At 41.9% G+C, this 57671-nt stretch carries 51 protein-coding genes, 6 tRNA genes and 1 rRNA gene (1 of these 58 running past the window's edge); 29 read left to right on the forward strand and 29 right to left on the reverse strand.

Features of this window, described 5'->3' with window-relative positions; all coding sequences use genetic code 11:
* From CDH51_RS18855 to rpmH, 6 genes are all read right to left on the reverse strand, one after another.
* A 16S ribosomal RNA gene (locus CDH51_RS18855) occupies positions 1-115 on the reverse strand; the annotation flags it as partial.
* Between the two features lie 354 nt (positions 116-469).
* Positions 470-979, reverse strand: coding sequence for a DUF2480 family protein (locus CDH51_RS18860; protein WP_100630150.1), 510 nt, complete (start codon positions 977-979; stop codon positions 470-472).
* A complete protein-coding gene (tsaB, locus tag CDH51_RS18865) occupies positions 979-1662 on the reverse strand; it encodes a tRNA (adenosine(37)-N6)-threonylcarbamoyltransferase complex dimerization subunit type 1 TsaB (protein ID WP_100630151.1) in 684 nt (227 codons plus the stop codon). Before tsaB ends, CDH51_RS18860 begins: the two co-directional genes overlap by 1 nt.
* Complete coding sequence (locus tag CDH51_RS18870) at positions 1662-3329, reverse strand: S41 family peptidase (protein WP_100630152.1); 1668 nt, start codon at positions 3327-3329, stop codon at positions 1662-1664. The genes tsaB and CDH51_RS18870 overlap by 1 nt, the downstream gene beginning before the upstream one ends.
* A complete protein-coding gene (gene rnpA, locus CDH51_RS18875) occupies positions 3316-3696 on the reverse strand; it encodes a ribonuclease P protein component (protein WP_100630153.1) in 381 nt (126 codons plus the stop codon). Before rnpA ends, CDH51_RS18870 begins: the two co-directional genes overlap by 14 nt.
* A 45-nt stretch (positions 3697-3741) precedes the next feature.
* Complete coding sequence (rpmH, locus tag CDH51_RS18880; protein ID WP_081701441.1) at positions 3742-3900, reverse strand: 50S ribosomal protein L34; 159 nt, start codon at positions 3898-3900, stop codon at positions 3742-3744.
* 136 nt (positions 3901-4036) lie between these two features.
* Here rpmH and CDH51_RS18885 point away from each other — a divergent pair, with 136 nt between their 5' ends.
* Positions 4037-5668: a M61 family metallopeptidase gene (locus CDH51_RS18885; RefSeq protein WP_100630154.1), complete on the forward strand. Its 1632-nt coding sequence runs from the start codon at positions 4037-4039 to the stop codon at positions 5666-5668.
* Positions 5669-5721: 53 nt separating this feature from the next.
* On the opposite strand, the gene CDH51_RS18890 is transcribed toward CDH51_RS18885, so the two are convergent.
* From CDH51_RS18890 to CDH51_RS18905, 4 genes are read right to left on the reverse strand one after another with little or no spacing between them, the layout of a single operon-like run.
* The gene (locus CDH51_RS18890) at positions 5722-6279 is read right to left on the reverse strand and encodes a gluconate 2-dehydrogenase subunit 3 family protein (protein ID WP_100630155.1); all 558 of its coding nucleotides are present in this window, start codon (positions 6277-6279) and stop codon (positions 5722-5724) included.
* 18 nt (positions 6280-6297) lie between these two features.
* The gene (locus CDH51_RS18895) at positions 6298-7977 is read right to left on the reverse strand and encodes a GMC oxidoreductase (protein WP_100630156.1); all 1680 of its coding nucleotides are present in this window, start codon (positions 7975-7977) and stop codon (positions 6298-6300) included.
* A 30-nt stretch (positions 7978-8007) separates the two neighbouring features.
* Complete coding sequence (locus CDH51_RS18900; protein WP_035483901.1) at positions 8008-8889, reverse strand: hydroxypyruvate isomerase family protein; 882 nt, start codon at positions 8887-8889, stop codon at positions 8008-8010.
* Entirely contained in the window at positions 8886-10121 is a 1236-nt protein-coding gene (locus CDH51_RS18905; RefSeq protein WP_100630157.1) for a nucleoside permease, read from the reverse strand. The genes CDH51_RS18900 and CDH51_RS18905 overlap by 4 nt, the downstream gene beginning before the upstream one ends.
* Positions 10122-10341: 220 nt before the next feature.
* On the opposite strand from CDH51_RS18905, the gene CDH51_RS18910 reads away from it, so the two are divergent.
* The 4 genes from CDH51_RS18910 (at position 10342) to CDH51_RS18925 (ending at position 13903) form a co-directional block, all read left to right on the forward strand.
* On the forward strand, positions 10342-11511 hold the full coding sequence (locus tag CDH51_RS18910) for a Gfo/Idh/MocA family protein (protein ID WP_100630158.1): 1170 nt from the start codon (positions 10342-10344) through the stop codon (positions 11509-11511).
* Between the two features lie 31 nt (positions 11512-11542).
* A complete protein-coding gene (locus CDH51_RS18915) occupies positions 11543-12595 on the forward strand; it encodes a sugar phosphate isomerase/epimerase family protein (RefSeq protein WP_100630159.1) in 1053 nt (350 codons plus the stop codon).
* 126 nt (positions 12596-12721) lie between these two features.
* Positions 12722-13153 (forward strand): c-type cytochrome, encoded by a 432-nt coding sequence (locus tag CDH51_RS18920; protein ID WP_026946949.1) that lies wholly within the window; start codon positions 12722-12724, stop codon positions 13151-13153.
* Between the two features lie 96 nt (positions 13154-13249).
* Positions 13250-13903, forward strand: a complete 654-nt coding sequence (locus tag CDH51_RS18925; protein ID WP_394335580.1) for a 3-keto-disaccharide hydrolase — start codon at positions 13250-13252, stop codon at positions 13901-13903.
* Between the two features lie 144 nt (positions 13904-14047).
* On the opposite strand, the gene CDH51_RS18930 is transcribed toward CDH51_RS18925, so the two are convergent.
* On the reverse strand, positions 14048-14725 hold the full coding sequence (locus CDH51_RS18930) for an SH3 domain-containing protein (protein WP_232724864.1): 678 nt from the start codon (positions 14723-14725) through the stop codon (positions 14048-14050).
* Between the two features lie 170 nt (positions 14726-14895).
* On the opposite strand from CDH51_RS18930, the gene CDH51_RS18935 reads away from it, so the two are divergent.
* The 4 genes from CDH51_RS18935 to CDH51_RS18955 all read left to right on the forward strand — a co-directional run bounded on the left by CDH51_RS18935 (position 14896) and on the right by CDH51_RS18955 (position 15436).
* Positions 14896-14968: transfer RNA gene (locus CDH51_RS18935), tRNA-Lys, on the forward strand.
* Between the two features lie 195 nt (positions 14969-15163).
* Positions 15164-15238 (forward strand) — tRNA-Pro (locus CDH51_RS18945).
* Between the two features lie 10 nt (positions 15239-15248).
* Positions 15249-15322 (forward strand) — tRNA-Arg (locus CDH51_RS18950).
* 41 nt (positions 15323-15363) lie between these two features.
* Positions 15364-15436 (forward strand) — tRNA-Lys (locus CDH51_RS18955).
* 156 nt (positions 15437-15592) lie between these two features.
* On the opposite strand, the gene CDH51_RS18960 is transcribed toward CDH51_RS18955, so the two are convergent.
* Positions 15593-16219 carry an LON peptidase substrate-binding domain-containing protein gene (locus CDH51_RS18960; RefSeq protein WP_100630162.1) on the reverse strand — a complete coding sequence of 209 codons (627 nt, stop codon included), beginning with the start codon at positions 16217-16219 and terminating at the stop codon, positions 15593-15595.
* 83 nt (positions 16220-16302) lie between these two features.
* Positions 16303-17307 carry a type I glyceraldehyde-3-phosphate dehydrogenase gene (gap, locus tag CDH51_RS18965; protein WP_024283313.1) on the reverse strand — a complete coding sequence of 335 codons (1005 nt, stop codon included), beginning with the start codon at positions 17305-17307 and terminating at the stop codon, positions 16303-16305.
* Positions 17308-17553: 246 nt separating this feature from the next.
* Between gap and CDH51_RS18970 the strand changes: the two genes are divergently transcribed.
* Complete coding sequence (locus tag CDH51_RS18970; RefSeq protein WP_100630163.1) at positions 17554-18426, forward strand: S1 family peptidase; 873 nt, start codon at positions 17554-17556, stop codon at positions 18424-18426.
* A gap of 34 nt (positions 18427-18460) precedes the next feature.
* Here CDH51_RS18970 and CDH51_RS18975 read toward each other — a convergent pair whose 3' ends face one another.
* The 5 genes from CDH51_RS18975 to CDH51_RS18995 all read right to left on the reverse strand — a co-directional run bounded on the left by CDH51_RS18975 (position 18461) and on the right by CDH51_RS18995 (position 23388).
* The gene (locus tag CDH51_RS18975; RefSeq protein WP_100630164.1) at positions 18461-20704 is read right to left on the reverse strand and encodes an NADP-dependent isocitrate dehydrogenase; all 2244 of its coding nucleotides are present in this window, start codon (positions 20702-20704) and stop codon (positions 18461-18463) included.
* 167 nt (positions 20705-20871) lie between these two features.
* Positions 20872-21669 carry an amidohydrolase gene (locus tag CDH51_RS18980; RefSeq protein WP_100630165.1) on the reverse strand — a complete coding sequence of 266 codons (798 nt, stop codon included), beginning with the start codon at positions 21667-21669 and terminating at the stop codon, positions 20872-20874.
* Positions 21666-22220: a peptide deformylase gene (def, locus tag CDH51_RS18985; RefSeq protein WP_100630166.1), complete on the reverse strand. Its 555-nt coding sequence runs from the start codon at positions 22218-22220 to the stop codon at positions 21666-21668. Before def ends, CDH51_RS18980 begins: the two co-directional genes overlap by 4 nt.
* Positions 22217-22630, reverse strand: coding sequence for a Holliday junction resolvase RuvX (ruvX, locus tag CDH51_RS18990; protein ID WP_100630167.1), 414 nt, complete (start codon positions 22628-22630; stop codon positions 22217-22219). The genes def and ruvX overlap by 4 nt, the downstream gene beginning before the upstream one ends.
* Positions 22630-23388, reverse strand: coding sequence for a hemerythrin domain-containing protein (locus CDH51_RS18995; RefSeq protein ID WP_100630168.1), 759 nt, complete (start codon positions 23386-23388; stop codon positions 22630-22632). The genes ruvX and CDH51_RS18995 overlap by 1 nt, the downstream gene beginning before the upstream one ends.
* Positions 23389-23547: 159 nt before the next feature.
* Here CDH51_RS18995 and CDH51_RS19000 point away from each other — a divergent pair, with 159 nt between their 5' ends.
* Entirely contained in the window at positions 23548-25203 is a 1656-nt protein-coding gene (locus CDH51_RS19000; RefSeq protein ID WP_035483897.1) for a S41 family peptidase, read from the forward strand.
* Between the two features lie 108 nt (positions 25204-25311).
* Positions 25312-25749, forward strand: a complete 438-nt coding sequence (locus CDH51_RS19005) for a VOC family protein (RefSeq protein ID WP_198514357.1) — start codon at positions 25312-25314, stop codon at positions 25747-25749.
* A gap of 214 nt (positions 25750-25963) precedes the next feature.
* Here the strand turns inward: CDH51_RS19005 and CDH51_RS19010 are convergent, their stop codons facing one another.
* Positions 25964-27916 (reverse strand): M1 family metallopeptidase, encoded by a 1953-nt coding sequence (locus tag CDH51_RS19010; protein ID WP_100630169.1) that lies wholly within the window; start codon positions 27914-27916, stop codon positions 25964-25966.
* A 162-nt stretch (positions 27917-28078) separates the two neighbouring features.
* Between CDH51_RS19010 and CDH51_RS19015 the strand changes: the two genes are divergently transcribed.
* The 5 genes from CDH51_RS19015 to CDH51_RS19035 all read left to right on the forward strand — a co-directional run bounded on the left by CDH51_RS19015 (position 28079) and on the right by CDH51_RS19035 (position 32431).
* Positions 28079-29905 (forward strand): TonB-dependent receptor plug domain-containing protein, encoded by a 1827-nt coding sequence (locus tag CDH51_RS19015; RefSeq protein ID WP_100630170.1) that lies wholly within the window; start codon positions 28079-28081, stop codon positions 29903-29905.
* A gap of 84 nt (positions 29906-29989) precedes the next feature.
* Positions 29990-31135 (forward strand): glycosyltransferase family 4 protein, encoded by a 1146-nt coding sequence (locus CDH51_RS19020; protein WP_100630171.1) that lies wholly within the window; start codon positions 29990-29992, stop codon positions 31133-31135.
* A 163-nt stretch (positions 31136-31298) separates the two neighbouring features.
* Positions 31299-31373 (forward strand) — tRNA-Val (locus tag CDH51_RS19025).
* 27 nt (positions 31374-31400) lie between these two features.
* Positions 31401-31475 (forward strand) — tRNA-Val (locus tag CDH51_RS19030).
* A 545-nt stretch (positions 31476-32020) separates the two neighbouring features.
* Entirely contained in the window at positions 32021-32431 is a 411-nt protein-coding gene (locus CDH51_RS19035) for a hypothetical protein (protein ID WP_100630172.1), read from the forward strand.
* A gap of 113 nt (positions 32432-32544) precedes the next feature.
* On the opposite strand, the gene amaB is transcribed toward CDH51_RS19035, so the two are convergent.
* Both amaB and CDH51_RS19045 read right to left on the reverse strand, forming a co-directional pair.
* On the reverse strand, positions 32545-34089 hold the full coding sequence (gene amaB / locus CDH51_RS19040; RefSeq protein WP_100630173.1) for an L-piperidine-6-carboxylate dehydrogenase: 1545 nt from the start codon (positions 34087-34089) through the stop codon (positions 32545-32547).
* A 131-nt stretch (positions 34090-34220) separates the two neighbouring features.
* On the reverse strand, positions 34221-35258 hold the full coding sequence (locus CDH51_RS19045; RefSeq protein WP_100630174.1) for a DUF4421 domain-containing protein: 1038 nt from the start codon (positions 35256-35258) through the stop codon (positions 34221-34223).
* A 246-nt stretch (positions 35259-35504) separates the two neighbouring features.
* Here CDH51_RS19045 and CDH51_RS19050 point away from each other — a divergent pair, with 246 nt between their 5' ends.
* Both CDH51_RS19050 and CDH51_RS19055 read left to right on the forward strand, forming a co-directional pair.
* Complete coding sequence (locus CDH51_RS19050) at positions 35505-36293, forward strand: glycosyltransferase family 2 protein (protein ID WP_100630175.1); 789 nt, start codon at positions 35505-35507, stop codon at positions 36291-36293.
* Between the two features lie 128 nt (positions 36294-36421).
* Positions 36422-37159, forward strand: coding sequence for an FkbM family methyltransferase (locus CDH51_RS19055; protein ID WP_232724865.1), 738 nt, complete (start codon positions 36422-36424; stop codon positions 37157-37159).
* Between the two features lie 3 nt (positions 37160-37162).
* On the opposite strand, the gene CDH51_RS19060 is transcribed toward CDH51_RS19055, so the two are convergent.
* Together CDH51_RS19060 and CDH51_RS19065 are read right to left on the reverse strand one after the other, a co-directional pair.
* Positions 37163-37873, reverse strand: a complete 711-nt coding sequence (locus tag CDH51_RS19060) for a glycosyltransferase family A protein (RefSeq protein WP_100630177.1) — start codon at positions 37871-37873, stop codon at positions 37163-37165.
* A gap of 77 nt (positions 37874-37950) precedes the next feature.
* Positions 37951-39153, reverse strand: a complete 1203-nt coding sequence (locus tag CDH51_RS19065) for a pyridoxal phosphate-dependent aminotransferase (RefSeq protein ID WP_100630178.1) — start codon at positions 39151-39153, stop codon at positions 37951-37953.
* Between the two features lie 131 nt (positions 39154-39284).
* Here CDH51_RS19065 and CDH51_RS19070 point away from each other — a divergent pair, with 131 nt between their 5' ends.
* Positions 39285-40139, forward strand: a complete 855-nt coding sequence (locus CDH51_RS19070; RefSeq protein WP_165967541.1) for a toxin-antitoxin system YwqK family antitoxin — start codon at positions 39285-39287, stop codon at positions 40137-40139.
* Here the strand turns inward: CDH51_RS19070 and CDH51_RS19075 are convergent.
* Both CDH51_RS19075 and CDH51_RS19080 read right to left on the reverse strand, forming a co-directional pair.
* A complete protein-coding gene (locus CDH51_RS19075) occupies positions 40136-40687 on the reverse strand; it encodes a lipid-binding SYLF domain-containing protein (protein ID WP_100630180.1) in 552 nt (183 codons plus the stop codon). The two genes, CDH51_RS19070 and CDH51_RS19075, sit on opposite strands and share 4 nt — an antisense overlap.
* Positions 40674-41030 carry a YraN family protein gene (locus CDH51_RS19080; protein WP_100630181.1) on the reverse strand — a complete coding sequence of 119 codons (357 nt, stop codon included), beginning with the start codon at positions 41028-41030 and terminating at the stop codon, positions 40674-40676. The genes CDH51_RS19075 and CDH51_RS19080 overlap by 14 nt, the downstream gene beginning before the upstream one ends.
* A 79-nt stretch (positions 41031-41109) precedes the next feature.
* Here CDH51_RS19080 and lipB point away from each other — a divergent pair, with 79 nt between their 5' ends.
* The 6 genes from lipB to CDH51_RS19110 are packed head-to-tail and all read left to right on the forward strand — an operon-like array spanning position 41110 to position 46817.
* Complete coding sequence (lipB, locus tag CDH51_RS19085) at positions 41110-41826, forward strand: lipoyl(octanoyl) transferase LipB (protein WP_100630247.1); 717 nt, start codon at positions 41110-41112, stop codon at positions 41824-41826.
* A gap of 14 nt (positions 41827-41840) precedes the next feature.
* Positions 41841-42242 (forward strand): hypothetical protein, encoded by a 402-nt coding sequence (locus CDH51_RS19090; RefSeq protein ID WP_100630182.1) that lies wholly within the window; start codon positions 41841-41843, stop codon positions 42240-42242.
* Positions 42243-42248: 6 nt separating this feature from the next.
* A complete protein-coding gene (locus CDH51_RS19095) occupies positions 42249-42998 on the forward strand; it encodes a 3'-5' exonuclease (RefSeq protein ID WP_100630183.1) in 750 nt (249 codons plus the stop codon).
* A gap of 41 nt (positions 42999-43039) precedes the next feature.
* A complete protein-coding gene (gene rnr, locus CDH51_RS19100; RefSeq protein ID WP_100630184.1) occupies positions 43040-45235 on the forward strand; it encodes a ribonuclease R in 2196 nt (731 codons plus the stop codon).
* Positions 45198-46184 (forward strand): polyprenyl synthetase family protein, encoded by a 987-nt coding sequence (locus CDH51_RS19105; protein ID WP_100630185.1) that lies wholly within the window; start codon positions 45198-45200, stop codon positions 46182-46184. Before rnr ends, CDH51_RS19105 begins: the two co-directional genes overlap by 38 nt.
* Before the next feature lie 3 nt (positions 46185-46187).
* The gene (locus CDH51_RS19110) at positions 46188-46817 is read left to right on the forward strand and encodes a rhomboid family intramembrane serine protease (protein WP_100630186.1); all 630 of its coding nucleotides are present in this window, start codon (positions 46188-46190) and stop codon (positions 46815-46817) included.
* Between the two features lie 34 nt (positions 46818-46851).
* Here the strand turns inward: CDH51_RS19110 and CDH51_RS19115 are convergent, their stop codons facing one another.
* From CDH51_RS19115 to rplU, 4 genes are all read right to left on the reverse strand, one after another.
* Entirely contained in the window at positions 46852-49914 is a 3063-nt protein-coding gene (locus tag CDH51_RS19115; protein WP_100630187.1) for a WD40/YVTN/BNR-like repeat-containing protein, read from the reverse strand.
* 92 nt (positions 49915-50006) lie between these two features.
* Positions 50007-52715 (reverse strand): S9 family peptidase, encoded by a 2709-nt coding sequence (locus CDH51_RS19120; protein ID WP_100630188.1) that lies wholly within the window; start codon positions 52713-52715, stop codon positions 50007-50009.
* 151 nt (positions 52716-52866) lie between these two features.
* Positions 52867-53127 (reverse strand): 50S ribosomal protein L27, encoded by a 261-nt coding sequence (gene rpmA / locus CDH51_RS19125; protein WP_024283344.1) that lies wholly within the window; start codon positions 53125-53127, stop codon positions 52867-52869.
* A 35-nt stretch (positions 53128-53162) separates the two neighbouring features.
* The gene (gene rplU, locus CDH51_RS19130; RefSeq protein WP_024283345.1) at positions 53163-53474 is read right to left on the reverse strand and encodes a 50S ribosomal protein L21; all 312 of its coding nucleotides are present in this window, start codon (positions 53472-53474) and stop codon (positions 53163-53165) included.
* Positions 53475-54072: 598 nt separating this feature from the next.
* On the opposite strand from rplU, the gene CDH51_RS19135 reads away from it, so the two are divergent.
* From CDH51_RS19135 to CDH51_RS19145, 3 genes are all read left to right on the forward strand, one after another.
* The gene (locus CDH51_RS19135; protein WP_026946917.1) at positions 54073-55050 is read left to right on the forward strand and encodes a ribonucleoside-diphosphate reductase small subunit; all 978 of its coding nucleotides are present in this window, start codon (positions 54073-54075) and stop codon (positions 55048-55050) included.
* A 42-nt stretch (positions 55051-55092) separates the two neighbouring features.
* Positions 55093-57489: a ribonucleoside-diphosphate reductase subunit alpha gene (locus CDH51_RS19140; protein WP_026946916.1), complete on the forward strand. Its 2397-nt coding sequence runs from the start codon at positions 55093-55095 to the stop codon at positions 57487-57489.
* A gap of 77 nt (positions 57490-57566) precedes the next feature.
* Positions 57567-57671: the beginning of a DinB family protein gene (locus CDH51_RS19145; RefSeq protein ID WP_100630189.1), read on the forward strand. 336 nt of this gene lie beyond the right edge of the window; only the first 105 of its 441 coding nucleotides appear in the window; the start codon lies at positions 57567-57569; its stop codon lies beyond the right edge, outside the window.

Genomic DNA, 57671 nt, shown 5'->3' on the forward strand with positions numbered 1-57671 from the left:
GTTACGCACCCGTGCGCCGCTCTCAAAATACCCGAAAGTATCTCTACCGCTCGACTTGCATGTATTAGGCCTGCCGCTAGCGTTCATCCTGAGCCAGGATCAAACTCTCCATTGTAAATTGTCTATAACTGACAGCTTTTCAACTCGCGTTGTTTATAGCTGTCAACCTGTCTAGTTCTCAGGTATTATTTGCCTTACATCACTTCAAAGAACTTTTTTCTTGACATTTCAAGAAATTGTGAGGACTATCTCCCCCAAAAGCGAGTGCAAATATCGAGGAATATTTTTGACTGGCAAAAACATTTTTTAAATATTTTTTTCTGCACCACTTTTATCTTTTCAAATTCAAAATTCTTCAGGGCTTTTCCTGAATTGGGAGTGCAAACATAGCGCAGTTGTTCAGAAAAGACAAACAAAAGAACCCTAAAAATCTTATTTTTTTTGACCTCTTACCGAGACTGCCTCGCTATCAGCTTTTTGGCTTCTTATAAATCGGCACGGTACTGCAAGGTTCACCAAACATCAGTGTTTTGGAGATAGGCTGAAGTTTGGAAACAAGCTTTCCATAGGCATACAAAGGAATCTCAATTGAACTACATCCTTTTATGACTACTGGACGATCCTGGAATTCTTTCAGGTCAAGGCTTTCCACCAAAACGTTGACAATATTTAATTCTAAGTCTTCAAAATCACCAATTACAAACCCCTTGGCCACTGGTTGAAGATAAGAGGCTACCAACATATAAGCCCAGGTAGGAACTATCGCATCAGCACTGCAAAAAATCGCCACCCACTTGTTTTTATACTGTTCCCAATCCAACTCCTTCAATGATTTGCGAAAATCCTGCTCTTTCAAAATCAACTCCTGAAAGAGAAAATCTTTTAAATCAAACCCAACACGCTCCTCTCTTGGATAAATTTCTTCCAAATTCAAAGACTTGATTGGGCTTTTCGCCACTCTATTTACAATTTCACTCATCAGGCAAATGGATTTTTCTTACTCTTCAGAACTCTAAATTCCTTCAAATAATTCGGAGTAAAGTAGGGTATACTCTCAAATCGCTCGTTTTGATAGTTCTTCCAGGCTAATTCACCGATGGAAGATGCATTGGGCAAGCTGTCTAAGAAGTAGGCATTTGGGCTGCTGATTACCTGACTCGCCTTAACGTTGGCATTTCCGACAAAACACACTTGGCCTTCCTTCAAATATTCTAGGAAAGAATCAGTCTCCAGAATTTCACTATCGATACCTGCAATCTGCTTTCCCTCCGAATCGAAAACCTCTCGATACACCTCCATTCTTCTTGCATCTAGCATGGCAATTATAGTAAACCCTGGTTTTTGGCTGCGGGCTAGGTGGGCCAGCCCCTTTAGGGTATCTATTGCCAACAATTTAATATCTAAAGAAAAAGCCAAACCTTTCGCTGTCGAAGTACCTATACGTAATCCCGTATATGATCCCGGCCCTTCAGATACTGCAACAGCCTTTAATTCATGAAAGCTAGATCCAGCTTGATTCATCACCTGGTTGATTAACAATGGTAACATGCGAGAATGCGCACCTGATTCCAAATGACTTGCTGAGGCTATAAGCTGTCCTTTGTCATGTAAAGCCACCGAACAATTGTCTGTGGCAGTCTCCAATGATAGAATCAAAGCCATTATTCCGACTTGGTAGTAAGAATTTGCCCCATTTTATCTGGAGTACTAAATAACTCCATCGCTTTCTCAATGACAGAATCATTTTGAAGGCTCGCCTGAATCATACCCTCCTGAAAATAGTAACGAGATATAATTTCTTCCCGAAGTGCTTTCCTAATCTCTTTTTGATAAGAAATCAAATCTTGCTCCTTATTGTGTATAATTCGCTTTTCCAAAGCCTCCACCTGCTCTTTGATTTCAGAATAATATGGAGCCTGCTCCGCTAATTCCTTCATATCCTCTAGAGACTTCTCCAAATAGGTGGTGTAATCATACTCTCTATCAGAAAGAAAACTTACAAAATCCTCATAGAGCTCATCACTCACTTCAAACTCTTCAATATTTGCCACCGCTGGTTTGGAATAAAAATATTGCGTAGCGAAATCAAAAACATGATTACCTGCTACTAAACTGTAGGTAATCGGGGCATATCTATAAGCTTCCACTGTCTCATCCGGTTCGATACCTGCCCCATCCAAAACCGTTCTTCCATTTTGCGTTTTGAAGGCTTGACGAAGTGAATCCGGAATGGATCGAATTTCACCTTCTTCCCTACTCAATGCGTAATCAATAGCCTGAATACATCTACCACTTGGGATATAGTATTTTGCGGTAGTCACTTTAACCTGTGCATTATAGGTAAGCGGAATCGTCGTCTGTACTAAACCTTTTCCAAAAGACTTCCTTCCTACCAAAACTGCTCTATCATAATCCTGCAATGCCCCAGCCACAATCTCAGAGGCAGATGCGCTACGCTCATTCAACAAAACCACCAAAGGAATATTCTTATCCACCGGAGTCTTTGAGGTCTTATAGGTACGGTTTACATTTTCAATCTTACCAATAGTCTTGACCACTTCCTTACCTTTCGGAATAAACAAATTCACAATCTCAACCGCTTCAGATAATAGTCCTCCTGGATTATCTCTGAGGTCCAATACCAATTTTTCGGCACCCTGTGCTTTTAAGTCCACCAATGCATTCCGAACTTCTGCTGAAGCATTGGTCGTAAAATCACTTAATTTGATATACCCAGTGGATGCATCCAATTTGCCATAGTACGGCACATTTTTAAGAGAAATTTTCTTTCGTACCAATTCAAATTCCAAAGTATCCGCATCTCGCAATACACTGACCTTGACTGGAGTATTTTCTGGGCCTTTTAGCAATTCAGATACTTCTGAGGTATTCTTCTGAGAGACATCGACAGTATCCACTTTTAGGAGTTTGTCTGCAATTCTCAAACCTGCATTTTGAGCTGGAAAACCGGTATATGGCATAATGATCATGCTACCCTCTCCTCTAGCACCGATTAAAGCCCCTACTCCACCATATTCTCCAGTGGTCATCATGCGAAAATCCTCAGACTCTTCCTCTGGAATATACTCTGTATATGGATCAAGCTCATCTAGCATTGCCTGAATACCAACGGTAACCAATTCATCAGGATCGATCTCATCTACGTAATAAGAGTCCAACTCTCTGACAAGTGTGGCGAAAATGTCTATGTTCTTCGCGATTGCAAAAAGCTTGTCATTTTTCACCGTAAACGCCACAGAACCTGCTAACAGAAAAAATCCGATTAGGGCGCCAAGAAGAATTTTTGTCTTGGTTTTATTCATTTTCATTTTTTTGTTCCTTATTAATTCGGTGCAAAATAAGCTTGATCTTTTCTTCCACCTGCTTAAACTCCATGATGTCTGATGAGACATAAATTAAGCCAATAAATAATTGACTCGAAGATTCTGAAAGCAAATGTTTGTTAATACGATAAGCCTCCCGCATTCTACGTTTCATCAGATTGCGAGATACAGCCTTATTGATTTTTCGCTTTGAAACCGAAAAAAGGACTTGCGGGCAGTCCCCATTGGTCTCTTCTCCCTCGAGGTACAGTACCTTGAAGGGATACAAAAAAAAAGAGGAACTTTTATCAAAAAGTTCCTTGATTAGTTTTTGGCTATGAAGCCGTTCAGATTTAGGAAGTCTGAAATTCATTGCAAGGATGCTTATTGCATGCAACTTACAAAATCTCCCTCAATATTATTTCTTGAGTGTTTTCTCAGAAGAAACGCTAAGCTTCTTTCTTCCTTTTGCTCTACGAGCCTTAAGCACTCTTCTACCATTAGCAGAAGACATTCTTTCACGGAATCCGTGCTTATTCTTTCTTTTTCTATTGGAAGGCTGAAATGTTCTTTTCATGATCGAATATCTTTATTTTATTGCTTTCGTTTCTTGACTTTTGGACTTTGACCCCAAAAAGGACTGCAAAGATACGTAGTCAATTTTGAAATACAAATACACCATAAATATTTGTCTCATTGAATCTGATAAATTTATGATCCATTACCAGCTTTCGGTACAATACCCTACCTCTCAGTTCTTGGAAGTATCCATAAGTTTCCAAGTATCAGCACCGGGGAAAATATCCCTAAAACTCCCCATATGGCGTGCCGGAAGGTACCAAGAGGCTAATTATGCAAAATTTATAAGAGATTTTGCAGTAAAGGATTTCTCTGGAGAAGAAGTTCCATTCATGAAAGTCTCGAAAGCTATTTGGCAATTTGAGGCTAGCAAAGGGGGAGAATATTCTGTCAAATACCAGTTTTTTGCCGGACAAATGGATGCCGGATCTTCGTGGATAGACGATGAGCAGGTGTATTTGAATCTTGTAAACTGCTGTATGGAGGTCAGTGGAGTAGCTCCCACAGAATGTCAGGTTCAGACCCGTTTCCCCTATCCTGTCAAGGTAACTACTCTTGACTCGATTAATTCAAACCAATTCAGTGCAAGTAGTTTCCAGCAATTGGCAGATTCAACCATTCTAGCTACTAAGCAAATCATGCACATTAAATTCGAGGTGAATTCTGTCAAATTTCACTGTTGGTTTAAAGGAGATGTCTATTTCAACAAATATGAATTCCTAGAATCCCTTCAAAAAGTTGCTGAGAAGCTAATCAATGACTTTGGGGTGTTTCCAGAAGAGGAATATCATTTCATTTTTCAACTTCTCCCTTATACTCATTATCATGGGGTAGAGCATAGACGAGGAACTGTGATTACTTATGGCCCAGCAGAAAGCCTCAAAAATCCCAAAAACTATCATGAACTTATGGGTATCAGCAGCCATGAGCTCTATCATGCTTGGAATGTCTGCAGAATCCGGCCAAAAGCACTTCTTCCGTATGATTTTAGTGTGGAGAACTATACTGAGTCAGGATGGATTTTGGAGGGAATCACTTCTTATATGGGGGACCTCTATTTACTGAAATCCGGTTTTTGGTCACTATCTGAGTTTCTCGATAAACTTCAGCGAACTGTTCAACGAGTTTCGGAAGACTTTGGGTGGAGACATCAAAGCATCTTAGAATCTTCCTTTGACACCTGGGTAGATGGCTATCAAAAGTCGATTCCTGACCGGAGACAAAACATTTATTCCAACGGAGCACTTATTGCACTTGCTTTGGACATTCATCTTTTGAATGATGGCTTATCTCTATCAGAGTTCATGCAGATTGCTTGGAAGAGATTTGGAAGTAAAATGCGGGGCTATCAGGAATATTCTTTTTGGAGAGAGGTAGAAAAAGTCAGCAGAAAATTTGACTTCATGGGTTTCTACAGTCGATACATTTCAGGAAAAGAGTCCATCATAGAGCATTTAAAAGAGATTTTGCCAATTCTAGGAATTAAGCTAGAAGAGGATTTCCAAAATGATTATCTCAGAAACAATTTAGGTGTTCTCCTGGAAGGTGAATCCGTAAAAAAGATCCATCCAGATAGCTTCGCCTACCAAGTGCTCATGCTGGGTGACGAAATCAAAAATATAAGTCCTAAAGGTGAACTAGAGGTCCATCGGATCAATGGAAATTCCTACTCTTATAAAATCAAGGAATCATCGACTCAGTTTTTCCCGGAATACAAATTTCAAATTGAGCAAGAAACTCCTCAGCGAGAAAAGTGGATGCAATAAAAAACCTCGGAATCTGAAATCCCGAGGTTTGTTAAACTCTAAACAATCAATTCTTAGATGGCGTAAGCCCGATCGCCTGGCTTCAAGTCAATACATCCATCATATCGACCGGGTACTTCTACGTAATTCAAAGCCTGGGTAGCCCCAATTTCTGAAGTAAAATATCCCAATACGGTCAAATCTTTCAGCATATAAATAATTTGAGGCTCGCGATTTTCTGAACTTTTGTATTGCTCATACATTCCATTCAAATAGGCCAAACGATCTTCAGCGCTAGCTTTCTCAAATTCTACACCTTTTGAATCTTTAAAATCCTTACGAATCATATTCAACCCATCCACAAAGGTTTTTTGTTGGTTTTCATCGTAAGTGTCTTTGACCATCATGACCATGAAAGTACCGATTCCGGCAGCCTTTGCTCCAGGAGTATCAGTCTCTGGAATGATCGTATCTCCAATTTCATCCAAAAAAGCGATGTCCTCTGGACTGAAATCCAATCCTTCAATTTGTTTATCCGGTGCACATCCTGTCAGAATAGCGGTAGCTCCGACCATGGTTCCTCCCATCATCAGTACTACGCTTTTGAGTGCATCTCTTCTGTTCATATTCATAGTTTCTCTGTTTTCTGATTAAAGATTCTGACGCTTCAATTCTTCTACTGCAAAATTTGCAGCTCTCGCTGTCAACGCCATGTAGGTCAAGGATGGGTTTTGAGCAGCAGCCGAAGTCATACAAGCTCCATCAGTGACGAATACATTTTTGGCATCCCAAACCTGATTGTTTCCATTCAGTACCGATGTTTTTGGATCGCGACCCATACGAGCGGTTCCCATTTCATGAATACCCTGACCAAATGTATAGCCTGCATCGTAGGTTTGTACGTCTTTGAATCCAGCTACTTCGAGCATTTCAGCTGCATCAGCCATCATGTCTTTCCGCATATTTTTCTCATTCTCCTTGATCTCCGCGCTCATTACCAAAGCTTCCATTCCCCATTTATCCTTCACAGTATCGCTGAGACGGATATGGTTGTCATGATATGGGAGAATCTCTCCAAAAGCAGTAAATCCAATACTCCATGGACCTGGCTGAGTCAAGGCATCCTTCATTGGCGCCCCAAAGTTCAATTCGGCAACGTCTCTACTCCATCCGCTTCGGCTTGCACCACCTTGATAACCGAATCCACGTACGTAATCTCGTTTTTCACCATTTAAGTTTCGGAATCTAGGGATGTAAAGACCTGTAGGTCTTCTACCGAAATAGTATTTATCCTCATACCCATCGATGGTTCCCCTTGCTCCTAATCGGAAATGGTGATCCATCACATTATGACCTAATTCACCAGAGCTCGAACCTAATCCTCCTGGCCAAATATCAGTGGCAGAACGCATCAAGATCGCAGTGGAGTTGAAGGCCGAAGCACAGAGGAATATGATTTTGGCATCATATTCTACAGTCTGATTAGTCTCTGCATCCAATACCTCTACTCCGGTAGCTTTTTGAGTATCCTTATCATAGATTAATCTTCTCACGATAGACCAAGGTCTTAGCGTAAGATTTCCTGTCGCATCTGCAGCGGGTAAGGTTGATGCTTGGGTACTAAAATAACCCCCAAACGGACAGCCCAACGAGCATTTATTTCGGTATTGACAGCCTACTCGACCGGGAAGAGGCTGAGTAATGTTGGCTGGTCTACCCATAATCCAATGCCGAGCTCCCTTGTAATGTTCTTTGATCCGCTTTACAGCATCTTCTTCCACGCAGTTCATCGGCATTGGCGGCATAAACTCCCCATCAGGAAGAATTTCTAAGCCATCCTTATTTCCAGAGATCCCTGCGAATTTTTCTACATAAGAATACCAAGGTGCCAAATCTTTGTATCGAATGGGCCAATCCACAGCTATTCCTTCCTTCGCATTTGCTTCAAAATCAATATCTGCCAAGCGGTAGGATTGTCTTCCCCAAAGCAAAGATCTACCACCAACTTGATATCCTCTGAACCAGTTGAACGGCTTTTCCTCCACATATGGAGACTCGTCCTCGTGTGCCCACCAGTCTACATTCAGTTCATTCAGCACATAATCTCTTCGGAGAACAGGATGCTTTTCTAGCATTTCAATGGTTCTCCTACCTCGATGAGGCACTTCCCATGGTGGCAAGGTTGCTGTCTTGTAATCTTTTACGTGCTCGACATTCGGTCCTCTCTCCAAGAGCAATACTTTCAGCCCTTTTTCCGTCAACTCTTTGGCGGCCCAACCGCCACTTATTCCTGACCCGACTACAATCGCATCATATTTTTCATTTGCCATAAATTATATGGTTTATTGGTTAATTAATTTTCAAACATCGCAGACTTCAATTGCTTGCTGCAAAGCAAGTAATTTATCCTCTTGTTTTGGAACAAATTCATGGGACACAAATCCCTTGTATCCAGTATCAACTATGGCCTGCATGACGGCAGGGTAATTGATCTCCTGATTTTGATCCAGTTCGTTTCTTCCAGGATTACCCGCAGTATGATAATGCCCAAAGTACTGGTAATTGTTTTTAATTGTGCGAATAATATCACCTTCATCGATCTGCATATGGTAAATATCATAAAGCAGCTTAAAGTTTTCGCTATCAATTCTTTTGCACAATTCTATACCCCAAGGAGACAAATCACACATATAGTCTTTGTGGTCCACCTTACTATTGAGTAGCTCCATTTGAATCACGACACCATGCTTTTCGGCTGTAGCCATAATCCGCTTTAGGCCTTTGACACAATTTTCCAAACCCGTTTCATCATCCATCCCTCTTCGATTACCGGAAAACGCAATCAAGTTCTTGTACCCATTTTTTGCGACGATGGGAATAACTTCTTCATAGTTTTTGACCAATTGATCGTGGAATTTTGGGTCATTCCAGCCATCGGCTATACTAATTTCGGCACCATTTGACATGGAGCACTGAAGTCCATATTTCTGAAGCGTGGGATAGGCATCCGGGCCTACAATATCCACACCTTGTATTCCGAGTTTCTTTGCTCCTGCACATAATTCCTCCAAAGAAAGGGGACGCATGGACCACAAGCAAACTCCGTGATTGATGTTTCCTTTCAGAGATAAAGGTTTCTTTGATTCTTCAAAATCAAATGAACTTAGGCTCCCAAGAGCTGCTCCTCCAAGCAAAACTTTCTTGAAAGACTCTCTTCTTCCTGGGTTGATAGGTTTGGTCATGATGGGTTATTTTGAGGGTAGATTTTTTCTTTTTTGAAAAAGAGTATGAAAAATAGTAAAACCAAAACGGAAATACCAGAAGGAATTAACCAAATCGATCGCCAGTCATGTAATCCGTCAGCATTGAGATAGTAATCTGAGATTTGCCCGGCAGCCCAAAAGCCGATCAACATACCAGCCCCGTAAGTAGCTAAGGTAATTAATCCCTGAGCGGAGGATTTATATTTATGCCCAGCATGAGCATCCGTGTATATCTGTCCGCTGACAAAGAAAAAATCATAGCAAACTCCATGAAGTGCTATTCCTACGAGTAGCATCCAAACATTTTCGTCCGCATTACCATAGGCAAAAAACACATACCGAATAGCCCAAGCAAGCATTGCCACAATCAATGTTTTTTTAATCCCAAATCTTGAAAAAAAGATCGGTAAGGCTAGCATAAAGAGCACTTCGGAAATCTGTCCGATAGTCATTTTTCCGGTAGAGTTCTCTACTCCAATTTCGGTCAGAAATGGACTGGCATTTTGATAATAAAATGCAAGCGGGATACAGATCAGGACAGAACTTAAAAAGAAAATGGCATAATTCCGGTTTTTCAAAAGAGCCAAGGCATCCAGGCCTAACAACTCGGATAGTTTGATCTTTTCACTGCTACTTGCACGAGGGGGTGTTGCTGGTAAGGTAAAACTGAAAATCCCCAACACCAAAGAAACTATGGAAGCCATCAGCCAAGTATTGCCTAGCAGTCCGCTTTCGAGCCCATCTGCACTATCCCATGCTAAGGCGCTGATGAGAATTCCCGCTGCTATCCATCCGATTGTACCCCAAACACGAATGGTAGAAAATTCCTTTGCCGGATCCTTCATTTGATTGAAAGAAATGGAATTGACCAAGGCCAAAGTCGGCATGAATAAAATCATGTAAGCGAGTAAAACCGGGAAAAAGCCTGAAAAATCCTCACTGCTATACAATAAATACATCAGTACCGCCCCCAAGAGATGAATCACTCCCAAGATCCGCTGCGCATGGAAATACCTATCCGCAATCAATCCCACAATAAACGGGGCTATGATCGCTCCAAAAGACTGAGTGGAGAAGGCCAGCGAAATTTCTTGATCTTTTGCCCCTAGATTCGCTCCCAAGAATGTACCCATCGTCACATACCAAGAGCCCCAGACGAAAAACTCCAAAAACATCATAAAAGACAGGCGCATCCGCACAAATAGACTCATAGAAAAACTGGATTGGGAATTAAGTCAAAGTTTAGAATTCGGTGAATTTAACGTATTTTAAGCAAGTCCTTTGAATTTGCGAAATTAGGCCGATAATTATTTTGAAAAAGCCACTCATAACGGGATGGGGCTATTTGTAAACATAATCTGTGAAGCTCAGCAAAAAATGGCTTTTTTTCGATTATTCAACTATTTTCAAATCCAAATAACCTGATAACCTATGTCCACGAATAAGAAACTAAAAATTGGTCTTGTCGGTGGTGGTCCGGGCTCTTTTATCGGAGCGATTCACCTCAACGGTGCACTGATGGACGGCATGTTTGAGCTTGCGGCTGGAGCATTTTCGTCTAATCCTGAAAAGTCTAGAAAAAGAGGTGAGGAACTCAGACTCAACCCTTCCAGGGTCTACTCCAGCTACGACGAGATGTTCGAAAAGGAGCTACAGCTTCCCGAAGATGAGCGAATTGATGTAGTGGTGATTGTCACCCCAAATAATGTTCATTTTGATCCGACTGCAAAAGCCATCCGGGCTGGATTTCATGTGGTGCTTGACAAGCCCCTCACACTCAACTATCAAGAAGCAAAAGAGCTTTATCATATCGTCAGCAACAGCGATCGGAAGTTTTTACTGACACACACTTATTCCGGCTACCCGATGATTAAGCAAGCCAAGCAAATGATCGAAGAAGGAAAGCTGGGGAAAATTCACAAAGTATATGTAGAGTACCCACAAGGCTGGCTGTATAAACTCCTTGAAAAAGAAGATAACAAGCAGGCCGAATGGCGAACAGACCCAAAGCGAAACGGAATGGCTGGATGTATGGGAGATATCGGTACCCATGCCTTTCACCTGGCTGAATATGTCTCGGGGCAAAAAGTAGAAAAAATCTGTGCTGACCTTTACATCAAAGTCGAAGGACGCCCGATTGACGATGACGGTGTCGTTTTGATGCGGTTTGAAAACGGTGCATCCGGAGTTCTAATGGCATCTCAGACCGATACAGGTTTGGAAAACAATCTAAAAATCAGGGTGTTTGGTGACAAAGGTGGGATCGAATGGCAACAAGAAGACAACAACAGTCTAATCGTTCGCTACCCGGGCCAACCTGCACAAATTTTCAGAGCTGGAACTGGCTATCTCGGGTCCCTAGCACAAGAAAACACCCGGACTCCTGCCGGTCATCCTGAGGGATACGTAGAAGCCTTTGCCAACTTATACAGAAACTTTGCACGATGTATTTACGCAGAGCGAAATGGTGAGACTCCTAAGGAGGAGTGGAAGGATTTCCCAGGTATTGAAGATGGTATCCGTGGGATGGCGTTCATCGAACATGTCTTGAAAAGTACCGAGACCGAATACAAATGGACTTCTTTTGAAGTTGAAAAATAAATAACTCTTAAACCTAAAATAAAAATTCATAATGAAAACGATCAAAGGACCTGCCATATTTTTGGCGCAATTTGCGGATGACCAAGCACCTTTCAATAACCTGAAAAATATCTGTAATTACATGGCAGATTTAGGTTATAAAGGAGTTCAAATCCCCTCTTGGGACGCAAGAATGATTGATCTTCAAAAGGCTGCGGAAAGTAAGGATTATGCAGATGAAATAGCTGGAACGGTCGAGGAGGCAGGATTGGTCATTACTGAGCTCTCCACTCACCTGCAAGGTCAGCTTGTCGCTGTTCACCCAGCCTACAATGAGCTGTTTGATGGGTTTGCACCTGCATCGATGGCAGGCGACCTAAAGGCAAAAAGCGAATGGGCTACCCAGCAATTGAAGTATGCCGCTAAAGCTTCACACAATCTTGGACTTACTGCGCATGCGACATTCTCCGGAGCGCTGATGTGGCATACTGTTTATCCGTGGCCACAGCGTCCTGCAGGTTTGGTCGATACAGGTTTTACTGAATTGGCCAGAAGATGGACTCCCATTTTGGATGAGTTTGACAAATATGGCGTAGATGTTTGCTATGAATTGCACCCTGGCGAGGACCTTCATGATGGAATCACCTTTGAGATGTTCCTTGAAAAAGTGAATAATCACAAACGTGCAAATATCCTCTACGATCCAAGTCACTTCGTGCTACAATGCTTGGATTATCTACAATTCATCGATTTCTATCACGACAGGATCAAAATGTTTCATGTGAAAGATGCTGAATTCAACCCAAGCGGAAAGCAAGGTGTCTATGGCGGATTCCAAGGATGGGTAGAGCGTGCAGGTAGATTCCGATCATTAGGTGACGGCCAAGTTGATTTTGGTGGAATTTTTAGCAAACTTTCGCAATATGATTTTGACGGTTGGGCGGTGCTAGAATGGGAATGCGCGATCAAGCATCCAGAGCAAGGAGCTGCAGAAGGTGCTCCATTCATCGATGCTCATATCATTAGAGTCACCGAGAAAGCCTTTGATGACTTTGCCGGAAGTGGCGCAGATGAAAATTTCAACAAAAAAATCTTAGGAATTTAAGAAATCCAGAAATCAATATTTCGGAAATTAGCAATATCAAAAAGCCAAGTAAAGACTTAGGATAGTTGTACGACATCCTCTTCAAGCCTAAAGAAAAACGACATTTAAATATCAAATTACAATCGAATGAAAATTAAAAATCAAATCAGTTTGGGAGTGCTAGCATTGGCTAGTTTGACATTTGCCTGTGGCGGTGGAGAAAGCTCTTCCGAGTCTACCTCTACCACTTCTCCAGCTGCTAGCAGTTCTGCTCCTGCGAAGGAAATGAGTTTGGAGGAAAAATATCAGGATGACCCGATTTATATCAAAGGCTTAGAAAAAGTGAAAGGATCGGATTGCCAATCCTGTCATATGGTAGAGCGGAAAATCGTTGGACCTTCTTATGCTGAAGTAGCTGCAAAGTATGAAAGCACAGAAGAAAATGTAACCATGCTCGCTCAAAAAGTAATCAATGGCGGAGTCGGTGTATGGGGAGAAGTTCCTATGCCAGCACATCCAGGATTGAGTGAAGAGGATGCAAAAGATATGGTTAGATACGTTTTACTTTTGAAAAAATAATTGACCATGCAGCGAATCAAATACGTACTAGTAGCAGGACTAGCAATGGCTTGGGGATGCAGCTCCCCAAGTAGCGATACAGCCTCCGAGGAAACCATGACCGAAACAAGTACTCCCGCTGAGTCTGAATGGATTTCCCTTTTCGATGGAGAGACTTTCACCGGCTGGCACAAATACGGTGGTGGAGAAGTAGGTAAAGCCTGGAAAATAGAAAATGGAGAGCTTTTCCTTGATGCAGCGAATAAGGATGGATGGCAAACCGGAGATGGCGGCGATATCGTCACTGATCAGGAGTTTGAAAACTTCCACTTTCAGACAGAATGGAAAATAGCTCCTAACGGTAATAGCGGTATCATCTTCCTTGTCAATGAATCTGAAGAGTATGATTACCCGTGGCAGACAGGCCCAGAAATGCAAGTTCTGGACAATGACGGACACCCTGACGCAAAAATCATCAGTCACCGGGCAGGAGACCTCTACGACCTAATTGTGAGCAGTGAAGAAACTGTCAAGCCGGTAGGCGAATGGAATCTTGCTGAAATCATCGCAAACGATGGTGAGTTAACGCTTCGTCTCAACGGAGTTGATGTCGTAAAAACCACGATGTGGACTCCAGAATGGGAAGCTCTGATTGCGGATAGCAAATTCAAGGATATGCCTGGATTTGGAAAGTACAAAAAAGGACGAATTGCTCTTCAGGATCATGGAGACATCGTTCACTTCCGAAACATCAGAATTAAAAATCTTTGAGTTTAAGATCTTATTGAAACAAGAAATCCCGAAGAAATTCGGGATTTTTTTATGCTTTAACACGGATCAACTAATAGGCTCTAAAGTAACCTGGCCCTACCCGATTTATTGGGATTCGGGAAGAGAGCTAATACATATTTCGGATCAAAGTCTGGTGATATGATCCTTACGGATATAGGCGCGTTGATTCTTCCATTCTACCTCAAACCAAATATCTTTTGAGGATTTGATTTTGACACGGTGACCAGGCTCTATCTGATCGACTAGCTCGCCCCCTGCACTTGGATGCGTGGTAATGTAGGTAGGACTATGTGTAATCAAGCCCGTACTTGGCTTATCCAAAAAATTATTGACAAGAAAGATCAAAATCATCAAAGCAGCGGTAGGCCAATAACTGACACGAGATTCATTTTTTCGACTTGTCCAAAAAATCATGATTACTGAAAGCAGCAGGATGGCTGAGAGAGCAATCAATAGATATTGCTTGTAATTCACTAGAAAAAGAACAAATCTATCTCTATCGTCTACCTCATATCCAAACAGCGTAGTCTGCCCTGTCAATGTCTTGATTTTGGAGATAATTTGTTCATTGGGATTGAGATCATAATACTTACCCAAATAATGTGTAGCCTGCTCCTTGTCACCCATCCCTTCAGCAATGAAGGCCATTTTCAAAAGCATGGCTGGAGAATAGAGTCCTTCCTGATAGTTTTCAGAGTAAATTTCGAAGGCTTCCTTGTAACTTCTGCTTTCAAACAAAGAATCTGCCTTAGGAAGTGAATTCGTAACCCCCTGTGAATAAACAGGTTGAAAAACAATCAAGAAAAAGAACAGAAGATTTACCAGAAAGATTGGTCTAGTGCTTTGCATTTAAATTCAAGAGTCATAAATTTGCAGTCCAATTAAGGCAATGATCTACCAAAAAGCAAGGTTGGGAGCCAGATTTGACAAATATTTACATGGAAATTCGAGAGGATTTCTAAGCCAAAAATGATTCCGTAGCTCAGCTGGTAGAGCATAACACTTTTAATGTTAGGGTCCTGGGTTCGAGCCCCAGCGGGATCACATTTATACAAAGATTCTTGGCAGGGCGAGAAGTTTATCCCGATGAGCAAAGCGATATCGGGAAGCCCCAGCGGGATCACAGTTATATTGAGTTTCTTGATTAATCAAGAAACTGATTCTGAAGAGCAAATCGATATCGAAAAGCTCAAAGAAAAAAAGAGAAAGCTTACAAAAGTGTAAGATCAAACTAATTCTCGGGGTGTAGCGTAGCCCGGTTATCGCGCCTGCTTTGGGAGCAGGAGGTCGCAAGTTCGAATCTTGCCACCCCGACAATTTATTGGGTCCTGTAGCTCAACTGGATAGAGCAACTGCCTTCTAAGCAGTAGGTTTCAGGTTCGAGTCCTGACAGGATCACTTTACAAGGCGGATATTGTCCGCTTTTTATTTGAAATTTTGATTCCGTAGCTCAGCTGGTAGAGCATAACACTTTTAATGTTAGGGTCCTGGGTTCGAGCCCCAGCGGGATCACACTTATTTAGAGATTCTTCTTAGAGCAAGAAGTTTATCCCGAAGAGCAAAGCGATATCGGGAAGCCTTTTAGAAGAATCTAAAGCAAAAAGCAGGTTTTAAAACCTGCTTTTTTTGTTTCCAAGAATTTTTCGAGTATGATTTATTCTAGCTCTCTCAGAAGTTCAAGGGGTCTAGGTTTTTGAAATGGCCGTTTTGACGGATGATTTCCTTAGCCCGCTCAATACTCTTTACTACTGGAATGATTCGCTTAAAATGTCTAATGAGGTATTCCATCCGCTTTCCTTCTTCTTCAATCTGAAGTAACTCTAATTCTTCTTCCAACTTAAGCCCTACCTTGTGAGCATAAGTAAAAGAAGTAGTGGTCGAAGGATCGATTTCATTTGGATAGTGGAGTAGGTAGAGCAATTCCTTGAGATAAAAAATAAACTCGTGATTCTGGACTGCATTTGTGACAGGAATATTTTCAATAAACTCTACCTCTCCTCCCGCATACAGCTTTCCTTCCATAGGATTATGAAAAGAGAGTATTTTAAAGGCCCTTTTTCCCTTAGTCTGAACATCGAGTCGGCCATCTTCATAGCGCTTATATACCTTTTCGAGGGTTACTTCCGTTCCAAATCCGGAAAGTTTATCCAAATACGCACAAACCCCAAAGGAACCTCCTGAGGCTTCAACATCCGCTAAAAGCTCCCTGTAACGTGGCTCAAAGATGTGTAGATTAAGCTCTTCTCCGGGAAAAGCGATAAGTTTCAATGGAAAGAAAGGAAGATAAGTACTCATAATAGTTTAATAACTTCTAAAGCTTCATTTAGTTCTTTCCATCCAGCCATAAAAAAAGCTCCTTCTCAGGAGCTTTTTATGAATTACTTATTAGCGATGTAGGCTAGCAAGTCTAAGACTTTGCAAGAATAACCCCACTCATTGTCATACCAAGAGACTACTTTCACGAAGGTATCAGAGAGTTGGATACCTGCTCCAGCGTCAAAAATGGATGTACGGGAATCACCAAGAAAGTCATTGGAAACCACAGCATCTTCTGTGTATCCTAAAACTCCTTTCATTGCTCCCTCAGAATATTCTTTCATTTTTGCGCAGATCTCTTCATACTTCGCAGGCTTCTTCAGTCTGACAGTCAAATCGACTACAGATACATCTGGAGTAGGAACTCTGAAAGCCATGCCTGTCAACTTTCCATTAAGATCAGGAATAACTTTACCTACGGCTTTTGCTGCACCTGTTGAAGAAGGAATGATGTTTTGACCTGCTCCTCTTCCACCTCTCCAATCCTTTGCCGAAGGACCATCCACAGTTTTCTGCGTTGCCGTGGTAGCGTGAACGGTAGTCATTAAACCTTCTTCGATTCCCCAGTTATCATTAAGAACCTTAGCGATTGGAGCTAGACAGTTCGTAGTACAAGATGCGTTAGAAACAAAGGTCATGTCTGGAGTGTAAGAACCTTCATTTACACCCATGACGAACATCGGCGTATCATCCTTGGAAGGTGCAGACATAATTACTTTTTTGGCACCAGCATCGATGTGAGCTTGTGCTTTATCCTTAGTTAGGAAAATTCCGGTAGATTCGATCACGTAGTCAGCTCCTACTTCTCCCCACTTCAAGTCGGCAGGGTTTCTTTCTGAAGTCACGCGAATAGACTTTCCATTTACCACCAAATGGCCGTCTTTGACATCCACAGAGCCCTTGAAAGTCCCGTGGGTGGAATCATACTTCAACATGTATGCGATGTAATCTACATCGATCAGGTCATTGATTGCTACCACTTCCATGTCATCCCGCTCTTGGGCTGCACGAAATGCCAATCGACCAATTCTTCCGAATCCGTTAATTCCAACTTTGATTTTGCTCATGATTTTATTGTTTTTGATATAGGTTTGATCTAAAAGCTAGTTCACCTAGTCAGGTTTAAAATATAAGAATTGGCTTAAAGTTATTACAATTTTTTGGCTAGCCCAAAACAAAACAACTGGCACATTTACACTTCACGCTTGTTTCCTTTTTCAATCGATTTCGAAGATTTTTTCAAATAATTCCCCATTTCAAAGGCTTTTGGAAAATCAATCCCTAATTTGAAATTTGTCCAATAAAACCTTTTTATGTTCGTAAAAGCTATTCAGGAAGTCGCCGGTTTCACCCGGGCCATACATTCAATTTCAAGAAATTTTGGAGGAAAAAATATCCAACGGGGTTCAGCTACTTTATTTTTTGTCAATCAGGAAGGCTGGGCTCTCACTTGCAAGCATGTCGCACAATGGATCATGCAAGCGGATGCAATCAATAAGAATTACAGAAGCTTCTTGGACCAAAGTCCTTCCTTGAGTGGAAAGCAACAAAATATTTTGGCAAAATCACTCAATCTCTCACAGGATATAGCCTGCGAAATGCGGATTACCTTTGTGGACTGTGTAGATAAAATAAAAAACATAAAGTTTGTCCTTCATCCTACCTATGACCTGGCTCTATTAAAATTTGAAGGGTTTGACAAGTCCTTATCACAGGGAAAACCACGCTTTTTGAAAGATGATCAGAGTGTCCAGCCAGGAGCAATGCTGTGCCGCCTAGGCTTTCCCTTCCCGGAATTTTCCAATTTTCAGTTTAATGCTGAGAAAAACCAACTTGAATGGACCTCAAACGGAGTAGCCCGATCCCCAAGATTTCCAATTGAAGGAATGCTCACCCGATTTTTGGGAGACCAAAACAAAAAAATATACGGCATCGAACTCAGTACACCGGGTCTTCGAGGACAGAGTGGGGGACCATTATTTGATGAAATGGGAAGAATAGTCGGCATGCAAAGCCGGACAAAACACCTTCACCTTGGTTTTGATATTGAGGATAAGGAAATAGTTGCCCATGGAAAGACAAAAAAAATCAACGACTATGCCTTCATTCATCTAGGTGAATGTATCCATGTAAGCGTCATCAAAGAATTCCTCAAAGCTCAAAATGTCAGTTTTGAAGAGGGATAAAAAAAGCCGCAGTTTGAGCTGCGGCTTTGATTTTTTACGCTTCCACGAAATTCAATGAGTCTAAAATCTGATTAAAAAGAACACTCGGCTGCATAGCCTTGGCAGTCTTTTCTGTATCTGGACGGAAATAACCACCGATATCGACTGGCTTGCCTTGTGCTGCGTTCAACTCCTCCTCTATCTCTGCAGCCTTGCTATTCAAAGCAGCAGCAACCTGAACAAATTTCCGCTTCAATTCCTCATCTTTCTCCTGAGCAGCCAAAGCTTCAGCCCAATACATTGCCAAGTAGAAATGGCTTCCCCGGTTATCGAGTTTGCCCACTACCCTCGCAGGTGACTTATCATTTTCAAGCCATTTTCCAGTAGCCTGATCGAGTGTTTCTGCCAAAATCATAGCACGGTCATTCTGATAGGTTCTGCCCAAATGCTCCAAAGAAACCGCCAAAGCCAAAAATTCGCCCAAAGAATCCCATCTCAAATGACCTTCTGCAGTGAATTGTTGCACATGCTTTGGTGCAGATCCTCCCGCACCGGTTTCGAATAGACCTCCCCCATTCATCAAAGGAACAATTGAGAGCATTTTTGCAGAGGTGCCCAATTCTAAAATTGGGAACAAGTCTGTCAAGTAGTCTCTAAGGACATTTCCCGTGACGGATATAGTATCCAATCCTTCCTTGATTCTAGCAAGAGAAAAATTAGTAGCCTCAATTGGAGACATAATATGGATTTCTAGTCCCTCGGTATCATGGTCGAGTAAGTAGGCATTGACCTTTTTGATCAATTCAGCATCATGAGATCTTTGTGGATCCAACCAGAATACTGCAGGGGTATCAGAAAGCCTTGCACGTGTTACGGCAAGCTTAACCCAGTCTTGAATTGGAGCATCTTTGGTTTGACACATTCTCCAGATATCTCCTTTTTGCACGGAGTGCGAAATCAAAACATCTCCATCCTGATTAATCACTTCCACTTCCCCATCATGGGAAATTTCGAAAGTCTTGTCATGAGATCCGTATTCTTCTGCCTTTTGAGCCATAAGACCGACATTGGGCACAGAACCCATCGTCGAGGGATCAAATGCCCCATGCTTTTTACAAAAATCAATGGTAGCTTGATAAACACCAGCATAGCTTCGGTCAGGGATCACCGCAAGCGTATCCTGCAGCTTACCTTCTTTATTCCACATTTTTCCGGATGAACGAATCATAGCCGGCATAGATGCATCAATGATCACATCAGATGGAACATGAAGATTGGTAATTCCTTTGTCAGAATTCACCATTGCCAAATCAGGCTGATCGGACAAACATGCTTCAATCTCCTCCAGGATTTCAGCTTTCAGATTCTGATCTAGTTTATCAATCGCTGCAAGTACATCTCCGAAACCATTATTGGCATCAGCACCCGCCTCCTCAAGTTGATTTTTATATTTTGCAAATACAGGCTCAAAAAAGGTCTTAACTCCATGTCCAAAAATAATAGGATCAGAAACCTTCATCATGGTTGCTTTCATGTGAAGAGAGAAAAGCACACCCTCTGCCTTTGATTCGGCTATAGCTTTTTTGAAGAAGTCACGCAGTGCAGATACACTCAAGGTAGAAGCATCGATGATTTCACCTTCCAAAAGCTTAAGACCTTCTTTCAAAACGACCTCTTCTCCATTCGCTACCTTGAGCAAAATCTTGATTTCATCTGCTTTTGTCAAGGTGTGGGACTTTTCACTTCCGTAAAAATCCCCGCTTTCCATGCTTGCTACCCGGGTTTTAGAATCAGCAGACCATGCGCCCATGGAGTGTGGATGCTTTTTGGCATAGGCCTTAACTGCCTGCGGAGCCCTTCTGTCTGAATTTCCTTCTCTTAGAACCGGATTTACCGCAGAGCCTTTGATTTTATCATAAGTGTCTTTGATAATTCTTTCCTCATCATTTTTGGGCTCATCCGGATAGTTTGGAAGTGCATATCCTTTCTCTTGCAATTCTTTGATTGCTGCTTTGAGCTGGGGAATGGAAGCAGAGATATTCGGTAGTTTGATGATATTAGCCTCAGGGGTTTTAGCAATTGCCCCTAATTCAGCCAAAGCATCAGTAAGCTGCTGCTCAGGCTTTAGGTAATTAGTGAAATTTGCAATAATTCTTCCTGAAAGAGAAATGTCGCGAGTTTCAACTTCAATTCCAGCTGATTGGGTAAAAGCTTTTACTATAGGTAAAAAAGAATAAGTTGCTAGCGCTGGGGCCTCATCAGTGAGAGTGTAAAGAATTTTTGGAGTTTGTGTGCTCATTTATAATCGAAATGTTTGAATGTAATCCTGTCCTATCAACAGGATGAAATTAGGTTTGAAATCAGTAAAATAGGTGATAACAGGATGATTTTGAGGTCGCAAAAATACAGATTTTACAATGCTTTCAAATTCCGGTCGTGGAATTCAGGTAAAAATCAAAGAATAACTTAAAGCAACTTAAAATTATCCGCATCTGTCCATGCTGGAAATTTTTTGCGATAGCTATCCAGGTTAGCTTTATCCAACTCAATAGTGGAAATCAGTTCCTTTTCTCCCAAATCCAACAATCTTTCTCCTTTGAAATCGTAAACTACCGAATGTCCAACATAGGGAATTTGGTTTCCATCTGTACCTACTCGATTTAAGCCCACAGAATAGACTAGGTTTTCAATAGCTCTAGCAGGCAACAAAGCATCCCAAGCAGAAGTACGTACAGCAGGCCAGGAAGCAACATAAAAAATCAAATCGTAGTCCATTCTTGATTCTCCCATTCGGTTACGAGACCATACCGGGAATCTTAAATCATAACAGATTTGAGGGCAAATTCTCCAACCATTCAGTTCAAAAATTGGAAGATCGGTTCCGGCAGAAAAATAATGATGCTCTTCAGCCATGCGAAACAAATGGCGTTTATCATAGGTAGATATTTTCCCATCAGGCTGAACCCACAGCAGGCGGTTGAAATAATTTTTCCCATCACGAATAATCACACTTCCAGCAATCACAGCTTTCTTCTGCGCTGCAAGCTGCTGCATCCACCTACACACATGAAAATTCATGGGTTCACTAACTTCCTCCACATCCATGGTAAAGCCCGTAGGAAACATCTCCGGGAGCAAAATCAGATCAACCGACTCTTCCATTTGCCAGAGTTTCTCTTCAAGCATGGCAAGGTTGGCCACCTTATCCTTCCAATAAAGATCAGTCTGTACGAGGGCTAAAGTCAGTTTGGAATTTTGGATCATTTGAGAGGGTAAATCATTCGATAGTCTGTAGGGACCTTCCCTTTACTGATATCGATCAATTTTGACTTGAGAAGTCTTTTTTTCAATCCTTTGAGGTAATCAACAAAAAGAATCCCTTCCAAATGATCGTATTCATGCTGAATCACACGGGCGGTCATTCCAGAGAACTCTTCCTCCTTCAGATTCCAGTTTTCATCATAGTATTCCAATGTCAATTTTTCGGGACGAATAATTTCAGCCCGTACATCGGGAATGCTCAGACAGCCCTCCTCAAATCCAAAATCATCTCCATATTCATCCAAAAGAATCGGATTGATAAAGGCTCTTCGAATCCCCTTTTCGGTATCATCCTCATCCAGCATCAAGCTGCTGTCAATCACAAAAAGTCTTACGCCTTGATTGATTTGGGGTGCAGCTAGGCCTACACCATTGGCATGATCCATGGTAGCGAACATCGAGTCGATGAACTCTTTCAGGTCTTTACCCTCCTCTATGTCTTCAGCTTCTTTGGTGAGGATGGGGTTACCGTATGATACGATTGGATAAATCATTTTTGTGATAGAAAGGATTGTAATATGATAGTTGCACTTATTTTATCGAGGTTACCCGACTTCTCTAGTCTGTCTTTTTTCTTACTACCCATCGAAATCATGGACTGCATTGCCATTTTTGAAGTAAATCGCTCGTCCATGAGATGAATGGGAATAGCTGGAAATTCACTTTCCAATTTAGCTTTGAGATCGTAAACGGGCTTTGTCATTTGGGTGGCCTCACCTTGAAGGTTTCTAGGAAGACCTAGGACAATCGCCTCGATTTCTTCACTCGAAGTATATTTTTTCAAAAAGGGCAACAAGTCTTGCGTAGGGATAGTTTCAAGTGGATTTGCCACTATCTGCAAAGGATCAGTCACGGCAAGACCAGTCCTTTTGGAACCCAAGTCAATCGCCAAAATTCTAGGCATTAGTTAGTTCGTATTTTTTGATAAATTCTCCTAAGAACCTCCCTCTCCAATTCCACGGCCTTGGGAAAAAGTAATTCATCTTCGATCTGAGCATGGATGGTGAGTTCCCTTTCAAAATTTTGAAGCTCGTGAAAAAGTACTTTCATGGTTAAAGGAGCCGACTCTTCCAGTGAATAATCATTGGTGAGCTTTCGAATCCCTTCCATCTCATCATCATGGATTTCGTGTTGCTCGGCCAACAGTCTCACAGGATCTTTTTCTAAAATAGTCACTGCATCGTGCAGCGCAAAATTCCCATCTTCTACATCCTGCAATAGCTCAATTCTCTTGAACAGCCTGCTTTCCTCCTCATGGATGTGATGAATAAAATCCTCCACAAACAGCGGAAACATGATCTTCAAATCAGCCATTAGTGCTTCAAAACCAGGCTCTGGCTTTACTCCACTAATCATATTGGATAAGAAGGGGAGTTCTTGTCGTACAAAGTAGTAGTGCTTTTTCTTCAGGTAAGCGACCAAGACTTCGATGGGATTCAGATAAAGTTGCTCTGGAGTTGGCTCCTGATGCAGTGCCCATGATTCGAGCTCTGCTATTAATTGGTTGGGATTAACTTTATGCTTTTTACAGACATGTTCCAGAGAGTCAGCTGGATATTGATAAAAACTGATCCCGAAGTAATGCAAGACAGAAGCAAAAACATAATTATGGGAGACTAAGTCTTCCAAAGATGTTTTATTAAGCTTTTGGGGGTCTTGCATTGGACAAAAATAATTATTTTTAACAGAATAATGGAGACAATTCCATCCCAATATCAGTTACATTCGTATAATCCTTGTTTAGGATTATCATAAATTTCTGTTTATTGGAAGAAACACCATCGTTTATCAGGTGTTTAGAATAATAAAACCAACTTTAACGTGAGCCATACAAAAAACTCAAAATCTCAAATTCGCCTACCCATTTTCCTAGCCTTGGCCATCTCGGCGGGTATTTGGATTGGTGCCACTTTTGCCGAACCCGAAAACAATCAGAATGATCTCCGAGCAGCATTATACAAAATGCAAGAGATCATGACATACATCAATCGCGACTATGTCGATAGTGTCAACACCAACGATCTTGTAGAATATGGGATCACAAAAATGCTCGAGAATCTTGATCCACACTCTAGCTACATTCCGGCAAGGGATGCTACTCTGGCTCAATCTCAGCTTGATGGTGAATTTGATGGAATTGGAGTTGAGTTTGGGATCATCCGGGACACCATTTATGTGGTTGCTCCGCTCACAGGAGGCCCTTCTGAAGCATTGGGAATTCAATCTGGAGACCAAATCATCAATGTAGATGGAGAAACAGTAGCCGGGACAGGTATTACGAATCGAGATGTGTTTGACCTATTGCGTGGACCAAAAGGTTCAAAAGTCGTGGTAGACATCAAGCGTAAAAATCAGCCTGAACTGATCACCTACGAAATCACCCGCGACAAAATCCCTCAATACAGCATCAATGCCTCATATATGGTCAATGATGAAATCGGCTATGTGAAAATCACCCGATTTGCCGCTACGACCTACAACGAATTTCAAGAGTCTATCACAGACTTGAAAAATCAAGGAATGAAGAAACTCATCATAGACCTTCAGGGAAATCCGGGGGGCTACATGGGGGCTGCTATCAATATCGCAGATGAAATCCTTGGAGACAGGGCTCTGATTGTTTCTCAGGAAGGAAAAGTAGAACAGTACAGCCAAAAAGCCTATGCCTTCAGACCTGGTTTGTTTGAAAACGGTTCTGTGATTGTATTGGTAAATGAGGGTTCTGCCTCAGCATCTGAGATTCTTGCCGGCGCAATTCAGGATAATGATCGCGGTTTGATAGTAGGTCGGAGATCCTTTGGTAAAGGACTTGTACAAATGCCTATCGACTTATCTGATGGTGCAGAACTCAGACTTACCATAGCCAGATACTTCACTCCTTCGGGAAGATCGATTCAAAAGCCTTACGGGCCAGACTATGAAGCCTATGAACGAGATTGGATGGAGCGCTTCGAGCATGGAGAGTTTTTCTCTGCAGATAGCATCAAGTTCAATGATAGCCTGAAATACGAAACCACAAAAGGTAGAATCGTATATGGCGGAGGTGGAATCATGCCGGATTATTTCGTGCCACTCGACACCACCTATTCCTCAGCCTATGTAAGCAGACTTTTCAACTCCGATTCCTCAAGAGAGTTCATTTTGGATTACACCAACAAGAACAAGGACAAGTTTTCAGACATGAGCTTGGAGGAATATTATAGAGATTTCGAAGTCAGTGATGCCATGCTGAAAGACTTGGTAGCAGTGGGAGAAAAGAATAAAGTCAAGTTTGACTCAAAGGACTTTAATGAATCAGTAGATTACCTTAAGGTACTGGTGAAAGCACATTTGGGTCGTCAGATTTATGACGACGATGCATTCTACATGGTCATCAATGACATCAACGAAGTTTATCAGCAAGCTATCAAACTATTCGACGAGGCAGAAAGAATCGCCATGGCTACTGATCTGAGCGAAATGGCAGAAGAAGAATAAGTCGATTGTGAAATTATAATTGAAAGGACCAACCTTGGGATTAAGGTTGGTCCTTTTTGCTTTCGTTCAGATTAGGCCTATCTTGAGAAAACTCAAAATTAACTATTCATGAAAGTTTTCATTCTTTTGTTAGCTGTATCCCTGGCCATGTCAATCCCCCTATCTGCTCAAATCAAAGTCAATCACATTGCCGTGCATGTTTCTGATCTGGAAAAGAGCATGGCCTTCTACCAATCTATTCTGGACTTACAGGAAATTGATGAACCTTTCAAAGATGGTTTACACGCTTGGTACGATATCGGTGGCGGGGCAGCTTTGCATTTGATCGAAGCTGATCGAGTTCCTACTGAAATCTCCAAGACCAATCATCTTTGCTTCAGCATGTCTGACATGGACAGTTTTATTCAGCGACTCAAAGCTGCCGATTATCCATTTGAGGATTGGCCAGGAAAAAAAGGACAGATTACCACTAGACCTGATGGAGTCCGACAGATTTACATTCAAGATCCAGATGGATATTGGCTGGAAATCAACGATGATTATTAGTCTTTTTGACTATTCGTCATGATACCTTCAACTGCCAAATTTTTTCAATAAACCGAGATGGAAGGTATAGGCGTGAAGTATCTGGATGCTGAGCATCTTGGGCCATTCTACCGAATCCATTTTCTCACAGGAAGAAAAGCGAAAACACCTTAAATCAAAAAAGCCCGATCAGCTATGAACTGATCGGGCTTCTAATTTTTATCAAATCGGGGATTTAATCCTCATAAATTGGCTGTGGCCAGCTATCATTTCCTAGATTAATATCTGGAAGCACCTTGTCTGGATCAATCACCACAGACTTCACTTTTTTGGTGGTCTTGATCAAATGATTCCAAGTATCTCCACGCTGCCAGATCTCCACAGGTAACATTTGACGTTCTTTGCTACCATCTTCAAATTCTATTTCCAAAAGTACAGGCATTGGAATGTCTCCTTTATTGTTGATTACCGCTACATAATTCCCTGCGTAAGGAACCACGGCATTTAAGCCCAAATCGATATTTCCATTGCCATAAAACCATCCCTGCCAGAACCAGGAAAGATTTTCGCCAGCTACATTTTCCATGTGATTGAAGAAATCAGTAGGCTGAGGGTGCTTGTAGGCCCAAGTCTCAATGTAAGATCGAAAAGCATTGTCAAATCGCTCTGCACCAAGAACGTATTCCCGAAGCATAATCAAGCCAATCGCTGGCTTCATGTAGGCTACCATACCCAAATTAGAGGTATTGGCTACATCCGGATAAGTATCAATCCCCTCCCGATTTTCATTGAGGAAGTAATTATTGTATCGACGAGTCTGATTCAGTGTAGATGGATATTCTCCATCATTGAAAGCCAAAGTACTGTAGTGATTGATAAAGGTATTGAAGCCCTCATCCATCCAAGCATAGCGACGCTCATTATTTCCCACAATCATCGGAAACCAGTTGTGTCCAAACTCATGGTCAGTCACTCCCCAAAGACCTTCGCCCTTTGAAGTATATCGGCAGAAGTTCAAGCCTGGATATTCCATTCCACCAATATCTGCAGCCACATTGGTAGCAGCGTCGTATGGGAATTCATACCACATCTCCGAGTAATGCTCAATTGAAGCCTTGGAATACTCCGTGGAACGGGACCAAGCTTCTTCTCCGTCAGATTCCTTTGGATAGACAGATTGAGCTAAAATGGTCTTTCCGCTAGGAAGGTTGATTTTAGCAGCATCCCAAATGAATGTTTTGGAGGTAGCAAAAGCTATATCACGAGAATTTTGGATCTGAAAATGCCAAGTAATCATTCCCTCCTGCTTTGGACGGGTTAATTCTGTATTTTGAATCTCTTCAGGAGAGACCAAGTATACTGTCTCGTCGCTATTCTGGGCCTTTTCATATCGATCCATCAATTCCGAAGAAAGGACCTCCTTCGGGTTCATTAATTTCCCACTCCCCACTACGATGTGATCATAAGGGACTGTTACCTTGTAATCAAAGTCTCCATACTCTAGATAAAACTCTCCCGCACCCAGATAAGGCTCCACATTCCATCCTTCGATATCATCAAAGACTGCCACTTTGGGATACCACTGCGCAAAGGCATATATCCAGCCATCCTCAACCTGTAGCCTTCCCATTCGATCCATACCTTTTTGAGGTACTTTGAAGGAAAAATTCATGGAGATGGTAGCAGTTCCTCCCTTTGCTGGAATAGGCTCATCGAACCAAACCTGCATACGGGTATCTGAAATCAAATACTTGGAAGACACATTTCCTTTCTTCCCAACTTTCGCCTGGACAGCGGAGATTTCATAGCCTCCATCAGTATCACCATTGTAGCGATTACCCTGAATTGGTGTAGTTAAAGTACCACGTGAATCCTCAGTAAATCGATTTTGCTCCAGCTGCAACCAGACAAAATCCAATTCCTCCGGGCTATTGTTGATATAGTCGATGGTTACTTTTCCTGCAAGGACGTGCTCCTCTTCGTTTAGCGTAACTTCAATTTGATAGTTAGCGGCATTTTGCCAGTAATTTTCGCTTGGCTTACCAGAAGCCGTCCGGGTGTAGGTACCCTTGCGATTCATAAATTCTCCAAAGTCAGCCTGGTTATTATCCAGACCTTGCTGAGCTATTACATTGCTCATACCAAGGCTACCTGTAAGTACCAGTCCTAAGAATAATTTTTTGATCATAATTTATCGATTTTTTAAAGCTTTAAAATTAAGGACTCTATCGCTATCCTCAAGCTAATTTTACACTAGATGATAGAGATTAACGATTTTTTACATGGGTCTAAAAATAGGATTCTTTAGTTTTTGACCTCAAATTTGCCTCACTATTACGCAAATCAAAAAATGAGATTACAATTTTCATTAATTATTCTTTTGCTGTCCTTCGGGAAAGTTTACAGCCAACAGGATAGCTTATCACAGGAATTGGATGAAATCCTAATTCAGGAAAACCGAATCCAAATCCCATTTTCCAAGCAAAGTCGAAACATCTCAGTCGTAACCAAACCTCAGCTGGAAACCACTCCGGCTCGTAGTCTCCAAGAAGTATTGACATTCGTGCCAGGGGTAGACGTCAGACAGCGTGGAGTTTCCGGAGTGCAGGCAGATGTCGGAATCAGAGGAGGATCTTTCAATCAGACTTTGATGCTTTTGAATGGGATCAAACTGACGGACCCTCAAACGGGCCATCACATGATGAATATTCCAGTACCCATGATCAATATCGATCGTGTGGAAGTTCTTAAAGGACCTGGAGCCAGGATTTTTGGTCAGAACGCCTATGCAGGAGCCGTCAATGTGATTACGGAACTTTCTGATCAAAAAAGTCTACGCTTACAAGGATATGCGGGTGATTTTGGAATGAAGGGACTGACAATGGCTGCCTCCCTTCCAACCGGAAAATACCGACAAAACATCAGTGCATCCTATGATGACTCGAATGGTCACTGGTACAACTCGGATTATCAAGTTACCAATCTGTTTTATGAGGGTGGCTTGGAATTGAATGAGAACCATGAATTCCGAGGAATGCTTGCCTACGCTGACAGGAGTTTCGGAGCTAATGGATTTTACACCTCCGCCTTTCCGGATCAATGGGAAAGTCTACAGACAACACTGGGAGCTTTGAGTCATCGCTATTCAAAAACCGCATTCAATCTCTTGTCTCGAGTATATTGGCGTCAAAACAAAGACGAATACCGATTGAGGAGAAATGAACCTGAATTTTTTCAGAACTTCCACACCTCGAATACTTATGCTGCTGAAATCAATGGAAGCTTCGAGTCAAAATTGGGAAAAACTGGATTTGGACTGGAAATACGGGAAGAAAGACTGGAAAGCAACAATCTAGGCAATCGTGACCGTACACTTGGAGGATTGTTTTTAGAACATCTTATCCAACTTGGAGACAAAGTTGACTTCAGAGCGGGAGTATACAGTAATTATTTCGATGACTGGGGATGGAAGCATTTTCCTGGAGCAGAACTTGGATTTCAGGCCAGCGAGTTTCTTCGATTTTATTCTAGTATTGGCAATAGCTTCCGAATCCCCACCTATACGGATCTTTATTACGTCGGCCCAACTAACATCGGAAACGCTGAGCTTCTGCCAGAGGAAGCCGGTAATTTTGAAATTGGCTCGAAATGGATCAAAGGAGGGTTTTTCGCTGAGCTGGTTTATTTCCAAAGAAACACTGATAATTTGATTGAGTGGACGCGTACTGATTCGGATCTTCCTTGGCAACCCCAAAATTTCAATGCGGTCAAATTCAAAGGGATAGAGTTTGCTCTTTCTTACCGCTTTCAGCCAAAGAATCAACTGCTTTTCCTAAAGGAAGTGCAATTTTCCTATAATTATATTGACGCCAGTCTGAACCCTCAAGAAGGAATAGAAACAAGATACGCCCTTACTGCTTTGAGAAATCAGGTAATAGGCGGTGCCTTGATTGGGATCCGTAAAAAAATTGAATGGAACACCAAAATGCGGTATACCGAACGGATGAGCTTAGATCCGTATTTTCTATTGGATATCCGGGTAGATTATAATCGTGCCGGAAAAGTGGGTCTATTTACTGAAATATCTAATCTCACCAATGCAGACTACATTGAGGCTGGAACTGTCCAAATGCCCGGTCGGTGGTTTCGGGCTGGGGTGATGATGAATTTAGAGTGAACTTAGACCAAAAATATTTCAAATGGACTAGTAAATCCATTCCACCTGTAGTAAAACCCACTTTTTTACTTTGAACTTTTAAATATGAAAACAGTCCTTATTGCCCATAATTACGAGCAAACGTCTTTTGCTGCGATGAGCTATTTCCTTGCTAATCATCTTTGCAATCAAGGGTACAGAGTGATTTTTATCTCAAAACGGCCATATCTCAATCAATCAGAAAAAAGAAAAATAGGTAAAGGAGAGTTGATATTATGCTCTTGGCCTAACAATTTCCGATCTACTAGCTGGTCAGATTTTGTTTTCTTTTACAAACTCTCAAAAAAGTATAAGCCTCAGGTTGTAATTGGTCACCACAACGGAACAATAACATCAGTCATCACTTCTAAACTATTATTTGGAAAAAATGTACTCACGGCTGATTATCATCACGTCTGCACAGAGTCATACCTTCTTGACAACCTAGGCCCAGACTGGAGAGTGAAGTTTTTCCTCTTTCGAAAGAAAATCCTTTACAATTTTTTCTGCGATATGGTGATATGTCCTTCTACTAAAGCTATTGAAGATGTTACCAACAAATTCAAACACAAAAATCCAGTCCTAATCTACAATCCACTTCCAGACAGGTTGACCACTAACCAATCGCCTGCTATTGAAGGAAATATAACAATTGGATACCTAGGAAGACTTATTCCTTGTAAAAACATTATTTGGTTGATTGAACAATTCCTCGTCTATGAATCATATAATCCTCAAACAAAAATCAAGTTGAAAATCGCTGGTGAAGGTTTTCTCAAAGAGGAGTTGCAAGAGAAAATAAAAAAATCCAACAGGATTATCTACCTCGGAGAAATTTCATACGAGGAAGTGGATGAATTTATCCAATCAGCACACTTTACAATCACGCCGTCTTTGGCCGATAATGCGCCAACAGTGGTTACCGAATCTTTGATGCTTTCGACTCCACCCATTTTATCCAATAGGGTTGGAACAGCCAATCTCTTTTCAAATATGGGAAATGCGTTTTTATTCAGTCCTTCTGATTCAGAAGGACTATTTCAGGTTTTCCGTAAACTAGAAACGATTTCAAATATTGAGTATAAAAGCTTATGTAGTGAAGCAAGGAAACTTTATTTAAAACATTTCACCATGGATAAATACTTTAAGCATGTTAATAGCATCATTCTAGACGAAAAATTTAAAAATGACAAATCCCATGTCTCTCCATAAGAAGCTGAATCAGTTTTAGAAAGAAAATTTTGAGACCAGATAAATTTTAAATTGAGAATCAAGGCCTTAGAATATTTCCTAAAAAAAATAATTTCTAATCTTTGGTTCGATCAAAATTCAGCTTACTTTTGCATTCCTTTTACACGAAAAGGATAGAGAAAATGGGAGCTTAGCTCAGTTGGTTCAGAGCATCTGCCTTACAAGCAGAGGGTCGGGGGTTCGAATCCCTCAGCTCCCACATTTTATTTACTTAATTTACCCATAAGGGAGCTTAGCTCAGTTGGTTCAGAGCATCTGCCTTACAAGCAGAGGGTCGGGGGTTCGAATCCCTCAGCTCCCACATTAGCCTCAGAGAAATCTGGGGCTTTGTTGTTTTATGCCACGCTACTTTCACATATTTTCCGCTCAGCAAACCGAAAAATACTATCCAAGAAAATAGCTCAGTTGGTTCAGTGCATCCCGATTACATCGGGAGGGTCGGGGGTTCTCCCGATATTGCATCGGGATCAGCTCCCACATCAGCCTCAGAGAAATCTGGGGCTTTGTTGTTTTATACCACACTACTATCAAATTTTGTCCGCTCATCAAACCGAAAAATACTATCCAAGAAAATAGCTCAGTTGGTTCAGGGCATCCCGATTAGATCGGGAGGGTCGGGGTTTCTCCCGATATTGCATCGGGATCAGCTCCGACATCAGCCTCAGAGAAATCTGGGGCTTTGTTGTTTTATGCTACGCTACTTTCACATTTTGTCCGCTCATCAAACCGATAAATACTATCTCGGACATACCTGTGATGACCTATCTGCCCGAATTCAAAAAGACCTTTCTACCTGTCCTATAAATAGGAAATTTCTCGACTACTTTTTAAAACCAGAAAACTATTATGAATTATTTTCTATCTACCATTTGCTTGTTTTTCATTTTTTCAGACACTTGCTCACAGAGCCTCGAATCCAAGCTTCTAGGAAAATGGAAACTCACCAGGGATGAAGGCTTTGCGTTTTTTATCAATGCTCCTGAATCCCAAAATCAACCCACAGACCAACAGGAGGCGTTTTTTGAGTTGATGGAGAGGTTTCATGATCAGTCTTTTAAAAACTTCTTTAGTCTAGACTCAATGACTTCGACTGTCTTGGATGGCAAAAATATTCTTCAGGAAAAATCCATTTGGAATGTAAGGGAAGCCGATTCTGTAATCACCTGGACGTCCCAGTTTCAACCTAAAGTACTTCAAGCAAAAATCATCAAATTGACGGAAAATGAATTAATCTTGACCTATCTACTCCAGGATTAAACTTTGGGCAGATTCAAAACTCACTATGAGAAAGTAATCGATGAATCTCCACTAAAAGAAAAAAGTCCCCGATAATCTTGTATCGAGGACTTTGAATCAGATTAATTGTATTATCAAATATCAAACTTAATTCCCTGAGCCAAAGGTAGCGCCGTAGAATAATTGATCGTGTTGGTTTGTCTACGCATGTAGGCTTTCCAGGCATCCGAACCTGATTCCCTACCTCCACCAGTTTCTTTCTCACCGCCGAATGCACCTCCAATTTCAGCTCCTGAAGTACCAATATTGACATTGGCAATTCCACAGTCAGAACCTGCGGCCGAAAGAAAAGCCTCTGCTTCGCGCATATTGGTAGTCATGATCGCCGAAGACAATCCTTGAGGAACACCATTTTGAATGGCAATTGCCTCTGCAATAGTTTTGTATTTAATCAAATAAAGAATGGGTGCAAAAGTCTCATGCTGTACGATTTCATAATGGTTTTCTGCTTCGAAGATCGCAGGTTTCACATAGCAACCTGACTCATATCCTTCACCCGACAACACTTCCCCTCCTACGATTTCCTTCCCTCCTTCAGCCTTGACCTTTTCGATGGCTGCTTCGTACATTTTGACGGCATCTTGGTCAATTAGCGGGCCTACGTGGTTTTTCTCGTCCAGTGGGTTACCGATCACCAACTTGCTGTAAGCTGAAGCCAATCGCTTCGCTACCTCATCAAATACGCTCTCATGAATGATCAAACGACGCGTACTGGTGCATCGCTGCCCCGCAGTGCCGACTGCCCCGAAAAGAGCACCTCGGATAGCCATATCCATATCTGCGTTTTCGGTGATGATAATTGCATTATTCCCCCCAAGTTCTAGCAGGGATCTACCAAGCCGCTCTCCTACTGCCTTACCGACCAGTTTTCCCATTCGGGTAGAACCTGTAGCCGAAACTAGCGGAACACGGGAATCATGAGAAAGCATTTCTCCTACTTTGTAGTCGCCTATAATCAGCGAGGAAATTCCCTCAGGCATTCCATGCTTTTTGAAAATTTTTGCCACGATATGCTGACAAGCTATCCCTGAAAGTGGCGCCTTTTCCGAAGGCTTCCATACAGTAACGTCACCGCAGACCCAGGCTAAAGCCGTATTCCATGACCAAACAGCAACTGGAAAATTGAAAGCTGAAATAATCCCTACAATCCCTAATGGATGCCATTGCTCATACATCCGGTGTCCCGGGCGCTCTGAATGCATGGTCAATCCATACAATTGTCTGGAAAGCCCCACTGCAAAGTCACATATATCGATCATCTCCTGAACCTCCCCGAGACCTTCTTGGTAGGATTTGCCCATTTCAAAGGAAACCAGTTTTCCTAGGTCAGCCTTAACTTCTCTCAGGGCATTTCCGATCTCCCGGACAATCTCACCTCGCTGGGGCGCTGGGACAAGTCTCCACTTTTCGAAAGCAATCTGTGCCGTAGAAATAATCTGCTCATAGGTCTCAGAATTAGCTTCTTGAACCTTTGCGATAGATTTCCCATCAACGGGTGAATCCGACGAAAAATAGGCTTGACCGGAATCCAGCCAGTTTTCACCAGTCGAAGATCCAAGATTTTCAGATTTGATACCTAGCCTTTCAAGAGCAGAAGAGATTCCAAAGCGATTATCCATTTCTATAAAATTTTGATTCAACCCAAAGCTAAATTAAATGGGGATGAGAAAAAATTAAGATTCATAGAAATCAACTTCATGAAGCGAGAAATTAACTCAGGCCAAATCTGCATGCTAAAGAGAGAATGCGTTTAATCCCTGGATATCAATCGCATAGGATTGATTTTCTGAAATTTCCTTTCGAAGTTTTTTCCAACAGCAAACTTGTAAATCAAATTGATCCGATAGTTTCCCGTGTTAATGGATTGGTCAAAAAGGCTTGCTTCTGCAAATGGAAGATTTTTCCAAACGTAATTTGCATTGATTGAAAACCTCCTGGAGTTATACCCAAAAAAACCTCTCAAGAAATAAGTCGGAAAGACTTTCCAAGTCTGAGTAGAAGTCCCATTTTGCCATCTTGAATGACCAAGACTGACATTTGCAGAAGCTACACCAGAAAGAAAAAATCCATTTCCGAAAACCAAGGTGCCTGCTAGACCAGCATTTGGACCGAATTGAAAGTAGTTCACTTGCTGAAAATTGGCAAAGGCCAATTCTTCAGAATCAGGAACTAATAAAGAATCTCCAAAAACCTTTCCCCCATAAATCTCAAAACCGTAAAAGGGTGAAAAAGCGGATCGTTTTTGAATTTGGGACTGATTAAAGGCCGCTTGGATTGAAAGCTTATCCCCATTTGGGAGATAGTTAAAATTCAATCCGATCTTTCTCATTTTCACATCTTGTCTCAAATAATCTTCATCTGAGCCTGCCAGTTGGTCTGCACTAAGCACAAATCCATTGTAGAACTGCCCAAATAAATCCACAATCATTTTTCGAGGGTAGATGTGAGCCTGAAGGTCCAAGTAGGCTGGAAAATCTCTTTGACGGTCTGGATTGAGAAAGCCAACCGGTCCAGCTATGTTCAACGTAAACTTCTGATAGGTAAATCCTATCCCAAGATTATTACCAGAGTTTGGCCGATAGATCAATTTATCAGAGCTATTCGGGGCATTAATTAAGAAATCAGAATATTTTTTAGAAAAATAAAACCTCAGTAAAAAAGTCTCAGGACTGACTTCCACATAGCCGGAATCATATTGGGACGTTTGAGCATTTAAAGCCAAATTACCAAGGCAAAAGGCAACGATTAGCGTACAAAACTTGAAGAGTCCGGTGAAGCTTTTTTGCATTAGAAATCAAATAAACGAAAAAATCCGGATGGCTATTCCGGATTTTTTCAAAACATTTAGAGTTCGAAAATGAGGTTTTCTCCTCGTTATTTGAAAGAATAGTTAACAAAGTTGCTTAATCACCGAAATAAATTTACTGAGTTAATTTAATAATGCAAATAAATATTTGGATTATTTTGAAAAAGGAGAGTGATTATTACAATTTTATCAGAAATACAAATCCCCATCTATCCATCAGATATTTATATGCAGGACCCACAGAAACCCATTGTATCCGTCATTATTCCGTGTTACAACCAGGCCGGTTATTTAGCCGAAACCATTCAATCAGCCTTCGAGTCTGATTACAGGCCGCTGGAAGTAATTGTAGTTAATGATGGGTCTACGGACTCAAGTCTACAAGTCGCTCTTTCCCTTCTAGAAAAATATGAAGGGTTAGAGGTCATTGATCAGGAAAATTCTGGGGTGGCAAGTGCCAGAAATGCGGGAATCAGGCAGGCAAAGGGCGATTTTATCTTGCCTCTTGATGGGGATGACAAGATCCATCCGCAGTACATTTCAAAAGCCGTATCAGTTCTTAACTCAAGACCAGCGATAAAAGTCGTTTACTGTAAAGGCAAGAAATTTGACGAAAACGGATTTAAAGACTGGAACCTAAAACCCTTTTCCAGAAGAGCTTTGGCACGGGATAATATGATTTTTGTATCAGCACTTTTTCGAAAAAAGGACTGGGAAGAGGTGGGAGGATTTTCGGAAGATATGACCATGGGAAGGGAAGATTGGGATTTTTGGATCAAAATGCTAAAAAATGGAGGCGAAGTAGTTCAGCTTCCCATGGTGGGTTTCTTCTACCGACTGACTCCTAACAGCAAAAGAAAGCGAACAGGCACAGATCAAAAAAAACGAGAGCGAATCGCCTATCTGAATGAAAAACATGCTGATTTTTTTGAACGGGAATTACTTGGCCCTCTCCGTTTTCAGCGCACTTGGTCAAGACCCTACAACAGACTTATGAAATTGCTTGGAAGACTTTAAGTTTTTCAAAGAATAAGAATTGATTTATTTTGCTGCTCACAATTTCCACCATGTCGATCAAATCCAGCTTTAAAAACTTTTATAAAGACCTTAGAATCTCTCTAAGCGCCAATGAAAACCCGATTTTCATGGCTTATTATCGGAAGTTTTACAAACCCAAAAAAGGGAGTCTTTCCGAATTCCTTTCTGAATTTTCACTTTCAAAAAAAGGAGATTTTACCGTCATACAAGTAGGTGCAAATGACGGTATCACCAATGACCCCATCCATAAGTTTATCAAGCGGGATAGGTGGAAAGGGGTTCTTTTGGAGCCTCAGCCAGCCGTTTTTAATCAGTATTTGAAAAAAATCTATCAGAAAAATGAAGGCCTCCACCCTATCTGCGCTGCAATAGGAAGAGAGGACGGCAAACAGAAACTTTACAAAATCGGATTTAGCGATATGCGCTGGGCTACGGGCTTGGCATCTTTTTCAAAAGAGAAAATCGAAGAGCTTTTTGAAAACGGAATTGTGGATAAAAACTGCAAGAAATTTGGGATCCCAATTCCGCAGGAACCTGAGAAGCGGATCAGCTTTGAATGGGTCGATGTGGTCTGTCCCGATTCACTTATCAAACGATACCAAATCAATCAGATAGATCTCTTACAAATCGATGCGGAAGGCTTTGATTTGGAAGTAATCAGGATCTTTGATATTCCTAAAAACACCCCGAAAGCTATCATCTTTGAAAATGTAAATCACAGCCAAAAAGACCTTGATGAATGCTATGAAATGCTAAAAAATCAGGGCTATAGCCTGAAGGAATTTGGTCGAGATACCTTGGCAATGCGATACCCTGAGGACGCATTTAAGCCTTTCTTTGATTAATAATTAAATCTTATCCAGACCTTTCCAATACTTCAAGAAGTAGTATTTGAGGGGATTCTTATACTTTAATTGTTTCCAAGGTCTACTTCCATGGGGTCTGTGCCATACCGGGGCATCCATCAAAACATAGTTTTGGAAGCCACAGTCCAGTGACTTAGAAGAAATAAAGGTATCATACCAATCCTTTGCATCGTCCAATCCTGTAAAGTCATATGCGGACAAGAACTCTTTCGAGAAAAGCGTGCAACAAAAGCTAAGACTTCGTTGAGTATTGATCTCGGATTCCTTCCTTCCCTTAAACTTAAGGTAAGGAAAATTGACCTCTCCGGATTCATCGACAGTGACTGAACCTGTCAGCCCGGAGGAGGAATGAGATTTCTGATGAGCCAAAAGCTTACTAATCGTATCCTTCTCGACAACCACATCTGATTCGATTACCAAAAGCGGAAGCCCAAGCTCCAAGGCTTTCTTTTGTGCTATCTGAAGGACAAGTTTGTAATTAGGGGATGGCGTATCTGTGATATCTTCTAAATGAATTAACTCATAGCCGATCGAATCCTTATTTCGCTCCAACTCCAGTTTTGTCTCTTCCGAACTGAAGTCATTAAAAATAATGTGAAGAACCTCCAGATCCGAGTTTGCAATGGCCCTGGCGGTATCCAAAGTGGTTTCTATGGAGTTTTTTACTGGAGTAATGACAAGAACCTGCGGCATGAGTAAGATTTTGAACAAAAATATACTTTTATGAAGCTGTAAAAAAATAACCCCGATTCTCACCGGGGTTAAATCTCTTAGGCCAGTTCAGCTAGCGTCTTTTTAATCCGCTTAAGCGCTTCTTTCAATTCATCCTCCGAAGCAGCATAGCTCAATCTCACACAATTGGGAGCTCCAAAAGCCCCACCAGTCACAAGTGATACATTTGCCACTTCGAGTAGGTAAAGACACAAATCATCCGCATCCTTTACAGTATGTCCGTGCGCTGATTTTCCAAAAAATGCAGTTACGTCAGGGAAGAAATAAAAGGCTCCTTCAGGGATATGAGTTTTGATGCCCGGGATTTCCTGAAGTAGATCTAAAACAAGTTGTCTTCTGTTGAAATAGGCCTCAGCCATTTCTTTTGATGGAGTCTGATCTCCAGAGATTGCCGCTAAAGCTGCCCGCTGAGCGATACCTGTTCCACCGGAAGTAAATTGTCCCTGAATTTTCTCACAGGCTTTTGCTATTGCCAATGGTGCACAGATATACCCAACTCTCCAGCCTGTCATTGCATATCCCTTTGAAAATCCGTTGACCGTGATAGTTCGATCAAACATTCCTGGAAGTGAGGCGATACTGAAGTTTTTGCCTGTGAAGTTGATCAGTTCGTAGATTTCGTCAGCAATCACCATGATACCTTCATGACTTTTGATCACATCTGCTATCGCTTCAAGCTCAGTTTGGCTGAAGACTGATCCTGTAGGATTACAAGGTGAGGAATAAATCACCGCCTTGGTTTTGTCTGTAATCGCTTCTTCTAGCTGCTGAGCGGTAGCCTTGAAGTTATTTTCCAAAGTTCCCTCTATCAAGACCGGTACGCCACCTGCCAACTTGATGATCTCTGCATAGCTTACCCAATACGGAGAAAAGATCACTACCTCATCACCTTCATTCAAAAGACACATGAACGTATTGGCGATGGAATGCTTCGCACCGGTAGAGACAACGATATTTTCGGCTTTAGCCTCAGAGATATTATTCTCTTCTCTTAGTTTTTTAGCAATTGCTTCTCTCAGATCCTGATAGCCTGCTACAGGGGGATAAGAAAAGTATTTTCCCTCGTCAATGGCATCTTTTGCAGCTTCTTGCACATGTTTAGGAGTCTTAAAGTCCGGCTCGCCTAGGCTAAGCCCGATGATATCAATACCTTTGGACTTCAACTCGCGAGCCTTTTTTGCCATGGCTAGCGTAGCGGATTCCTCCATGTTCAAGATGCGATCTGATAGAATAGAATTCATTTTTTGATAGGTTTTTTTACAAATTCCTCAAAAATAGGCAGAAGATTATTAATTCTAAACAAACCGATAGATTTGATCTTGAAATGTTATTTTTGAAGAGAATACAGCAGGCAAATCACCGTTAATTGAGTATGAAGCATTTCATTCTGTTTAGTCTTTTGACCATGGGTACTCTATCCATGTGCTTTGGGCAAAAAACTGAAGAAAAGAAAACTGATCCAGACAGCTCGGGAGTAGTGGACTCCTACTTGCTTCCTACAACTATGCCTTTACTTTTGTTTGATGATTCGGAAGAAAAGGAAGAGAAAAAGGCCAAAAAGAAAAAAATCCGGAAAAACATCTATTTCGGAATCAAAACTCGACGAGGCTTTCTCAGAAGGGATTTGAGAGGGCAAGACATTGTCGAACTATTCAATTACACCGATGCCGAGCGTCAACCTGATCCGTACATTCGGGATGTATTTTGGTACGATCCAGGTGAAAAGAGTATTCAAAACGAAAATTATCAACCGGGCCAAGGCTATCTTCTTCACGGTCCGTATGAGCGAAGAATCAATGATGTGGTAGTAGAAAGCGGAATGTATTACTATGGCATGAAGCACAAAACCTGGATGCTATTTGATCAGCGTAATGTTCTTCAGGATAAGAATCATTTCGAAGAAGGGTGGCCGCGTGAGTCACGGATCACCTATTATAATCAAAGCAGCAAATCCATCGAAAAAATTATTCCTGTTCAATACGGATTAGAAGAGGGGTACTTTTTCCACTTTTATGAAGATCAGCAAATAGCCGTCACTGGCGAGTACCAATTTGGGCAGAAAGTTGGTCTATGGACAGAATATTGGGACACAAACAACGCGAGAGCTATTCGGAAGCGGGAGATTCAATACCAAGAAGAACCCTACATGGACGACTTTAGACCTTACATCCGTGCCGAGTGGGATAAGGATGGAAATCTGATCTATCGAAGCGAAAGAGCCAATTAATTCTCTCGGAATTTGAATTGCTGCCCTCCTACTGAAGCCTCATACATCAACCCTCCCTTCGTTCGAGTAAAAACCGCAACGCCATCCACATATTCGGCATTGGCAGAAGCACCTGATGCAGCAGCTACAGCAGAGACCTGTGCAGCCATTTCTATCTTTCCAGTCTTGAATCTATCCCAAGACTCTTCATCCTCAAAAAACACCACCTCGCTGTAAGCCTGTCCTCCCGCCTGAAAGCCGATCGTGATTTGAGTCATCTTTGCAAATCCAACAAACTCGCCTTGCTCATAGGCCACTCCATTTCCGGCAGCTCCTCCTACTCCAAGTCCACCTTTCCCTACATTTGGTAATATGATATAGCCATAAGCATTTTCAAAAAGCTCACTCATAGAGGGATCATCCTCCAAAAACTCCGCCTTTGCCTCCTGGGAGTCCTCTAAAATTTGTTGGTCCTTTTTACTGCTTTGAGCATTTGCAAAGGTTGAAATCATCAAAAAGCTTAGGCAAAGCAAAAAGAGTTTCGTGGGGCAGGTATTAGTAAAATGCATCTTCAAACTGTTTGAAATTAATGTTTCCTGATTTGTCTTTGTAAACGCCGACAATATCAAATCTGATATCTTTATGCCAATCAATCTCATGAATATAGGCATCCGCTGCTTTTACGATCAGCTTTTTCTTGCCGTAGTCCACAAATTCCTCTGCAAAACCATAGCCGGTACCAGATCGGTATTTGACCTCAATGAAAATTAATAATCCTTGATACTTCATGATCAAATCAATTTCAGCATGCTTGTAGCGATAGTTTGTTTCCAAAAGCTCATAGCCTTTCGATACTAGCCATTCACATGCTAACTCTTCAGCGCGTTTTCCGCTCTCATTGTGTTCGGCCATGCTAGATTTGATTAATTTTGAAAAATCCGAACGAATACACCTAAAGCAAGGTTTCTACTTCAACTTCGGAGAAAGAATTATGAATGAAGTTATCAATAAAAAAGTGAATTTCATAGACCTTGGACCCATGGACTACCAAGCCGCCTGGGACTATCAAGAGTCACTTTTTGATGAGATTGTCAAGCTGAAAATCGCGAATCGGAAAGCAGAACTTTCCGAGCAAAAGGCCAGTAAAAACCACCTGCTTTTCGTCGAACATCCTCACGTCTATACCTTGGGAAAAAGCGGAAAGCAAGAAAATCTACTTCTGGATGAAAAAGGTCTGGCAAAGCATCAGGCAAAATTCTACAAGATCAACCGGGGAGGCGATATCACCTATCATGGCCCGGGACAATTGGTAGGATACCCTATTTTAGATTTGGAAAACTTCTTTACGGATATTCACAAATACCTCCGTTTTTTGGAAGAAGCCATCATTAGAACACTTGCCGATTATGACGTTGAAGCCGGGCGAATCGAAGGACTCACAGGGGTATGGCTCGATCATATCAAACAGCAGAACCCACGGAAAATATGTGCCATGGGAGTCAAATCCAGTAGATGGGTTACCATGCATGGCTTTGCTTTCAATCTCAACGCAAACTTGGAATATTTTGGCCATATCGTCCCCTGCGGCATTGATGACAAAGCGGTCACATCCCTCCATCTTGAACTAGGCCATCAAGTGGATGAGGCTGAGGCTAAAGAAAAAGTAAAAAAACACCTCGCAGATCTATTCGAATGGGAATGGGTCTGAATGATTATTAAAGGATGAAGAAAGATATTGATTTTTCTCCGGTGACTGGAGTGAAACTCGCAATTGCAAAAACGGAAACGGAATCAGGGGAAGATTGGGCGGTTTACATCATCAACCTCAACCTGATCGAACTCAAAAATGTCATGATCACTTCGAAAGGGTATGGCGAATTGGAAGGAGAGCAACGAAAAACCTCCACCCTCCGTCATCTCATCGAGGAATTAGGGGCCCAAACTGTCGCTAAAATCGAACCCATTGACCCTGCTGTATTCGAGTTGACCAATGAATTTTGGGTGAGCTATTACATCCTAGATCAGATTTTTGACAAAAAGTTTATCTTTACTCCAGGCAGTTTTCACCCCTCACTGCAGCGGATGATACCCGAACTTGGACTGGAAGGGGTTTTACATAGTTAGAAATCCATGGCAGATTTTTTTGATCAACTAGGCGATATATTGTTTTTGGACATTGAGACAGCCTCTCTAACAGGGCGGTTTGACGAGCTAAATGAGCGGCTGAAAGAAGAATGGATAAAAAAAGAACAACATCTCCAAAAGGATCCTGAGGGCCTCATAGAACCCGGCTCGCTGTATTTTGACCGAGCAGGCATTCATGCTGAATTTGGCCAAGTCATTTGTGTAGGCGTCGGCTATTTTCAGTGGAAAAAGAAAGATAAAAAGCTGATTTTCAGATCGAAAGTATTTCAGGATGAAAACGAGCGGGAACTATTAGTCTCCTTTTCGGAGTTACTCCAAAAGAAAAAATGGGTTCTCTGTGCACACAACGGCAAAGAGTTCGATTTCCCCTACCTTTGTCGACGAATGCTCATTCAGGGAGTCCCTTTACCTGAACCCTTACAAATAGCCGGTAAAAAGCCTTGGGAAGTCCGCCATCTTGATACCATGGAACTTTGGAAATTTGGGGACTACAAATATTACACCCGTCTAGAATTATTAGCATCGGTATTTGGCATACCTACCTCCAAGGATGACCTCGACGGAAGTCAGGTAAATGGAACTTTTCACCTTGAAAAAGACACTGAGCGAATCAAGAAGTATTGTCTCAAAGATGTGGAAGTCACCGCTAGAGTGTACCTTGCAATGAACCCTACCCTGGATGAAATGGAAATAGAAGTAGTGCACCTTGAGGAGCTCAAAAAATCACATAAATAAACCGGGGAAATTTTTATCATTTAAATTAAACAAGACCCTTTATGGGAAGAAAATCTAATCGAAACCAAAACAACCAAAGAGGCAAATCACCCAGTGCTTCGCAGTTGGCTAGAAAAATCAAAACATTTTTAGACAATCACTATGGAGAGGAATACTCTGCCAAGCAGATTATCAAAAAACTGGAAATCAGAGACTCGCTCTCCAAAAATGCGGTAGAACCCATCCTCATCAAGCTAGTAGAGAATGGCACGCTATCCAAAAGTCCACGGAATTATTACGCGTCGAAAAAGGATCCAGATTTTATCATTGGAAAAGTGGATTATGTCAATCCCCGCTTCGCCTACATTGTGCCTGAAGACCCTGAAAAAACAGACGGAGATATACTAGTAAAAGAAGCAGACCTCAAGCAAGCCCTGGATGATGACCGCGTCCGAGTCATGGTCTATCCAAATAAAGGTCGAAGCGGAAGAAGTGAGGGCCGTGTATTGGAAATTCTGGAGCGGGCTCGCGATGAGTTTGTCGGAAGAGTGGAGATTTCCCCTCGGTTCGCTTTTGTCGTTCCTGATTTCAAAAAGATGCATAAGGACATCTTTGTACATCGAGGAGACCTAGAAGGTGCCCAGCACAATGAGAAGGTGGTCGTCAAATTGACCGAATGGAGAGAAGGAGATAAGAATCCAACAGGAAAAGTAACCCGAGTACTAGGAAAGGCTGGAGTCCATGAAGTAGAAATCCATTCCATTATGGCCGAATTTGGGTTGCCTTTTGAATACCCAAAAGAAGCGGATGCTGAGGCAAATGCTATTTCTGAAGAAATCAGCAAGAAAGAAATTCAAAAAAGGGAGGATTTCAGAGAGGTAACCACCTTTACCATCGACCCAGCAGATGCCAAGGATTTTGATGATGCCATTTCCTATCGAAGACTGGAAAATGGAAATCTCGAAGTAGGCGTGCATATCGCCGATGTGACGCATTATGTTCAGCCCAAAACGGCTTTGGAGCGGGAAGCCTACGAGCGTGCTACCTCCGTTTATCTGGTAGATCGAACAATTCCCATGCTCCCTGAGCGATTGAGTAATGGTCTTTGCTCTCTTCGCCCAAATGAAGATAAACTCACTTTTGCATGTGTTTTTGAGCTAGATGAAAATGCGAAAGTGCTCAAGCACTGGATCGGGAGAACAATAATCCACTCGGATCGTCGCTTCGCTTATGAAGAAGCTCAAGAAAATATTGACAAGCAAGGAGGTGACTTTTTTGAGGAGCTTACCCATCTGAATGAACTGGCGAAAAAAATCAGAAAACAGCGCTTCCAAAACGGTGCGGTTAACTTTGAGACTGTAGAGGTCAAATTTAAACTGGACGAGAAAGGTACGCCATTAGGCCTGATGGTCAAGGAGCGTAAGGACATTCACAAATTGATCGAAGAGTTCATGCTATTGGCAAATAAGTATGTAGCAGAATTCATCTTCAAAAAGAACAACGGCAAGGATACCTTTGTCTATCGTACGCACGATTCGCCGGACATGGATCGATTAGAAGTCTTTTCTGGATTTGCAAAGCGATTTGGACACAATCTCAACCTAGACAATGAACGACAGGTATCGAGTTCATTGAATAAGCTCATGGACGAGATTCAGGGAAAACCCGAGCAGAATGTGCTAGAGCAACTTGCTATTCGGTCCATGGCAAAGGCCAAGTACACGACCGAACCAAAAGGTCACTTTGGACTTGCTTTTGCCCATTACACTCATTTCACCTCACCCATTCGACGCTATCCTGACATGATGGTTCATCGACTTCTTCAGCATTACTTGGATGGTGGAAAATCACCCGATGCAGAAGACTGGGAGAAAAAATGTCTTCACTCCTCAGATCGGGAAAAAAGAGCCGCTGATGCTGAGCGAGCATCCATCAAGTATAAGCAAGTGGAATATATGTCGCTGGCAGAAGATAAAGACTATGAGGGAATTGTCTCAGGAGTCACCGAATGGGGCGTATTTGTAGAAATCACTGAGACCAAGTGCGAAGGAATGGTGCGGGTATCAGACATCTCGGATGATTACTACGAATTCGATGAACGAAACATGCGACTCATCGGAACCAAATCAAAAAAAATGATCACTTTGGGCGACAAAGTCTCGGTTCGTGTAGTTAATACCGATATCGACCGAAGAACCATCGACCTGGAATTTGCAGATAATGACGAAAAACCCCATCGCACCCGAACTCCTAGATAAATTAGAGAATTTCCTCAGTACCTATTCATTCGGAAAAAAACCCGATGAACTTTATGACCCCATCCGGTATATTTTATCACTTGGAGGAAAAAGAATCCGGCCCTTGCTCAGCCTTTTGTCCTATGGACTTTATCAAGACAATCCTGAAAAAATCCTCAGTCAGGCTGCTGCAATAGAAGTTTTTCACAATTTCACCCTGATGCATGATGACATCATGGACGAAGCGCCTCTCCGCCGAGGAAAGGCGACAGTTCATGAAAAATGGAATGCCAATGTAGCCATTCTATCAGGTGATGTCATGCTAGTAAGGGCCTATGACCTCTTGCTGCCGAGTCCGGCTGATATTCTGGGTAAACTTATTCAGGAATTCAATCAGACGGCCGCCGAAGTTTGTGAGGGACAACAGCTAGACATGAATTTCGAACTTCGAGATGAAGTTCATGAGGACGAATACATCGAGATGATACGGCTGAAAACAGCTGTTCTATTGGGTTTTGCTCTTAAACTCGGGGCAATGCTGGGCAGAGCTTCAGAGGAGGATCAAAAGTGCTTGTATGACTTTGGTGTGAATATCGGAGTAGGTTTTCAGCTTAAGGATGACTTATTGGACGTCTTTGCGGACCAAGCAAAATTCGGTAAGCAGGTAGGTGGGGATATCATTTCAAACAAGAAAACCTTCCTCTTGATTAAGGCACTTGAGCTGGCAAAAGGTGAAGATGAAAAAGTTTTGAAAGATTGGTTAGCTAAGAAGGAATTTGATCCGGAAGAGAAAGTGAAAGCCGTCAAGGAGCTTTATGAAAAATTGGGTGTACGAAAGCTAGCCGAAAATAGAATGAATGATTATTTCCAGAGCGGATTCGAGCTTTTGGAAACTTTTGCTCAATCGGAAAACCCATATTACCAAAGCTTGCTGGAAATCACACAAGCCCTAGTCCACCGAGAAAAATAAATCATGAACGTATCCATCACGGTTATCATTATTGCCCTTACGGCAATCAGTAGCTTTTTGGCTTTTTCAAACCTTTCACTGATCGAACGCTGGATGTTCACTCCCTACTTGATCAAGCTCAGAAAGCAATGGGATCGCTTCGTCCTATCAGGCTTTATTCATAAAGACTACATTCACCTACTCTTCAACATGTTTACCTTCTACTTCTTTGGAAGGGTTGTGGAGCAGTTTCTGGCTTTCAAGTATGGAAGTACTACGGGGGGAATCATCTTTATCCTATTCTACCTCTTGGGGATAATCATTGCGGATATTCCTACTTACCTGAAGCATCAGGACAATTCCTACTACAGAGCATTAGGTGCTTCAGGCGGGACCGCAGCTACTGTCTTTGCCAGTATCATCATTCTTCCACTGGCTGATATTTGCCTATTTGGAATTCTATGCTTGCCAGGGTTTATTCTGGGGGCCCTGTTTCTAATTTACTCCTACACCAAAGGCAAGCAGGATAGCGACGGAATCAATCACGACGCTCACCTGTATGGGGCCTTATTTGGAATAATTTTCATTTTGGTTTTATCCCCGAATAGTGCTCTGGACTTTGTAGAGCAAATCAAAAATTTCAGCATATTTTAAAAAAACCTCCCTGAAAAATCAGGGAGGTTCAAATTTACTTTTTAATATCCAGCTTGGTTCTCAGCTCCTCGATATTCAGGAGTTTGGAAATTTCCTCCTGTTCGAGTCGCTTGAATCGCGCTAGCTGTACATCTATCTGCTCTGTCAATTCTGCTCTGACCTCCTCTGCTTGATCTGTAGGCTTGTAATCTCCATTGCCAGCGATTGAGTTCAAGTGAGCCAATTTATTATTCAGTCGAATCGGGAAATTCAAAGGGTCTTGCCCGCTTCGATTTTTGGTTTGATATAAAGTTTCCTCTATCTCAGTCATCTCCGCTTGAATGGCCTCCAAATTGGCAGGCTTGGTTTCCATACTATCCAACTCAGCACGATACTGACGAATCAGCTTGATGGTCTGATGAGTCTCTGTCAGTTTTCTATTGACATTCATCAGAAACTCAAACTGCTCCTCCAAATCGGCTTGGGTAGAAGGATATCTCGGATCTGCCAATACCTTGAATGGCTGAACTTGGGATTGTCCATCTAGAGTCATTTTCACTTTATAATCCCCAGGAGTCACTTTAGGCCCTCTCAAGCTAGCAGCCCACATAATCAGCCCGTCAAAGCCTTCTGCATCCTCTACCCGAAGATTCCAGTTGAACTCATTACTTCCCGCTTTTACCTTAAGTGTGTCACCATTATAGCCTTTGGAAGAAAATGTTCTGAGAACATTATCATTGCTATCCATAAACTCAATTCGAAGTTCATCCTTTGGTTCTTCCTTCATGAAGTAGTAAACCAAAACTCCTCCATCCCGATTTGTTCCGGCATAATTTGAGCTTCTGCTTGAGCCATCAATTCGATACGAATCCTGTGGTTTGAAAAGGTGTAGAGCTTTGTTTTCAATTCCTGGCTCTGCTTGGTGAAGCACTGTCAAATCATCAATGATCCAAAAAGAACGTCCCTGAGTTGCTGCAATGAGGTTATTCTCTTTAATGGCTAGGTCTGTTATTGGAACGATCGGCAGGTTCATCTGAAGCGAATGCCAAGTAGCTCCATCATCTTTGGAATAATACATGCCAGTCTCTGTACCTGCGTAAAGCATTCCACGCTTCACTGGATCGGCTCTTACCACTCTGGTAAAGTGCTCCGGGTCAATCCCGGATGTGATTTTGGTCCAGGTTTTCCCATAATCCTTTGTTTTGTACAGATATGGCTCGTAGTTCCCCATTTTGTAGCCTGTAGCAGCAAAATAGGCCTCAGCTGGGTCAAATGGGCTCGCTTCGATGCTATTGATCTGTAGCCATTCCGGCATATCACTTGGTGTGACATTTTGCCAAGTCTCTCCATTATCTGTGGTCACATGCACCAAACCGTCATCCGATCCAGCCCAAATCACACCTTGCTTTAAAGGAGACTCAGCAGCAGTGAAGATAGTCGCATAGTATTCCACAGAGGTATTGTCCTTGGTGATCGGTCCTCCTGAAGGCCCTAGCTTGCTCTTATCGTTTCTTGTAAGGTCAGGGGAAAATACCTCCCAGCTTTGTCCCTCATCTCTAGACCTGTGAAACTGATTACTCGTGGTATACAATAAATCTGAATCATGCGGAGAGAAGAAAATAGGGAAATTCCACTGGAATCTGTATTTCATATCCTCAGCTCCATGACCCATAGGATTATCAGGCCACACGTTTACAGAGCGAGTAATTCCTTTGTCATGATCTACACGAGTCAAGTATCCACCATAAGACCCTCCATAAACGATGTCATTATTATCAGGGTCTGGTGCAATCCAACCGGATTCTCCACCTGCTGTTGGTTCCCAATCATCCTCGGTGATTCCTCCTCTTCCATCAATTCGATGTCTGATTCTCACCGTGGAGTTATCTTGCTGTGCTCCATAGATTCTATATGGGAAAGAGTTATCAGTGGTGACGCGGTAAAACTGAGAAGTTGGCTGATTCATGTAAGTTGACCAGCTTGCACCACCATCTTCAGAGATTTGGGCACCGCCGTCATCTGCGATAGCCATACGCTGATTATTGTTTGGATCAATCCAAAGGTCGTGATGATCACCATGTGGAGCATTGGCTCCTTTGAAGGTTTTACCACCATCAGTGGATTTGTGATAGCTTACATTCAATACATAGACCGTTTCCTCATCCTGAGGGTCCGCGTAGATTCTTGAATAGTACCATGCACGCTGACGTAGACTTCGGCCTTCATTGGTGCGAGTCCAAGACTCACCTGCATCCATGGATACATATACACCACCGTTTTCATTTTCTATGATGGTATACAAGCGATCTGAATTCAGAGGAGAAACTGCAATCCCCATGATTCCGAGAGTTCCTTCTGGAAAGCCTTCTTTTTGGGTTAGGTCTTCCCAGTTTTTACCTCCGTCTGTGGACTTAAACATTTTACTGCCTGGCCCTCCACTCTCAAGTGAATAGGGTGTACGCTTGATTTCCCAAGTAGTGGCATAGATGGTTTCAGGATCATTTGGATCCAAAACCAGATCCACTGCTCCAGCTACGTCACTGACATAAAGGACTTTTTCCCAATTGGCACCACCGTCGGTCGATTTAAAGACTCCTCTGGTTTCATCAGGCTTAAAGATATCTCCCATCACAGCAGCATAAACTACATCAGGGTTTTCGGGATGGATTCGCAGTCTTGCCACAAATCGTGACTTATCAAGTCCGGCTCTCTCCCAGCTTTTTCCGGCATCGGTACTTTTCCAAATACCATATCCAAAAGAAACATTCCCTCTTACGGTTTTTTCACCACCGCCTGCATAGACGACACTGGTGTCACTTTCTGCAACGGCTACTGCTCCAATGGATCCACCGAAGTAGCCATCAGAAACGGATTTCCAGGTTTTCCCGGAGTCTACTGTTTTCCAAACTCCTCCACCTGTACTTCCGAAATAATAAGTGTGGTCTGATCCACTTACCCCTGTAACGGCATCGGATCGCCCACCCCTGAATGGGCCGACTAAACGCCACTCTAGCGCTTTATACACCTGAGGATCAGGGACATTTTGGGCTTTTGCTTCAAAGAGAAATAATGATGCTATGAAGAGCATCACTAATCCCAATTGCTTTGTTTTGTTCATAGATATTAAGGTTGGCAATTTTTTATGGTTAAAACTTACTTAATTTTTTCTATTAGGGCGGAATCTAGTGGGAGATTTATTACCAAAATCGATCAATCGGCTCTTTCATACTGCTTTTCCAGATGAGGAACACCTTCTATCATCCATTTAGGAGCAGGCTTGTCCATGAGGTAATGATCAAAATAAGCCTTCATTCTTCTTTGAAAATCCTTTTGATTCGCTTCGTTGGCCAAGTGATGCCCTTCCTTGGGGTAGGAAAGGAAAATCACCTCTTTACCATTTCTTCGAGCCGCATTGAACAACTCCAAGCCCTGAGACCAGTCTACGGCTCCATCATCCGTTCCGTGAAGTATCATGAAAGGTGTCTTAATATTGGGCACATGATGCATGGGGTTCTCCCGCTGATAATCCTCCCGATGTGTCCAAGGAGTTACACCCCTACCCATTCTCACCTGACCAATTTCCATGATACCATGGTGGACTGTCCCGGAGCTTCCATAGATATTGTTATAAAAGCTCTCCAGATTGGTCGGAGGAGCTCCCGTGACAATGCATCTAAACATATCCGTCTGAGTAAGGATAAAAGAAGTCTGATATCCACCCCAACTGTGACCTTGAAGCCCAATTCGATCTGCATCGGCATATCCTAGCTTGATCAATTCCTTGGCAGCTGAAGTAATGACATCCAACGAACTGGTTCCCGGACGACCTTCATCAAAAACGATATCCGGCATGAATATCAAATAGCCATTACTCGCGTAAGTAGAAAAATGAGGTCGATCATCGTAAACAGGCATGGAATACTGATGATGGCGATTGGACATTTTTTCATAGAAGTACATGATAGTTGGATAGGCTTTGCCCTCCTCATACCCTGCAGGAAGCGTCAATGTCCCTTGTAATTTATTACCTCTGCTATCAGTAAAGTCAATAAGTTTTCGCTTTCCCCAAGCATATTCTGCCTGTTGAGGATTGGCATCGGTAATCCTTTCCTGACTTTTGAAAGCAGTATTGGCGACGTAATAATCAGGAAAATTCTCAAAGGTCTGTTTGGTAAAGAAGACCCGATCAGATTCCTCGGCCTTCATAGGGTTACCATAGCTCCAATCTTCATAAACCAGTGGTTTGGGAGATTTACCCACCTCTAATTCATAAAATCCTTCCTTTTTAGTCCACTCTCCATAAGCTGATAAAAGTAGAGCTTGATCGGTATCCACCCACTCTTGGTTTGGATCAAGCTGTACCAGGCGGAATCTGATTTCCTCAGCATCTCCAATTTTGGTGATATTTTCCGCAGAGGAGCCATCCAAGGCAAGCTGCCAAAGGTCAAATTTGTGATTGACAATTACATGCTTACCATCCTTAGTCCAGCCAGCCACTCCATAGGGAGGCTTTTCATGCGGATAAGGATGCTCCAAATCCATAAATACTAGGGGAGCTTTCGAAGAAACATCTGTGATCTGCTCAGTGTCAAAATCATAAACCATCAAGGCTGTATCTTTCTGATACAAATAATATCGACCGTCCGGCGAATAACTCAATGGACGCTTGACCTCTTTCGCAATGAGCTTTTTATCACCGGAAGTAATATCGACTCGATAAAAATCAGCTGGAGAAACGCCCCAGTTCACATCACTGATATACGGGGTTTCATCTCTTCCCAATCGGTATTTTGGATGCTTAGAATCCAAAACCGTCCTCATTTCCTCATCAGCCAGTTGCTTGAAATCGTCATTTTGGAAATGATAAACGGATTGATAGGTAAAGTTTTTATTCCTATTGGCTCTTACAATCTGTACTGACTGAATGTAGGGATCTTTCCAATGCCATACGTCCACATTAGCAATTGTATCCTTATTCATTTTGATTTTCTCCTCCTGCTCCTTAATTCCAAAAAAGATAGACTTACCATCTTCGGAAAAGGAAAGGGCTTCTTTATCACTGATGACAAAGTCTGCTGGAAAGCCAGATGATTTGGAGTCCAGCGTAGCCATCTTCGGTTCCATATCCAGATTATAAAAAACCAACAAATCATTGGGCTGCTGCCAAAGAGTATCCACTTTATTACCTCTTAAAACCGCAAGTTGGTTTCCTTTCTCTTCATACTCTTCCTTTTTGGCATTTTGGTCATCCCAAGTAAGGCTTTGATAGCTGGCCTTGGAAGCATCCAACAGATCAGTGGACTTTGAGCTCAATGACAACAGGTAAACACCGTTGCCAATTTGATCTTCCGCATCAACAAGGTAAGCCAAATGCGAACTCTTCTGATTAAAAGCGAATTCACTTACGTTTCCTATTGACATGGCCTGCTCCTTATCAAGATCATAGAGAATCAGGTCTGCACCTTTGGCACCCTCAGGCTTATTCTTCAAAACTGCCCAAAACTTGCCATCATTTGAAAATGCCATTGAAGCGGCATTGGCAATTGAGTACTCTGCGTCTCCGGAAAGCTTACGCACATGAGCTTTTTGTTCGATCGGTTTTTTGGCCTTTTTGAGCTTTTCAGCTTCTTCTTCAATAGGTCTGGTGAAATAGGCCACATAGTTCCCTTTTTTGGAAAATGCAGGCCTCGAACCGTTTGGAACGCGGATAATGGATCGATCCGCTACTGACATAATATGAAGCGTATCATCAGATCCATTTGGTCTAAGGGAATAGGCGAACCAGTCTCCTGTAGGAGATACTTCCGGCGAAATAATCCTAGACCACTTGGGATAGTCTTCTAATTGGAGTGTCTTCTGCTGAGCCTGAAGGTTCAGACAGGAGAAAACAAACAGACAGATTAGTGTAAATATTCTCATATGCAGTGGATTAAGCTATTTATAGACAATGGACAAGATTGACCACTGCAGTTAAAAAACAAACACAAATTACATCTGAGGTAAAAATAAAATCATCGGGCACAAAAAAAGGGCGATCTATCGATCGCCCTTTCATTTGAATTTATAAAACTTAAGCTTCAGCAGGAAGCACGTTTACAATTGACTTACCGTCAGCTTTCTTTACAAAAGCAACTTTACCGTCCGTCAATGCAAACAACGTGTGATCCTTACCCAATCCTACGTTTTCGCCAGGATGATGCTTAGTACCTCTTTGTCTTACGATGATGTTTCCGGCGATTACAGCCTCACCACCAAACTTTTTCACGCCCAATCTCTTGGAGTGGGACTCTCTACCGTTTTTGGAACTACCTACACCTTTTTTGTGTGCCATGGTTTAATACGTTTAAGGTTTTCTAAAATGAAAACTTAGAGTGAAATATTTTCGATCAATAACTTAGTGAAATCTTGTCTGTGACCATTCTTCTTCTTGTAGCCTTTTCTACGCTTCTTTTTGAAGACGATCACTTTATCACCTTTAACATGATCCAGCACCTTGCCAGATACCTTTGCACCTTCTAGAAGTGGTGCGCCTATTGACACATTTCCGTCAGCTTCTGCCAACAGTACTTGGTCAAATTCCACGGAAGCGCCAGCCTCTGCGTCCAATTTAGGAGCGTAGATGGACTGATCTTTAGTTACTTTGAACTGCTTACCAGCGATGTTTACGATTGCGTACATATTGTGATTTTGATTCTTTATGAAAATCGGAGTGCAAATATAGATAACTATCCGATAAGAAAAAAGCTTACTTAAAAATTCGATTTTGGAATTACCCTGATTTCTATTCGAGACCATCCAATTCGATAAATCGGTACCTTTATGACTCAAAAAATAATCATCAAGAAAATCTAGACCTTACAAAATAATATTTTTTACTCAAAGACATTTCCATATTATATTGATTTTCAATGGTTTAATAGAATTTAAAAAATTGACCTACGTTCAAATTTTTGATTGAACAGGATTAAAAAAAATTTTTTTGAAATAATTGAAAAAACTTTTCACCCCCTGTAAATTGATAATTTTTTAAACCTTAACTTGATTTAAGACATATTTAAATATTGATTTACAACCTATTATAATGTTTTTGACCTTTGGTCAATTACTCAATTCAAGTTGCTCTTAAGGGGTTTTATTTATCCAATTTGGTTCACATATTTGTTCAGAGGCTGTTCTGAAAAGGCAGCCTTTTCTATCCCAGAAGGTCAGATCCTTCGCCCAGTCAATTTTGAATCAGGAGATAAATTTTCCATTGAATAAATAAACAGAGAGAACGATGCAAGAGGAACCCATTTTAGTAGACAACAAGAATCGATTTGTTTTATTCCCCATTCAGCACCCTGATATTTGGCAATACTATAAAAAGGCGGAGGCAAGTTTCTGGACTGCCGAAGAGATTGACCTTAGTCAGGATTTAACTGATTGGAAAAATCTAAATGACGGCGAACGCCACTTTATCTCACACGTATTGGCCTTCTTTGCAGCCAGCGATGGGATTGTAAATGAAAATTTGGCTGAGCACTTCGTGGCAGAAGTTCAATATACAGAGGCTAAATTTTTCTATGGTTTTCAGATTGCCATGGAGAACATCCACTCTGAAACATACAGCCTTCTCATCGACACTTATATAAAGGATGCTGTTGAGCGAGACAGACTACTCAATGCCATCGAGCATATTGACTGTGTAAAGAAAAAAGCAGACTGGGCACTACGATGGATTGATAACGGAAATTTCCAGGAGCGACTGATTGCCTTTGCAGCAGTTGAAGGTATTTTCTTCTCCGGCTCTTTCTGCTCTATTTTCTGGATGAAGAAGCGAGGCTTGATGCCGGGACTGACTTTCTCCAATGAATTGATTTCCCGTGATGAAGGATTGCACTGTGATTTTGCTTGTCATCTTTACACCAAGCATGTGGTCAACCCACTTCCAAAAGACACCGTCCGCGAAATCATTATGGATGCGGTAGCAATCGAGAAAGAATTCGTGACTGACGCACTCCCAGTAAGATTGATCGGAATGAATGCAGATTTGATGTGTCAATACATCGAGTTTGTCGCTGACCGATTGTTGATGGAGCTTGGATGCGATAAAGTCTGGAACAGCACCAATCCATTCGACTTTATGGACATGATTTCCCTTCAAGGAAAGACAAATTTCTTCGAAAAGAGAGTTGGAGATTATCAAAAGGCAGGGGTAATGAAATCCCAAGAAACCTCAAGTGCTTCTCGTTTTTCTATCGAAGAAGATTTTTAAACAATACCCATAACCTATCCCACAACCTTAACCCAAATCGAAATGCTAGTAATCAAAAGAGACGGAAGACGCGAATCGGTCCGGTTTGACAAAATCACTGCCCGGATAGAAAACCTATGCGATGGATTGGATCCAAAATATATTCAGCCCATCGAAGTAGCCAAAAAGGTCATCGATGGTCTTTACGACGGAGTGAGTACTTCTGAGCTAGATAATCTTGCCGCGGAAGTATGTGCATCCTTGACGGTCAAACATCCGGATTATGCCATCCTTGCTGCCCGTATTGCAATCTCCAATCTCCATAAGACGACTAGCCAGTCTTTTTCTAATACGATGAAAAGACTATACACCTATGTCAATCCAAAGACTGGTGAGAACGCTCAGCTTTTGGATACGGAAGTGTATGGAATTATCAAGAAAAATGCTGCTCGCTTAGACGAGGCAATCGATTATAAGCGTGACTTTGGTTATGATTTCTTTGGATTCAAAACACTCGAGAGAAGTTATTTGATCAAACTGGATGGGAAAGTAGTGGAGCGTCCTCAGCACATGCTGATGCGGGTTTCTGTGGGAATTCATAAGAATGACATTGATTCAGTAATAGAGACTTATAATCTCCTTTCTGAGAAGTGGTTTACTCATGCCACTCCTACCCTATTCAATGCTGGTACTCCAAAACCACAGCTATCTTCTTGCTTCCTTTTGACAATGAAGGAAGATAGTATTGACGGTATCTATGATACTTTAAAGCAATGTGCTAAAATATCGCAGTCAGCTGGTGGAATCGGCCTATCTGTACACCATGTGCGTGCCAAGGGATCTTATATCAAAGGAACCAATGGCGTATCAAACGGTATCGTTCCAATGCTTCGTAACTTCGACATGACTGCCCGATATGTAGATCAAGGAGGAGGAAAGCGTAAAGGATCATTTGCCATCTATCTAGAGCCATGGCATGCAGATATCAAAGACTTCTTGGAGCTAAAGCGAAACCACGGAAAAGAAGAGATGCGTGCAAGGGATCTATTCTACGCACTTTGGATTCCAGACTTATTCATGAAGCGAGTAGAAGCCAACGAAAGCTGGTCGCTATTCTGTCCCAATGAGGCACCTGGACTTTCAGATTGTCACGGGGAGGAGTTTGAAAGACTATATGAAAAGTACGAGCGGGAAGGAAGAGCTAGAGAGACGATCAAAGCCCAAGAGCTATGGTTTGAAGTTCTTGAATCTCAAATCGAGACGGGAACTCCGTACATGCTATATAAAGACGCTGCAAATGGAAAGTCCAATCAGAAAAACCTTGGAACTATCAAGTCTTCCAACCTGTGTACTGAAATCATCGAGTACACTTCACCTGATGAGGTAGCTGTCTGTAACCTAGCTTCTATTGCACTTCCAAAATATGTGGCTACGGGTCCTGATGGAAAGCGATATTTCGACCATCAAAAACTCTATGAAATCACCAAAGTAGCCACCCGAAACCTCAACAAGGTAATCGATGTCAACTACTACCCTGTAGAAGAAGCTAGACGATCTAACTTCCGTCACCGACCAATCGGCTTGGGAGTTCAAGGCTTAGCTGATGCTTTCATCATGCTCAGAATGCCTTTCGATTCGGAGGAAGCTAAAGGGCTAAATGAAGACATATTTGAAACCATCTACTATGCTGCTGTGGAAACTTCCATGGAACTAGCGAAGGTGGAAGGTACTTATGAAACTTATGAAGGTTCTCCAGCCTCTCAAGGAATTCTTCAGTTTGATATGTGGGGTGTAAATCCGAAGTCAGGCAGATGGAATTGGAATGAGTTGAAAGATAAAGTGAAGAAGTTTGGACTTAGAAACTCCCTTCTAGTAGCTCCAATGCCTACGGCTTCTACTTCACAGATTCTGGGAAATAATGAGTGCTTTGAGCCTTACACTTCCAATATCTACACAAGAAGAACCCTATCTGGAGAATTCATTGTCGTGAATAAGCATTTGATGCATGACCTGATCAAGTTAGGCTTGTGGGATGATAAAATGCGTAACAGATTAATATCTACCAATGGATCTGTACAGGATATTCCAAACATTCCTCAAAACATCAAGGATCTGTATAAGACCGTTTGGGAAATCTCACAAAAAGTCATCATCGATATGGCGGCTGACAGAGGTGCTTATATCTGCCAGTCTCAAAGTATGAATGTCTTCCTTCAGGATCCAAACTTTGGAAAACTTACTTCCATGCATTTCTACGCCTGGAAGAAAGGTCTCAAGACAGGCATGTACTACCTAAGATCTCAAGCTGCAGCTGCAGCGATCAAGTTCACACTTGATAAGAGCGCATTGGTGGATCAGGAAGAAATTTCCACTCCTACTGCACAAGACTTGCAAGACAAACAAGCTGCAATCACTTGTTCTCTGGACAATCCAGATGACTGCGAAATGTGCGGCAGTTAAAAACTTTAGAGTTCGTCAATTTGAAAAAGCGCCTAGTAGTTCTGGGCGCTTTTTTTAGCTTTGAAAAAACAATAACCATGACTTCTGTAGAAATAGCCGAAAAAATCCAAAACCTAAGCGCCGAGCAAAAGCCAATTTTTGGAAGAATGACTCCCCAACATGTACTGGAGCACCTGACCATC

The sequence above is a fragment of the Algoriphagus formosus genome, assembly GCF_002807035.1.
Lineage (GTDB): Bacteria > Bacteroidota > Bacteroidia > Cytophagales > Cyclobacteriaceae > Algoriphagus > Algoriphagus formosus.

What these genes read in the sequence shown, in the direction of transcription:
- CDH51_RS18860 (WP_100630150.1), bottom strand. Translation starts at nt 979, where the DNA reads ATGAGTGAAATTGTAAATAGAGTGGCGAAAAGCCCAATCAAGTCTTTG.
- tsaB (WP_100630151.1), bottom strand. Translation starts at nt 1,662, where the DNA reads ATGGCTTTGATTCTATCATTGGAGACTGCCACAGACAATTGTTCGGTG.
- CDH51_RS18870 (WP_100630152.1), bottom strand. Translation starts at nt 3,329, where the DNA reads ATGAAAATGAATAAAACCAAGACAAAAATTCTTCTTGGCGCCCTAATC.
- rnpA (WP_100630153.1), bottom strand. Translation starts at nt 3,696, where the DNA reads ATGAATTTCAGACTTCCTAAATCTGAACGGCTTCATAGCCAAAAACTA.
- rpmH (WP_081701441.1), bottom strand. Translation starts at nt 3,900, where the DNA reads ATGAAAAGAACATTTCAGCCTTCCAATAGAAAAAGAAAGAATAAGCAC.
- CDH51_RS18885 (WP_100630154.1), top strand. Translation starts at nt 4,037, where the DNA reads ATGATCCATTACCAGCTTTCGGTACAATACCCTACCTCTCAGTTCTTG.
- CDH51_RS18890 (WP_100630155.1), bottom strand. Translation starts at nt 6,279, where the DNA reads ATGAATATGAACAGAAGAGATGCACTCAAAAGCGTAGTACTGATGATG.
- CDH51_RS18895 (WP_100630156.1), bottom strand. Translation starts at nt 7,977, where the DNA reads ATGGCAAATGAAAAATATGATGCGATTGTAGTCGGGTCAGGAATAAGT.
- CDH51_RS18900 (WP_035483901.1), bottom strand. Translation starts at nt 8,889, where the DNA reads ATGACCAAACCTATCAACCCAGGAAGAAGAGAGTCTTTCAAGAAAGTT.
- CDH51_RS18905 (WP_100630157.1), bottom strand. Translation starts at nt 10,121, where the DNA reads ATGAGTCTATTTGTGCGGATGCGCCTGTCTTTTATGATGTTTTTGGAG.
- CDH51_RS18910 (WP_100630158.1), top strand. Translation starts at nt 10,342, where the DNA reads ATGTCCACGAATAAGAAACTAAAAATTGGTCTTGTCGGTGGTGGTCCG.
- CDH51_RS18915 (WP_100630159.1), top strand. Translation starts at nt 11,543, where the DNA reads ATGAAAACGATCAAAGGACCTGCCATATTTTTGGCGCAATTTGCGGAT.
- CDH51_RS18920 (WP_026946949.1), top strand. Translation starts at nt 12,722, where the DNA reads ATGAAAATTAAAAATCAAATCAGTTTGGGAGTGCTAGCATTGGCTAGT.
- CDH51_RS18925 (WP_394335580.1), top strand. Translation starts at nt 13,250, where the DNA reads ATGACCGAAACAAGTACTCCCGCTGAGTCTGAATGGATTTCCCTTTTC.
- CDH51_RS18960 (WP_100630162.1), bottom strand. Translation starts at nt 16,219, where the DNA reads ATGAGTACTTATCTTCCTTTCTTTCCATTGAAACTTATCGCTTTTCCC.
- gap (WP_024283313.1), bottom strand. Translation starts at nt 17,307, where the DNA reads ATGAGCAAAATCAAAGTTGGAATTAACGGATTCGGAAGAATTGGTCGA.
- CDH51_RS18970 (WP_100630163.1), top strand. Translation starts at nt 17,554, where the DNA reads ATGTTCGTAAAAGCTATTCAGGAAGTCGCCGGTTTCACCCGGGCCATA.
- CDH51_RS18975 (WP_100630164.1), bottom strand. Translation starts at nt 20,704, where the DNA reads ATGAGCACACAAACTCCAAAAATTCTTTACACTCTCACTGATGAGGCC.
- CDH51_RS18980 (WP_100630165.1), bottom strand. Translation starts at nt 21,669, where the DNA reads ATGATCCAAAATTCCAAACTGACTTTAGCCCTCGTACAGACTGATCTT.
- def (WP_100630166.1), bottom strand. Translation starts at nt 22,220, where the DNA reads ATGATTTATCCAATCGTATCATACGGTAACCCCATCCTCACCAAAGAA.
- ruvX (WP_100630167.1), bottom strand. Translation starts at nt 22,630, where the DNA reads ATGCCTAGAATTTTGGCGATTGACTTGGGTTCCAAAAGGACTGGTCTT.
- CDH51_RS18995 (WP_100630168.1), bottom strand. Translation starts at nt 23,388, where the DNA reads ATGCAAGACCCCCAAAAGCTTAATAAAACATCTTTGGAAGACTTAGTC.
- CDH51_RS19005 (WP_198514357.1), top strand. Translation starts at nt 25,312, where the DNA reads ATGAAAGTTTTCATTCTTTTGTTAGCTGTATCCCTGGCCATGTCAATC.
- CDH51_RS19010 (WP_100630169.1), bottom strand. Translation starts at nt 27,916, where the DNA reads ATGATCAAAAAATTATTCTTAGGACTGGTACTTACAGGTAGCCTTGGT.
- CDH51_RS19015 (WP_100630170.1), top strand. Translation starts at nt 28,079, where the DNA reads ATGAGATTACAATTTTCATTAATTATTCTTTTGCTGTCCTTCGGGAAA.
- CDH51_RS19020 (WP_100630171.1), top strand. Translation starts at nt 29,990, where the DNA reads ATGAAAACAGTCCTTATTGCCCATAATTACGAGCAAACGTCTTTTGCT.
- CDH51_RS19035 (WP_100630172.1), top strand. Translation starts at nt 32,021, where the DNA reads ATGAATTATTTTCTATCTACCATTTGCTTGTTTTTCATTTTTTCAGAC.
- amaB (WP_100630173.1), bottom strand. Translation starts at nt 34,089, where the DNA reads ATGGATAATCGCTTTGGAATCTCTTCTGCTCTTGAAAGGCTAGGTATC.
- CDH51_RS19045 (WP_100630174.1), bottom strand. Translation starts at nt 35,258, where the DNA reads ATGCAAAAAAGCTTCACCGGACTCTTCAAGTTTTGTACGCTAATCGTT.
- CDH51_RS19050 (WP_100630175.1), top strand. Translation starts at nt 35,505, where the DNA reads ATGCAGGACCCACAGAAACCCATTGTATCCGTCATTATTCCGTGTTAC.
- CDH51_RS19055 (WP_232724865.1), top strand. Translation starts at nt 36,422, where the DNA reads ATGGCTTATTATCGGAAGTTTTACAAACCCAAAAAAGGGAGTCTTTCC.
- CDH51_RS19060 (WP_100630177.1), bottom strand. Translation starts at nt 37,873, where the DNA reads ATGCCGCAGGTTCTTGTCATTACTCCAGTAAAAAACTCCATAGAAACC.
- CDH51_RS19065 (WP_100630178.1), bottom strand. Translation starts at nt 39,153, where the DNA reads ATGAATTCTATTCTATCAGATCGCATCTTGAACATGGAGGAATCCGCT.
- CDH51_RS19070 (WP_165967541.1), top strand. Translation starts at nt 39,285, where the DNA reads ATGAAGCATTTCATTCTGTTTAGTCTTTTGACCATGGGTACTCTATCC.
- CDH51_RS19075 (WP_100630180.1), bottom strand. Translation starts at nt 40,687, where the DNA reads ATGCATTTTACTAATACCTGCCCCACGAAACTCTTTTTGCTTTGCCTA.
- CDH51_RS19080 (WP_100630181.1), bottom strand. Translation starts at nt 41,030, where the DNA reads ATGGCCGAACACAATGAGAGCGGAAAACGCGCTGAAGAGTTAGCATGT.
- lipB (WP_100630247.1), top strand. Translation starts at nt 41,110, where the DNA reads ATGAATGAAGTTATCAATAAAAAAGTGAATTTCATAGACCTTGGACCC.
- CDH51_RS19090 (WP_100630182.1), top strand. Translation starts at nt 41,841, where the DNA reads ATGAAGAAAGATATTGATTTTTCTCCGGTGACTGGAGTGAAACTCGCA.
- CDH51_RS19095 (WP_100630183.1), top strand. Translation starts at nt 42,249, where the DNA reads ATGGCAGATTTTTTTGATCAACTAGGCGATATATTGTTTTTGGACATT.
- rnr (WP_100630184.1), top strand. Translation starts at nt 43,040, where the DNA reads ATGGGAAGAAAATCTAATCGAAACCAAAACAACCAAAGAGGCAAATCA.
- CDH51_RS19105 (WP_100630185.1), top strand. Translation starts at nt 45,198, where the DNA reads ATGACGAAAAACCCCATCGCACCCGAACTCCTAGATAAATTAGAGAAT.
- CDH51_RS19110 (WP_100630186.1), top strand. Translation starts at nt 46,188, where the DNA reads ATGAACGTATCCATCACGGTTATCATTATTGCCCTTACGGCAATCAGT.
- CDH51_RS19115 (WP_100630187.1), bottom strand. Translation starts at nt 49,914, where the DNA reads ATGAACAAAACAAAGCAATTGGGATTAGTGATGCTCTTCATAGCATCA.
- CDH51_RS19120 (WP_100630188.1), bottom strand. Translation starts at nt 52,715, where the DNA reads ATGAGAATATTTACACTAATCTGTCTGTTTGTTTTCTCCTGTCTGAAC.
- rpmA (WP_024283344.1), bottom strand. Translation starts at nt 53,127, where the DNA reads ATGGCACACAAAAAAGGTGTAGGTAGTTCCAAAAACGGTAGAGAGTCC.
- rplU (WP_024283345.1), bottom strand. Translation starts at nt 53,474, where the DNA reads ATGTACGCAATCGTAAACATCGCTGGTAAGCAGTTCAAAGTAACTAAA.
- CDH51_RS19135 (WP_026946917.1), top strand. Translation starts at nt 54,073, where the DNA reads ATGCAAGAGGAACCCATTTTAGTAGACAACAAGAATCGATTTGTTTTA.
- CDH51_RS19140 (WP_026946916.1), top strand. Translation starts at nt 55,093, where the DNA reads ATGCTAGTAATCAAAAGAGACGGAAGACGCGAATCGGTCCGGTTTGAC.